This is a genomic window from Bacillus cereus (genome assembly GCF_002564555.1).
Classification (GTDB): Bacteria; Bacillota; Bacilli; order Bacillales; family Bacillaceae_G; genus Bacillus_A; species Bacillus_A cereus_K.
Genome location: NZ_NUVD01000002.1, coordinates 1 through 53048 on the forward strand (window position 1 = coordinate 1; position 53048 = coordinate 53048).

Here is a 53048-nt window from a genome sequence, read left to right on the forward strand (position 1 = left end):
TTGATTTTTTCTGCTTTCGCAACATTCACGCTCGCTATTTCTAGCCACGTTGTAGTTCAATCAGCTTTAGGGATTGCCCGCAGTTAACCCTCACTACTAGCCAATCACTTGACTAGCAGGGCTTACTGATATATTTAATTAACTTTCGTTATAATTGGTTAAATAAATCGTAACAGTTAGTTACCCCTTCTATTTTTCTAAATTTTAACTATTTTGTTTATAAAACACAATATAGATTTTAAGAAAAAAGGTGACATCCTTATGAATATGAACGATTTTCTACATATATCTATCACAACTCACAATATATCAAAGATTCAATAGAAAAGAGAGGTTGTCCAAAAGGACAACCTCTCTTTTCTTACATCAATTAAAATTTAAATTCTTGTCCAACTTCAAAGCTGTCTTCTAATACAAGAATACCTTTTTCTTGTGGAGCGTCTGGAAGCTCTAATTCACGTGCAGAGCAGATCATTCCAGAAGAAGGAACACCGCGAAGCTCAGCTGGTTTAATTAACATACCGCTTGGCATTACAGCGCCGATTTTTGCAACGACAACTTTTTGTCCTGCATCAACGTTTGGTGCACCACATACGATTTGTAATGTTTCTGTACCGATTTCTACTGTACAAATGTTTAGTTTATCAGCATTTGGATGCTTTTCTTTTTCAGCTACATAACCTACAACAAATTTCGGTGAAAGATCTGCTTCTACTTTTTCTTCAAAGCCGTTCTTCGCTAAAATTCCGTTGATTTCCTCAACAAGTTCTTTCGTTAATGTTAGGTTACCTGTTTCTTTTACTTCTAAGTAAGAAGATGCATTAAAGATGTTGAATCCTGCTGTTACATTGCTTTCACGATCGTATACGCGTGCAACATCTCCTTTGCGATCAAAAGTACGGTTCTCTAAAGTAATATCTTGTAAGGCAACAATTAAAGTGTCACCAATTCCTTCAAGGTTGTAAAAAACGTTCACTTCGTTCATCCTTTCTCTTTTCCATCTGTCTTCTTCCGATTCTTCGCTAAAATAAAGATTGGTTCAAAGTGGCCATCTTCATATACGAATGAAAGTGATGTAATCGGAACATGCCCTTCGGCAAAAAATTTCATTGTCATTTGTGCAATAATATCATAACCGATTTCGTTGACGATATCAGCAATAATTAATACATCTTGGTGAGGAACAGCAACTACCATGTCACCAGAAATCTTTTCACGCATCGATTGTAGTAACGATTCGTTTAAAATACGAGTCGCATCATACCCATCATTTGTGTTTAAAAAGTAGAATGTATTACCTGCTACTGTGTCCTGCTTAAATTCATAACCTAATGAGCGAGCATTAAATAATGCCATTTCACGTACTTGTTGTTCTGTAAGCTCTAACTTTTGTAATAGACGCTCATCAATAAGTCGATACGTTTTATTAGAATCTAGCGCATAGTAAATACGTGTTTCCGCCGTATGATCCGTCATAATAAACGGATTTCCTTCTTCTGCTTGTTTCGGGAAAGAAGTAGAACGAATAACAGGTAAAATTTTTGCCCCGCTATTTTCTTCTTTATGCATCGCAATTAGCGCTTCTTGTACGTAATAAGCGACCTCTTCAATTGCTTTTTCTTTGTTCACTTCCCATTTTGCTACAACTCCTGGAAGTGATACGTTAATACCTTTTTTCGAGTCTTTCTGTTCAATACGTAGAACTTCTTTCTCGCTATCATACTGAAAGTCCCATTCTGGGCGAGATAATTTTTTCATTAACTCATCTTTCATCTTTTTACTTGTCATCTTCATCTCTTTTTCCTCCCTTCCAAAAAAATAACCTCCCCCGCGAAGGTAGAGGTTGTTTTACAATTCAATTGGCAAATTGCCTTATTTTAAACCTTCAATAAACTCTTCGATTTGTTCTTGTGTTTTACGATCTTTGTTTACATAGCGACCAGTTTCTTCACCTTTATTGTACGCTACAAAGCTCGGAATGCCAAATACGTCTAATTTCACGCATAAATCAATAAACTCATCACGATCTACATAGTAAAATGAGAAATCACTATATTTCTCTTCTACTTCTGGCATAAATGGATCTACGAAGCGGCAATCTGGGCACCATTCTGCTGAGAACATAAAGACTACATTCTCTTCGTTTTTTAATTGTTGGAATTGCTCCATGCTTTCTAATGATTTCATCTATATTTCCTCCTCTAACGAGTGCATTTTTTCATGTTATAATCTTTCTTTTTATACTACCATACATCACGCACGGTGCAAGGTTTATGCTTGCTTTTCATCATACTTATATTGTCCAACAAGTAACTTAACCACGTGTACAAATAATTCCGTCCGGTCAACATAATCATCTGTAAAAATACCGATAGCACCTTCGTGGCTACGAATGTCTTTTCGCTGTACAAATTCTTCCATCACTTCGCTTAACTCTTTTCCTTCTTCCAGTGGCGTTAAAAAGTCATCTGGTAATTTAATACGAGCGCCTCCTGCAACAAATACTCTACCGTCATTTGTCGCCAAAGCCCCCCAGTTACACATAAATAAACCGTGCGCTGTTTTCATTACGCCGCCTTCTAGACCAATACCAATTTGGGCTTCACCTGCTTTTAATGCCTGCTTCGCTCTATTTACCGCTCCTTGCATTGTCTCTTCATCTGAAAATGGCTGGCTTGCTACTCCTGAAGGAACAGAAAGGGATATAATTTCAACATCTTCCCAAACCTTCTCCACAGCCCCAACCTTCGTCTTATTCCTCGATCCAACTACTACCTTCATCTCAATCACCTCTATATAAATTCATCATTTTGTTCTAATATCCACTTCGGCACGAATTAAGTACCCACCACTGCCACACACCACCAGGGGAATCCCTTCTACCTAAAAAAGAAGGTGGCTTCCCACAACATTACCGGTCTCGAACTCAAAAACAGCCTTCCTCTCTCTTCCTACCCGCGCTCTTAATACATCATTCGAGCACCCATTAAGCACTGACCGCCACCACTCATCGCTGGAGCATCTATCCAATCCAAAAAAAGAAAGGCTCTTCAGCCCTTCTTCTCTACGCGTTATTCTTAATTGTTTCTAACGTTGTTTTGTCCGTCGCTCTTACAAGCTTCGTAATTAGTTCTTTCGCTGCTGCATAATCGTCCACATGTAAAATTGAAGCATGTGTATGAATGTAGCGTGCGCAAACACCAATTACTGCTGATGGGATACCAGAGTTACTTGTATGTACACGGCCCGCGTCTGTACCACCTTGTGAAATAAAGTATTGGTACGGAATGTTATTTGTTTCTGCTGTATCTAAAATGAATTCGCGCATTCCTCTATGTGTTACCATTGTACGGTCGTAAATACGAAGAAGAGCACCTTTTCCTAATTGACCGAACTGTGTTTTGTCACCAGAAGCATCGTTTGCTGGGCTTGCATCAAGCGCATAGAAAATGTCTGGTTGAATCATATTTGCAGCTGTTTGCGCTCCGCGAAGACCTACTTCTTCTTGTACAGTCGCACCAGAGTACAATGTGTTTGGTAATGTCTCATCTTTTAATTCTTTTAGTAATTCGATTGCAAGGCCACATCCGTAACGGTTGTCCCAAGCTTTCGCCATAATTTTCTTTTCGTTTGCCATTGGCGTAAATGGGCAGATTGGCACGATTTGTTGTCCTGGTTTCACACCAATTTCAATCGCCTCTTCATAACTATCTGCACCTATATCAATTAACATATTTTTTATATCCATCGGTTTTGCACGTTGCGCATCACTTAATAAATGAGGTGGAATAGAACCAACAACCCCAACAACAGGGCCGTTCTTTGTCATAACTTGTACGCGCTGCGCTAATAGTACTTGGCTCCACCAGCCGCCTAACGTTTGAAAACGAATCATCCCGTTTTTCGTAATTTGCGTAACCATGAAACCTACTTCATCCATATGACCTGCTACAAGAACACGTGGGCCAGTTTCGTCCCCTTTTTTCAGACCAAATACGCTACCTAAACCGTCTTGTACAATTTCATCAGCATATTTGCTTAATTCTTGCTTCATAAAACGGCGCACATCATGTTCAAAACCTGATGTACCTTGTAATTCTGTTAACGTACGAAATAATTGTAATGTCTCTTTATTCACGAAGTCCCCTTCTTTCAAACCTTAGTAGAATACCTCTTTTATTGTAACGAAATTTTCGAAATGTTTCTAGTTTCTTCTTTTTTAGCTGTATTTGCTTTATAATTATTATTGGTACACTATTTTTATTTTATAGAATTGAGGTGAATATATGAGCTGGAAAGGTTTAGTAACAGGTCTTGGCGTTGGATTCGCAGCTGGTTATTTCGTTGCAAACAAAGTACAAGAACAATCCCATATTTCTTCAGAAAAAGCATTGAAAATGGTGAAACAAGCATTAAGTCATAAAGGTGAAATTACTGGCTCTTGGGTACATATGGTTCCAGAGACATTTGAAAAATATGATGTCGCATATGAAGTTTATCGCGGCGGTCTTACAACAATGTTAGATGATATGCAAGAACGATTTGAATTTTTAGTTGATGCTAAAACAGGTACTGTTTTAGAGGTTATAGCAGCATAAAAAGGAGGGTTCCCATTAGGTGAACCTCTTATTTTTTGAAAAATCTCAGATAATGATTAAAATTATAGCGGCAATTTTTTAAATATATCGCCTTACCGACAAAAGGCGATAATAGAAAAGGAGGCTGCCCCAACAGACTTTTAGGACAGCCTCCCCTTATTACGCTTCTATGCTTGTTGTTCTTTCCACCTTTTCTACAATATGTCCTTCCTCATCCCACTTCACCGCGCGATAATACGCGTCATGATAAAACGTAAACCACGCCTCTTTTTCAGCACCATACTTCATCCACTTTTGCTTATTTTCAATCGATGTCATTGGATAATCATCATATGCCATTACCCATAATACATTTTGATGTGCGTGTGTCGGCAAGAGATCTGCTAAATGAATCATCGTTTCATCCTGACTTTCAAGAATAATAACGGCATGACCATCACTATGACCGCCTGTATGCGCCATTTGTATTTCATCTGTAATTTCTATTTCTTGCTGGAACGTAACAACTTGCTCTACAATTGGCTCCCAATTTTCCTTCCAATATGTATTACGTGATCTAATATTTGGGTTCCTCATTTCATTCCACTCTGTTTCGCTTACATAAACTTTCGCATTTGGAAACATCGGTACAAGGTGACCACCTTCCCATTTTGTTAAACCAGATGCATGATCAAAATGAAGGTGTGTCATTAAGACGCAATGAATGTCTTCCGGCTTTAACCCTAACTTTTCTAAAGATTCATCAACTGATGATTCTTCCGTTATACCTTGATTTCTTTTCATTTTCTCATTTAATTTGCCTTTTCCTATTCCAGAATCAATCAGCATATTTCCGTCTTTCGTTTGCAAAAGTAATGGATCCGTTCGTAAATAAATGTGATTTGTATCGTTATGTTTATATTTCCTTGACCAAAGTACTTTCGGTACAACGCCAAACATTGCCCCTCCATCTAAATGTGTATTTCCACCTTTTAGCCACGTCACTTTTATATCTCCAATTTGTAACTGTTCCATCTTTCATCCCCCTTTCTTTTTATATTAACATAAAATTCTGATTGTTTTAGCCATAAGAAAACCTATGCATTACTGCATAGGCTCTGTACGATATTTTGCTTCAACACGGTAAATACGATGACCTTTACTAGAGAATTTCTCTTCGTATTCTGTCATAATGTTTCCTTCATAATCACTATTATGAAGATCTAGGCTAAGGTAAGTTAATAACATACCATACTCAGCCATACTCATTAGAGAGTATTCAAATAAACCTTGGTTATCAGTTTTGAAGTGAATTTCTCCGCCTTCTACTAACACTTCTTCGTAATTGCGTAAAAACGTTTTATACGTTAAACGACGCTTCGTATGACGATTCTTCGGCCATGGATCTGAGAAGTTTAAATACACACGGTCAATTTCACCTTTTGCAAAGAAAACTGTTAAATCTTCAGCATCTTTATTAATTAACTTTAAGTTCGGTAATTCTTCTTCAATTAATTTATCAAGTGCATCTACAACAACACTTGTAAATTTTTCAATTCCAATATAATTAATATGTGGATTAGCCTTTGCCATATCATACATAAAGCGGCCACGTCCTGTACCTACTTCAATATGAATTGGTTGTTCGTTTCCAAATACTTCTTTCCAGTTGCCTGCGCGCTCCTCTGGGTTTCCAATTACGATATGTGAATACTCATTAATTCGGTCCATTGCATATGGTTTATGTCTTAAACGCATAGATGTCTCCCTCTCTTTACAAAGCTATTTTAAAGGAATAATTCCTTCTCTCTGTTTTAATCAATCTACCAAACAAAAAACCAAGTACGTACGAGCACTCGGTCCGTTTCTTTCAAGTATAAGATGTACCATTTTGATAAAAACTACATACAGCATTAAACATTCCATGACGAAGCAGCTTTTTCTCTTACATTTGATGAGAAAAACAATCGAAAGGATGATCCGTTCATGCCAATTAATCAACAACATCAATTAGAAGTGCTGAAAGATATTTTAGTCAATCACCAAAGTGATTGTTGCGGGACAGTTTCAGAATGCGAGCAATTAGAGCGCCTCATTCAATCGTTACTCGCAAACGATAGTATAAGTAGTGACGCTAAAGCAATGCTAAACGATGTATATTCTTATAGTCAATCGGGTAAATCTTCCTCTAATTTGGACAACCACATTTCCAATAATCAAGAACAACTCACTCAGTGGATTGCTGGAATGGACAATTTTTCTTAAGTATTATTCCGAAGCAAGTAGTTGCTGTAAATATTGATGCCAATATTCAGCTTCTGCTTGCTGTTTTTTTGTTGTATGCCATTGAATAGACAAAATCGTTTGTGCTATCACATACCATCTCATACGCCTAAGCAACGATTCATCCATTTCAATTTCATAATATCCGAGCCACTCACTCCATTCATGGCGCGGAATGTACCAATATAACAACATACCGAGGTCTAGAGCTGGGTCAGCAATAACAGCTCCATCCCAATCAATTAAAAACAACTCATCTTCATCCGATAATAGCCAGTTGTTATGATTTACATCACAATGACATACAACGAATTCATTATATTCAATATCTTTTAATGAACCCGTTAAATATTGAAGGCCTTGCTGAATTGTTTCATCAACCCTTATATCTCCTCTTAAAACAAGTTGCAGTTGTTGTAATAACTCTTGTGCGTGAAGCGGTTGCTTCCCAAGTCTTTGAATCATCTGCACAAGTGCTTTAGAGGAGTGTATTTTCTTCAAAAGTTTCGCAACACGTTCTAGTTTCATATCCTCTGGCTCAAGCTTCTGTCCCGGAAGCCATTTTTGAGCAGAAATTACATCACCGTTCGTTACCCTTCTTGTCCAAAGTAATTTTGGAACAATTCCTTCTGCTGACAATACCGCTAAAAAGGGCGATGTATTCCGCTTTAAAAATAACTTCTGTTGTCCGTTTTGCGCAACATATGCATCGCCCGTTACTCCACCAGCCGGTACAAGACTCCACTCTTTTCCTAATAATTGTTCCAACCATTCCATATTCATTACCCGTTAACAAATCCTTATCTTTTTTAGTTATGAAAAGAAAACCGCAACATCTCTACACATGTTGTGGATTCATATATATTACTGTAAATGAAAAGAAAACTTGGCATAAGCCAAAAACTCTCTATTTTATTTTACAAAACCACTCATAGAATGACAACTTCTCAAAATCGTCACCTTTGTCAATTCTACATTTATTACATTCTCATCGTCAAGTAGCGATTTGTCACATTATCGTCAATATATACGTGCTAATTGGAGCCAGCTGAAGTTCCTTTCCTCTAAATGAAGAAATTGGCTCTATTTTCGCTTGCTTTTCATTTACTAACACATGCCATGTTCCTTCTTTTGGAAGCTGCACCGTTTTAGCCTCCAAACCACTATTAAATAAAACGACAATCTCTTTCCACCGTCCAAATGATTCTACATTTTGTAAATGATATGCGAGCACTTCTGTAGATGTTTGCAAAAAAGTCATATGCTTTTTTATAAGGTCTGCGTTTTGTAATCGGAATGCCCCATGCTCTTTACGAATCGCAATGAGTCCTTTTATATAGTTAACTGTCCCCATCTCTTTCTCTTTTTGATCCCAGTCTAATCGATTAATTTCATCATTGGCATTATAACTATTTTCATTTCCTCTCTTCGTACGATAAAACTCTTGCCCCGCATGTAAGAAAGGAATACCTTGTGAAAGAATCACCATTGCGCTCGCTAGAAGGTGACGTTTTTTCAAAACCTCTTCCGGTTCTTCATTGCTACGCACTAGTTTATCCCACATCGTCATATTGTCATGACATTCTACATAGTTAATACTTTGCATTGGCTCTAGAAATAGCCCGGTTTCTTTCATACTTAACAGACTACCTGATACTATATACTGCAAGTGATGACAGTCTACATGCCCACCAAATGCAAAGCCACGTCTATTTAAATTAAATGTACTACCTTTTATTCCATCACGAAATTGATCATTAAACTGCGCGATCCGCGGCATTTTTCTTGCATTATTTAACGTCGCTTTTTCCGCCAGAGGAAGTGGTGTTTGTAAATCCCATCCTTCTCCTAATAACAATGCATCACTCTTTATGTTTCGCACTTCTTTTTCTATTTTGTTCATCGTCTCAACATCTAAAATTCCCATTAAGTCGAATCGGAAGCCATCAACATTGTACTCAGTAAGCCAATATAAAATGGACTCCACGATGAATTTCCTCATCATTTTTCGCTCAGACGCTATATCATTTCCAACTCCCGTCCCATTAGAAGGCATACCATCTTCCCCATGACGAAAATAATAACCTGGAACAAGCTTTTCAAATGATGATAGCTCTCTTTCATAAACGTGATTATATACAACATCTATAATCACCCTAATGCCGCCCGCATGAAAGGTTTCAATCAGTTGTTTACACTCTACAATCCTGTTATACGGATTCGAAGGGTTTGTAGCATAAAATCCCGTTGGTGCATTGTAATATAATGGATTGTAACCCCAATTGTATGCAGCAGAAGGATTCACCTCATCTATACCACCGAAGCAATATAAAGGTAATAATTCAACATGTGTAACACCTAAATCTTTTATGTGAGACAATCCCGTTAACGTCCCATTTCGTCCCGTTGTTCCCTCTTCCATCAGCCCATTATATGTCCCTTTTTTATCCACTCCACTGTTTGGGTGAATAGTAGCATCACGTATATGCAGTTCATACAATATGGCATCTGTCATTGACTGTAATGGTGGTAATTCCTCTCGTTTTGTTACATTCGTCTTGTCTAAATCAATCACAACTCCGTATTTCCCGTTTACAGTTACTGACTTTGCGTATGGATCCACCGCTTCATTCCATATTAAATTAATACAAACGAGGAATGTATATCGAGCTCCATCGTGATCCCCTTGTAACGTATGAGCCCAAACGCCATTCTCTGCTCTATACATTTCATAATCGGTATATTCTTTATCACTTTTATAAATTCTTACTTTTGCAAGCCTTGCAGTTGGAGCCCACACTTTAAACATTGTTGCTTCTTTTTGATACGTAGCACCTAAATCTGTACCTTCGTAATAATACTTTTCATCGAAAATTGCTGTTCGAATCACAGCACCTATTTGTAAATCCGTTTCTTCGTTCCGTTCATCTCGTACTGTATAATACTTCCCCACATCTAGCGGCTCTGCTATAAAGCACTCATACTTCGTTGCATCTGGAAGCGCAATAGTATGAGCAATCGGTAAATCTTTCACATTGTTTCCTTCTTGCAAACGAAATGTCCGACTTGTTCCATAGGCATGTGGGAGCAAAATTGTAATTTTATTCATTTCATCTAAATAGGCATCAAATGGACGTTTTACCTTCAACATAAAAAAATCACCATCATTCTCAAAATTAAAATGAAACGAGCTGCAAACGATAAGGCTTTTCTTATCAGCAAGACTCTACACAGTAACACCTTATTCTCTATAGTATATTCACCTGTATAAAAAACGTTTTCATACATTCTATTTTTGTAATTTTATTTCAGCAATCGATTTATACTTCGGCGTTTCCTTCACGTGAGATTCGTATAAAGTAATCGCGTCTGCTTGAAATGATATTTCAGGCACTTCTTTTATATTTTCTAAATAAAACGCTCCTTCTCCTACCCATTTACGGGCAACAGTAATATGCGGATGATATGGACGTGTTTCTAGAGAAAATCCATTTTCTTCACAAATAGCATGCACTCGTTTTTGCAACTGAAATAAATCGTGGGTCTCACTTACCTTCGCCCAAAAAATACGAGGTCTATCTTCCCTGCCAAACGTTGAAAATCCTTGTAACGTGAAAGAAAGTTCCTTTTTTTCTTTAAGTGTTTGTAAACCATTCTTTATTCCTTCTAATTGTTCCTGCGTCGCACTTCCTAAAAAAGAAAGGGTAATATGATAGTCTTCCTTATGTACCCACGAGCGAAATGGTAATTCCTCCTTCATTTCCTCTTTATAGTTAGATAGCACTTCTTTTATATGATTTGGTAAAGTGATTGCGACAAAATAATGCATATCCATGTACATCGTCTCCTTCCTTTTATTGTTGCTTTTCTTTCTTATCTCATTCAGGTAAAAAGAAGCCGCCCTCTAAAGTAGAGAGCGGTCATTATTTACATATCCATTACTTCGCTAATTCATGAATTGCTTGAGCGTAAATTGCTGTTGCTTTTAATAAATCTTCAATTTCAATGTACTCATCTTTTTGATGCGCAAGTTCTTCTTTTCCTGGGAATAGCGGGCCAAATGCAACACCAGCTTTCAATGAACGAGCGTAAGTACCTCCGCCGATTGCTAATAGCTCTGCTTTTTCCCCTGTTTGTTCTTCATATACACGTTGCAGCGTACGAATTAATACGTGGTCTTTATCAACGTGATGCGGGCGAGAGTTAGAATAATCCGCTACTTCAAATCCATAAGTGCCAACATATTCTTTTAACTTCGCAATTGTTTCTTCAAAGTTAGTCGTAACTGGGTAGCGTACATTTAATCCTAAATTACCACCGTTTTCTTTCGTATAAGAAAGGCGACCGACATTCACTGTTAACGGACCACTAACTTCGTCTTTATAAGCAATATTAGCTTTTGCACCGAAAATATCACCAGTAAATGTTTCTGTTGCAAATTTCGCAAATGAATTTGCTTTTCCATCAAGAGAAACTGTAGTTAAGAAGTTTGCTAATAATAAACCTGCATTCTCTCCTTTTTCAGGAGTAGATCCGTGCGCTGAAATTCCCTTTATTTGCAGCGTCACTGTATTTCCTTCTATAGTTGATTTCCCTATTTTTTTAGCAGTTTGTAAATACTCTTCATACGCTACTGTAAGTGTATTTACATCTTCACCTGTAATAATCGCTTCTGCAAAATCGGGCACCATATTTAAACGACGACCTGACTCAAATGAAATAAGTTCATATGCACCGTTTGTCTCTTCGCTACCATTTTGCACAACTTGTATATCAGAAATTCCTTTTTCAGCATTAATAATTGGAAAATCTGCATCTGGCGCAAAACCAATTGTTGGCATTTCTTCGTTTTTAAAGTAGTGATCTACACATTTCCAATTGCTTTCCTCATCTGTTCCTAAAATCATACGAACGCGTTTCGAAAGAGGTAACCCTAATTCTTTTACAATTTTCATTGCATAATAAGCTGCCATTGTTGGTCCTTTATCATCAATCGCACCGCGTGCAAAAATCTTTCCGTCGCGAATATCTGCACTATACGCAGGAGTCGTCCAGCCGTCTCCTTCTGGTACAACGTCAACGTGACAAAGAATACCTACTAATTCTTCTCCTTGTCCCATTTCAAGATGACCTGCATATCCTTCTAAATTTTTAGAAGCAAAACCTTCTGCTTCTCCTTTATGTAACATGAAAGATAAAGCCTTTTCTACACCTTCACCAAATGGTGCGCCCTCTTTCGCCGATTCTTCTTCCCATACACTTTTAATTTGCAAAAATTGTTGTGTATCACGAATTAAATCATCTTTTCGTTTTGTAACTTCTTCTGTCCAATTAATCGCTGACATCACACATCCATCCTTCACTATATTATCTCTTTTATCATAGCAAACCGAAATCCCTTATGCCATATGCGAAGATTAAATGCTGAACAATTATAATATTTCAGATATTTCTTATTAGTTTTTCTTTTATTTTTTCAAAAAAATTTGCAGGAATTTGGCGTTTTACGTAGAATTTTATGAGTTAGTTGACTGACCAGATATACAATGTCAACTACCAATATTTTTCTATATGAATATTTGTTAAACTTTTGTAAAATTTAAGTAGATTAAAGCATGAATTTTATCATGTAGAGTACAATGGTAGTAACGACCTTCTTTCCTGAATGGGGTCAAAAAAACTAGTAGAGGAGTGGTTTTCTCTTGAAACCTACAACTACTCGTATGCTAACACGCATTAAATCAATTTATATGTACATCAATGAAAACGGAACGGTAACGACGAAAGACCTTGTAGATGAGTTCGGGATCACACCACGAACGATACAACGTGATCTAAATGTGTTGCAGTTTAATGAACTCGTGTATAGCCCTTGCCGCGGTAAGTGGACAACAACAGGAAAGAAAGTGAGAATGACCTCATAACGAAAACTAATTGTATGTAAATAAATACATACCCCTTTCTAACTATTAGAAAGGGGTCTTTTCTGCACCTAAAAAAAACGGCACTACTTTTCAGTATCTACTTGATATGTTTTTAACATTTCTACTTCTTCATCTGATAGCTCTCGGTATTGTCCAAGTTCTAGTTCTTCATCTAATACTAACGGGCCCATCTCTGTTCTCTTTAGGTACACTACTTTTTTCCCTACTGCTTCAAACATGCGCTTCACTTGATGGAATTTTCCTTCTGTAATCACAAGCTCAATTTCAGAAATGTCATCACTTTTTAATATTGTAAGTTCACCTGGTTTCGTTTCATAGCCATCGTCTAAAATAACACCTTTAGCAAACTCTTTTACATCCTCTTCTGTTACTATTCCTGCAACGTGCGCATAATATTTTTTCGGCACATGCTTTTTCGGAGATAATAATTGATGTGATAACTTCCCGTCATTTGTTATCAATAAGAAACCTTCCGTATCGATATCAAGTCGTCCAACTGGGAACGGATCAAAGATCGCATCTTCTAATTCTAATAAATCTATTACTGTTTCATGATTGTCATCTTCCGTTGCTGAAATAACACCTTGTGGTTTATGCAACATTAAATAAACAAACTCTTTATATTCCACAACTTCACCGTGAATCATAACTTCTTGCTCTTCTACATTTACATGACACTTTGCATCTTTCACTGGCGTTCCATCAATTTTCACAACGCCGTCTTTCAATAATTTCTTTACTTCTTTTCTACTTCCATATCCCATATTCGCTAATAATTTATCTAATCTCACGTTTTTCACCTTCTTTGTTTATCATAGAAAAGGGGACGTAATTACGCCCCTTTTGATTTCAACTTTATTTTAAATCTACTACCAAGTTTACGTTGAATTTTATCTAACGCTTCTCCGCCAAATACTCTTTCAAGTACTCCTGTACGAATTGCTAAGAAAATGTAAACAAAACCACCAATACTTGCACAAATTGCAACTGTAATTAAAGCACCCATACGGCTATCAGGCGAAATCACGAAGGCTAGAAGCCATTGTGATAGTTTTACCGCCACGACCATTACAAATGTTAATACTGCAATTTGGAATGTTCTTTTGTATACAACACCGAATGAGTAGTTTGCATGTTTTTTAATTTGGTGATTTGTGTACCAAACAGAAGCCATGAAACCAACTGCTGTTGCAAGAATTGCTCCTATTGTACCGAAATAACGAATAAAGATTACATTACATACAAATTTCAAAATAATACCCATTACAAGCGCAATAATCGCATGCTTCTGTTGATTAATACCTTGCATAATTGCCGCTGTTACTGTAAACAAAGCAAATAACAACGCAACTGGCGCATACCACATTAATACTTGTCCACCTAGTGGATCAGCGTCGTAAAACGCAGTATAAATTGGATATGCAAGTGAAGAAATACCGATAACTGCTGGCAATGTTAAAAACATATTTGCCTGGAATGTTTGTGTAATTTGTAATTTTAAATAACGATATTGTTTTTCCGTAAACGATTTTGTGATCGCTGGCACAAGCGTTAAACTGAACGCTGTTGCCAGCGATACAGGAATCATAATTAATTTATGCGTCCACATTGTGAAAATACCAAGCGCTCGCTCTGCGATATCGCCTTGACCAATCGCCTGCATAATTGAGTTAAATGTCAATGTATCAATTTGTTGATATAAAGGAATTGTTAACCCAATTACAACGTAAGGAATTGCATATGCAAACAATTCTTTAAACAATTGAACGGTACTTACTGTCGATTCTGGTACAGTTTGTTCAATTAAATATTGATCCAAATGTTTTTTACGTTTTAGCCAGTACCAAATGAGTACACCAAGCGCTCCAACTGCTGAAACGAACGCAGCAAATGTCGCTACCCCAACTGCTGTTGCAACTGTACCACCAAGTACTTTAATAACGATAAAACTACCTGTTAATAAAAAGGCGATACGAATAATTTGTTCAATAATTTGCGAAATAGTAGTTGGTCCCATCGATTGGTGACCTTGGAAATAACCACGAATTAAACTCGCTGCCGGTACAACAATAAGCGCAAAACTTACAAGACGAATAATCGTCGTAACTTCTTCTATCTTATTTTGTAAACTTTGTTTACCAAGCATTGCTTCTGCAAACCATGGCGCCGTCAAATACAGTACTAGGAACGAAAGAACCCCTGATACTATCATCATAACCATTCCCGAGCGGAACATTCTCCGGCTCGTTTTATAATCGCCAAGTGCATTATATTTGGAAACGAATTTCGAAACAGCAAGCGGCACTCCTGCCGTTGCAATACTTAAAAAGATCGTATATGGAATGTATCCATATGTATAGAGCGTTCCGCCTTCTGTTCCTACTAATGCATGAAACGGAAAGACGTAAATCATGCCTAAAAACTTCACTAAAAATGTCCCTAGCGTAACAATAAGCGTTCCGCGTAGAAATTTTGAATCGGACATAAAAAAAATCCTCCTACATCTACATAAAGTGAAACTATAATCAGTGGGGGTTTTGTTCATCCCCTACTCGTTATTAGTTGAGCCATTCGAGCATTTACGGGCTGCCAGACTTCCTCTTTACTGCTCATAAATCTTAAGGTTTTAGTCTTATTGCCCACAAATAGCAGGATCGTGCTGAACTCTAACTTTTGTATTGTACCACAATTCTCCTATTAAGCAGTACTCCACTCTATTTTTCTTTTAAGGGAAAACATGCTATTCTTTTAGGCAGGAAATGTAGAAAATGAGGTCGATATATTATGCATTATGATGTTATTGTCATCGGCGGCGGTCCTTCAGGGCTAATGGCTGCAATCGGTGCTGCAGAAGAAGGCGCAAGCGTCTTACTTCTTGATAAAGGAAATAAACTAGGGCGTAAACTTGCGATTTCTGGTGGCGGTCGTTGTAACGTAACGAATCGTCTACCACTTGATGAAATCGTTAAACATATACCAGGAAACGGTCGCTTCTTATACAGTGCTTTTTCTATTTTTAATAATGAAGATATTATTACATTCTTCGAAAAACTCGGTGTTAAATTAAAAGAAGAGGACCACGGGCGCATGTTCCCCGTGTCAAACAAAGCGCAATCTGTTGTAGATGCACTTTTAACAAGATTAAAAGACTTAGGTGTAAAAATACGTACGAATACGCCAGTTGAAACGATTGAATACGAGAACGGTCAAACAAAAGCAGTTATTTTGCAAACAGGCGAAGTGTTAGAAACAAATCACGTCGTTATCGCTGTTGGCGGAAAATCAGTTCCTCAAACTGGTTCTACTGGAGACGGATACGCTTGGGCTGAAAACGCTGGTCATACAATTACAGAGCTTTTCCCAACAGAAGTACCAATCCTTTCAAACGAACCATTTATTCGTGACCGCTCATTACAAGGTCTTGCTTTACGTGATATCAACTTAAGTGTATTAAACCCAAAAGGAAAAGTTGTCATTTCTCATAAAATGGACATGCTCTTCACTCACTTCGGCTTATCAGGGCCTGCTGCTCTTCGTTGTAGCCAGTTCGTAATAAAAACGATGAAGAAATTTAAAACGAATACAGTGCAAATGAGTATCGATGCGTTGCCAGAAGAAAATAGTGAACAACTATTCCAGCGCATGCTGAAACAAATGAAAGAAGATCCGAAAAAAGGAATTAAAAACGTGTTAAAAGGTTATGTTCCTGAACGTTACTTCCTATTCTTATTAGAAAAAAATGAAATTGATGGTAGTGAACAAGCTGGACAAGTTTCTCATGAGAAGATTCGTGCACTTGTAAAAGACTTTAAAGAATTTACTGTGAATGTAAATGGTACGCAGTCAATCGAAAAAGCATTCGTTACTGGCGGCGGTGTATCCGTTAAAGAAATTAATCCGAAAGAAATGTCTTCTAAATTCACGAATGGCCTATATTTCTGCGGAGAAGTTCTTGATATTCACGGTTATACTGGTGGCTATAACATTACATCTGCTCTCGTTACTGGTCGAATTGCCGGAACGACAGCTGGAGAAAACGCAAAAATGCAGTATTAAAGAAGAAACAGGACTTCCCTGTTTCTTTTTTTTATAGGTACATGGAATGCTACAAGATATATCGGCGATTCCTCAAATATATCAACTTACAAAAAAGAGCGACAAATCCCCTTTTCCTAACTTGCCATTGCTTTTTTGTTGCTTTATATACCTTAGTACCTTTATATTTTATATTGTTGAATATTTGAAAAAGGGTAAGGGGAAAACAAATGAGAAAAAAAGTCATGATGTCTTTAATGCTAATGACGTTTCTTTCTGCGGTAGAAGGAACGATTGTTAGTACAGCAATCCCTCGTATAACGAGTGAATTGTCAGGCGTCGAACTTGTTAGTTGGGTATATGCAATTTATATGCTTGCAACAGCGGTTTCGACTCCAATATACGGAAAACTAGCTGATTTATTCGGCCGAAAAAAAGTTCTGCTCATCGGAGCAACCATCTTCTTAATCGGTTCTGCACTTTGCGGAGTCGTTACATCGATGGAACAATTAATCTTCTTCCGCGCTCTTCAAGGTATAGGCGCTGGTGCTGTTATGCCGATTACAATGACGATTATTGGAGACTTATATAGCGAAGCGAAAGACCGCGCGAAAGCACAAGGCTGGATGAGTGCCGTTTGGGGTGTATCTGGTGTTATCGGGCCTTTAGTAGGCGGATTTTTAGTCGATTCTCTTTCTTGGCGCTATATCTTCTTCTTAAACGTTCCATTTGGAATTATCGCTTGCCTAATGTTTGCCACTTCTTATAAGGAATCTGTTAAATCCGCCACTAAGCAACATATCGATTACCTTGGTGCAACAGTCTTCTCATTAAGTACAATTGCTCTACTATACGCATTATTAACAGGTAGCAGTAAGCAAAACTGGGGAGACATTTCAATCATCGGCCTATTAATCTTTGCCGCTGTTTCATTCATTATTTTCTTATACATCGAGAAAAAATCTCCGGAACCATTAATTCCGCTAGCACTTTTCTCTAACCGTACATTATCTACTATAAACATATTAACGCTTATCGCTGGCGCAATGATTATTAGTATTACAGTGTACCTTCCAATTTGGAGCCAAGGTGTATTAGGAAAAAATGCAACAGAAGCCGGACTCATTTTAATGCCGATTCCTGTTATGTGGACATTCGGTGCTATGTTCTCGGGTAACTTAGTTGGCAAATTAAAAACGAAACAAATTATTTTACTTGGAGCTAGCATTTTATCAGTTGCTACATTCTTATTATTTACATTATCAACGGATTCACCATCATTCCTTATTTATGTTGCAGTCGGATTGTTCGGCTTAGGAATGGGGCTTGTAACACCTATTTATATGGTAACAATTCAAGCAGCTGTACCAGCCCATACACGCGGGACAGCAGTAGGTTTAAACACATTTATTAATACATTTAGCCAAACGTTAGGTGCTGCAATTTTCGGCACGGTCTTCAATACGATGATTCATGCACGTGGCATTAAAAATCTTGATCTTGTTTCTTCTGGCGGACACGGCGGATCTACAGCAAATGTAGTAACTGAGTCTCAATCCGCATTAGCTGCAAGTGTACACGTCATTTATATGAGTACTTTCGTATTAGCAGTATTAACTTTAATTATTGCTTGGCTTTTATTAAAGCCGGCTAAACAAACAAGTGAGCAGTAAAAGAGGATGACCGAAATGGTCATCCTCTTTTACTCTTCATTCTCCACAATATGTTTCAGCATGGACAATTTATTATCCCAAAATCGTTCATAATACGAGAGCCACTGCTGTAATTCCTCTAATGGCTCTGGTTGCAGGCGATATATCTTCTCTCTCCCGCTTTTTCTTCCACTTACTAAATTCGCTTCCGAAAGAATATGAAGATGCTTTACAACAGCCGTACGGCTCATCGGAAAATGATCCGTTATTTTGGAAATTGGTAACTCTTTATCACTTAATAACCGTAATACTTCTCGGCGGGTTGGATCAGCAATTGCTTGAAATACATCATATTTCGCTGCTGACGAGGACACTTAGCCTTCGACAACCTTTTTCAGTTTTTCATTTACAATCGCTACCCAGCCACCATTCATTCTATCGCGAATAATAGAGCTCTTCGCATTCGCTTTCGGAAGAATTTCATCAGGATGTTTCCAGCCGCCGTGAATTAACGTAAATTCTGTTTTATTATCTCCTAAGTCTTTCAAATCAAATGAAACAACCCAGCCATCTGTATCCCATGAGAAAGATAAATGGTTTGGCTCATCAATTTCTAACACTTTACATGGTGATGGCCCAAATGGTGATTGCACATGAAACTCATGTCCTACCTCTAATTCGAAATCATTTGGCATAAACCATGACGCGATTCCTTCTGCAGTTGATACTACATTCCATACTTTTTGAATAGGCGCATTAAAAACGATTGTTTGTTTAATATCATTTAATGTATTTTGTTGTTCCATTTTCATTCTCCTTTATTCGGCACAAAAGCAACACCTTTTAGTTTCATTTCCGATAATATAACACCTTTTGGTTACATGTCAAGAAAGGCTCTTTTTGTTGAGAAATTCTCAACATTTTTTCAACAGGACAAACACCCTCTCAGCATTTCCTCATAATATAATCACAAAGGCAATCAAAAATAAAAACTTCTCTCAACATGAAACTCCATCATTCGTATTGAAAGAAGCGCCTTACTTATATCATGCGTAATTCGTCTCTCCTCCTTCCCTCAGAGGCAATACGCGAGATATAAAAAATCAGAAGGAATATGCCCACCATTTGAGTAGGTAGTTATTTCTCTTCTCCTCAACATTTCCTTAGGAGCGAAATGACTACCCACTCACTTTTTTCAACAAAAATAAAAAGGGGATGAACGCGATGTTCTATTGCATTAACTGCTCTGACATTCACCATGAAAAACATCCGAATGATAAAGTATTCAAAAACGGTTTTTATATTGATCCATTTTTAGGTGATCGTTATCACCTCGGTATGTGTAAAGATGCCCAAAATCATGAAACAGAAGAACTACTTTTAACGTCAAAGAAATTAGGCACGACTCAATCTATTATGAACGTTTTACCAACACATGTTGTCCCAACCTAAAGCATAAAAAAGAGCTGNNCAGCTCTTTTTTATGCTTTATAAACGATCATTGCTGAAAAGCAATAAATTTGGTTTTCATCATCGTTAATCGAAACACCAACTTGGTACTTAATATCTACAAATTTACTATCATCAATCTTTTTTAAAAACACATTTACTGCGTCTTCTAAATCTTTTTCGTGACTTTCATCAAACACTTTCACACGAATCATGTTAACACCATCCTAGATCGCAGCCCTCCGCCGCTTGATTATTGCCACGGTGCGTATCTATGATGCGATAAAACTTTCCATTCTCATATATATATCCGTCTTCTAACACATATTGTTTACCTTCAGTATAGACATAAAACTTACCTATCATAAATTTACTCGTATATAATTCCAAATAATCTGGTCTAAATTTAGCTACCACTTTATTTGTAATATCAATTTTTATTGTGCGCCCCACCTTCGCTCCCTCCTTTGCAAAGAACGGATTTAGGTATATTGTATTAGCGATTTTACATTTTATGCTTAAAAATAAGGGGATATGTCTTCTATCCTCACCTGTACTATTTTTCTAAAAAAGTCATTCATAAATAAGAGCCAAAAAATATATAAAAAAAGAGTTTTTACTTATTGACTCACATATATACATTATGGTATTATATAAAATTTGACATTTTTATATTCGTGTGTTATCATTAAAATTGGTTACCACATATGGAGGTGGATGATTTGTTTCAAATTGGTGATAAAATCGTTTATCCAATGCACGGTGCAGGAATCATCGAAGCAATTGAAGAGAAAGAAATATTAGGTACTACTCGTCAATATTGTGTGATACGCATCCTTAATAAAGATATGCAAGTAATGCTTCCGATGGATCAATTACAAAAATCAGGTATACGTTATATCGTCGATAAAGGTACGTTAGATGGTATACTTCTTGAATTTCATCATGGGGAATCCGATTCCTCACTCTCTTGGAAACAAAGATATACAATGAATATGGAAAAAATGAAGAACGGCAATCTTCAAGATAGTGCAGAAGTTGTTCGTGATTTACTTCGCCGTAATAAAGAAAGAGCCTTAAATGCGAGCGAAAAACAAATGCTAGATAATGCACGCAAAATGATGATTAGCGAAGTTGCGCTCGTACAAGACGTTTCTGAACATCAAGCGACAGAATTTCTTCAAGATACAATTAATCATTAATTTTTAAAATAGCTGGCCGCTATTTTTTTTTGCTAAAAAAGGACAAAGAGATAAAACTCTTTGTCCTTTTCTATTACTCGTACTAACGTTTCTGCCATCCGTTACCGCTCTACACCATTAGAATGTGCTTTCATTTTTTCCTTCGCTTGTGCGCACACCTTTTCTGCAATCGCACTAGAAACATTTTTTTCTCGTTCCACATTCTTTATCTTTATATGATCTAAATTGTCTTCCAAAGTAAGTGTAACTTTGTCATTCGGCGGATTGTGTGCACCTTGAAAAGTAAGAAATTGTAGCGTCACTTCAAATCTAGGAACGAACTCATCTTTCTTGCCTAGACGCTTTATATTTATAACTGAATCACATTCATATTGATCTGCTGTCGCTTGCCTTATAACGGAATAATACCGATTCAATAACGCACTCTCTAAAAGCTGTTCCTTCGACTCTTTTGCCCAAGAATAACTTGGAGAAAAGAAAAAGATAGAACATATCATTATCATCATTACACATAGTTTTTTCATAACGCCCTCCTTGTTCTATAAATTAGTGTTCTCAAAAATGCCATAAAAAAACGACTTCCCCTATTCAGGAAAGTCGTTTTAATGAATCCAATATTAACCACCGCTCACTGGTGGTATGAGTGCAACAACATCACCAGATTGGATCGTGTCATCTTCATTTGCGTATTCTTCATTAATTGCAACCATAATTGGCGCTGATACTGGTACATTATATTCTTTGGCAACAATATCTTTTAACTCTGCCACCGTAATATTTTCTTTCTCTATTTGTAATTCACTTGTTCCTGCTTCTTCTTGCAAGTGCGCAAATAACAATACTCGAATCATATTTATAGCTCCTTCCCAGGCTCTCCTTCTGGATACGGTGTCTGTTCTAATTGATCACCAATCCACGAATCACCATCTTCCCAAAACTCTTTTTTCCAAATCGGAACAATTTGTTTAATACGCTCCATAATATATTCATTCGCTTCATAGGCTGCTTTACGGTGCGGTGTTGAAACAGCAACAACAACCGCGATATCAGAAATTTGCAATGTACCGATGCGATGTGTAATCGCAACGTGCGTACCAGGCCATTTCTCCTTCACTTCTGAACCGATTTTCTCCAGCATCTTTTCTGCCATCGTCTTATAAGCGACATACTCTAAGTATAATGTACGGCGCCCTTTCGTAAACTCCCTAACTGTTCCAATAAATGTTGTAACAGCACCGCATTCACGGCGAATTACTTTCTTCACCACCTCTTCAATCGAGATTTCTGTATCGATTACTTCATAATACGTATTTATCATTTCGCACTCCTAACCGTTTGTAAAAACCAGCCTATATACAACTCTTCTTCTGTTATATGAAATACATTATATTCTTCTCGTAAGTTTGCCGGAACATCATGCCACGTAATAACCGCCACTACATTTTCCACTTTATGTAAAAGTTCAACATCTTCCGCAGAACGAAGTAACACTACTTTCGGGTAGTTCTCTTTTTTATAGCCCTCTATTAAAATCGTATCCACTTCAAAAAACTCATATAAGCGAATAATTTCTTGCAAGGACCATTCCTCTCTTAAGGAAGAAAGTGAAAGTAATCCAGCTCCTTCTACACTACTTACGACAGCACCAGCTTTTCGGTGTCTTTCACTATCTTTTTGCGCTACTTCCGGAAACCCTCCGTGCCCATGATGTTTAATTGTAGCAACTTTCATTTCTTTTTGAGCCAATGCATGCACAATTTTCTCTACAAGTGTTGTTTTCCCACTATTTTGATAGCCTACTATTTGTAAGATTGAAGGGGCTTTTCCCATGGCCAATCACATCCCTCGGCGTGCTCTAACAATAATACGGATACTTTCATTCCTGCCTCAAACCCTCTCGTTCCTCCAGGCAACACAATAAAAGCATTCGCATCCGCAAGCGAAGAGACTGCACTCGATTTATCTAAGCCGACTGGCAACGCTTGTAGCTTCCCGTCTACGATCGTCACATTTGCTCTTACAAAACGAGTAAATGGATTTGGCTTTGGGAAATCCTTTTGCAAAATAGCGTCAGCTCTATATACGTGAGGTTCCTTCGCATACAAATACGTTTTTATAATTGGATGCACAAATAATTCAAAGCCTACATAACAAGCGGATGGATTCCCTGACAAACCGAAAAGCAACTTTCCATCAACTTCAGCCACTGTCGTTACACTTCCTGGTCTCATCGCTATTTTATTAAAGAGTACATTCGCCTGTAACCTTTCATAAATAGCCGGTAAATAGTCATAATCTCCTACCGACACACCGCCCGTTGTAATTAAAATATCAACCTCATCCATCGCTGATTGAACAGCTGCAAAGCATGCATCTAAGTCATCAGCAAGTTGGCCATAATACCGAACTTTTCCGCCAGCTTTCATAATTTGAGCTGCAATCATGTAAGAGTTACTATTTCTAATTTTCCCTGGTTCTAACGGCTCATGTACTTCTAGCAATTCACTTCCTGTCGTTACAATACCGACAACAGGCTGTTTTACAACTTTCACAGTGCTATATCCAAACGTAGCTAATAAGGCCGCAACACCTGGATTGATTGCAACACCTTTCTTAACGAGGACTTGATTTTGTTTGATATCTTCCCCTTTAAATGACACATTGTCACCACTATTGAAAGGACGCTTTAACTTCATATATGTTTTTTCGTTCTTCTCGAATCCTTCTGTCAGCTCTAGCATTACGACTGCATTGCAATCTTCTGGAATAGCTGCTCCTGTCATAATACGAATCGCTTTAAAAGGTCCTACTTCTTCTAAAAAAACAGACCCTGCTCCAATTTCTCCTATGACTTCAAATTCAACTGGATTCTCCTGACTTGCTTCTTTCGTATCTTCTGCTCGAATTGCAAAACCATCGTAAGGAGAACGATCAAAATGAGGAACGTCATGATCTGAGACAACATCTTTCCCAAGAATTCTCCCGTAACTTTCTGTAATAGACACTTCTTCTACTTCCCCATGCTTCGCATATTCCATGACCCGTTCTACTGCCTCAGCAACTTGAATCGGAATTCGTTTTTCTACCATCGTTTCTCACCTCATATTTGCAATTTTTTTTATCTCGATTAAACTTTATGTATTAAATAGAAATTACTTCAAGGAGGAATTCCATGTCTTCATTCACACATTTCAACGACCAGGGCCGCGCAAAAATGGTTGATATAAGCGAGAAAAAGGCAACCGTTCGAACAGCAATTGCGTGCTCTAGCATCGTCGTTACAAAAGAAATTTACGATAAAATCTCTCACAATGAAATTGGGAAAGGTGACGTATTAGCGGTTGCCCAAATCGCAGGCATTATGGCTGCGAAACGCACTTCTGATATTATCCCAATGTGCCATCCCTTATTATTAAAAGGTGTTGACGTTTCTTTCGATTGGAAACAATCAGAAGAACAATATCGATTACTCATTGAAGTAAAAGTTAAAACAGAAGGTAGCACTGGTGTTGAAATGGAAGCTTTAACAGCTGCTTCCGCTACCGCTCTTACCGTGTACGATATGTGTAAAGCTGTTGATAAAGGTATGATTATTGGCGAAACATACTTACTTGAAAAAACAGGTGGAAAAAGTGGAGATTATACGAGAAATTCGTAATCCTCTTTCCGTTGAACCTAAAGGGTTTCCTTTAGGTTCAACCTATATATCTTACATATAAGCTTTTTGCTACATTCATATCATTCGTCCCATGAATAAACGCCCTACCATCTGTAAATAGAACAAAGCGAAATTCTTCTACCGGAAATGATAATAAATAAGGTGTTGCCTTTACCTCTACACTTCTTTGTAAGCGCTTTTTAATTTCTTCTAAATTAAAATCTTTCCGCACACCTGGACGAATTTGTACTGTATTTCGTCCGCATAACACTTCCGTTTTCGTTTGTGCTTCAAATGTTAAACTCGGATATGTACGTAACCTTCCGCAAGATAAACACGTATCTTTTTTCTGCCTATTCACTTTAAATGCCATCTGCTGATTATTCCAAAGATCAAACGATAACATCGTTTCACGAAGCGCCTCAAAGTCTTCTACTAATATTTTCAACGCTTCTGTTATTTGATGCGCTACGACTAATTGTACCGCTGGCTGTATAATACCAGCTGTATCACATGTCGCTCCGCTCGCCGGATGCTCCATTAAACAGCGGAAACACGGCGTTTTCCCTGGTAAAATTGTATACGTTACTCCGTAGCTTCCAACACAACCACCATATATCCACGGAATATTATACTTTTGTGAAATATCATTAATAAGAAGACGCGTTTCAAAATTATCTGTCGCATCTAATATTAAATCTACATCAGTCACTAGCTCTTCCATTTCTTGCACCGTTACATCCGTTACAACCGGATTTATTTCCACCTCAGAATTAATCGCTTGTAAATGTTCTGCTGCCGCTACCGCCTTCGGTTTATACTGCTTGGCATCTTCTTCTGTATACAATTGTTGTCTTTGTAGATTGCTCCATTCTACATAATCGCGATCAGCAATCGTTACTTTTCCAACACCTGCTCTAACAATCGCTTCTGCATTCGCCGCACCGAGAGCACCCGCGCCGATAATAAGCACATGCTTCTCTCTTATCTTTCGCTGTCCTTCTTCTCCAACACCCGGAAATAATATTTGTCTTGAATAACGCTCCTGCATACGATAACCCCTTTCTTATCCTCCTATATAAGACATTTCAATTTTTGGACGATTTTTTGCACTTTCTTCTGTCCGTTCATCTGAATATCTATCTTTTCTATTCATCCATACATCTTGTATAACCTTTAATATTTCCTCATCCGAAAGATTGCCTCTAAGAAGTTCCCTTACATCCAATCCTTCCGTCGCAAACAAACAAGTATAAAACTTTCCATCCGCCGAAATTCTCGCTCTCGTGCAAGAAGAACAAAATGACTCAGAAACAGAAGTAATAAAACCGACCTCTACATTTGTTCCGATGTACCGATATCGTTTCGCAACTTCACCGAAATAATGCACTTCAGCTGGCTCAAGCGGATACACCCTATGAATCATCTCGATTAATTCTCTCTTTGTAACTACTTGATCAAAATTCCACCCATTCGTACTACCAACATCCATAAACTCAATAAATCTAAGCGAAATTCCTTGTTCTTTAAAATACTGAGCCATCGGAAGTACTTGATGATCGTTCATGCCTTTTTTCACAACCATATTTACCTTTACCTCAAGCCCTACCTCTTTTGCAGCCATAATTCCCTTGATCACAGGTTTCGTATTAATATTCCGGCCGTTAATATCCCTAAATACCTCATCATCTATCGCATCTAAACTAATATTTACTCTATGTAATCCAGCTTCTTTCAATGCCTTCGCTTGTTTCGTTAAATGAATCGCATTTGTCGTTAACCCTATATCTACTAAACCGTCAATTTTCACGAGACGTGCAATAAGTTTTGTTACATCTTTACGAAGCAGTGGCTCGCCACCAGTAAGTCTAATTTTTCGTACACCGATGCTAACGAATAGTTTTGCCAAGCGCTCAATTTCATCAAATGTTAGTAAAAACTCATCTTTCAAAAAAGCATAATCTGGTCCAAACACTTCTGCTGGCATACAATACGTACATCTTAAATTGCAACGATCAATGACAGAGATGCGTAAATCTTGAAGTGGGCGTCCAAAAAAATCTCTAACCTTCTCCTGCATCGCCACCCTCCCTTTCTGCCAAATTTTTCTCTTTTCATTCTATTATAATATATTTTCGAACTGCGATGTTTTTACTCAAACAAATAAAAACTCCCCTATTATTTTAGGGGAGTCCTGCAACTGAATCTGTATTATCTGTATTTGGTACCGCTTGGCTCGTACTCGACGTATTTGCACCTTGGCTCGTATTCGTTCCTGCTAGAGTACCAGCAAGAGTACCTTTCGTATATGTTGTTGTCACAGAATCTCCTGGTTGTAAACAAAGTTTTGTCTCCGTTCCTATTACTGTAACAACATCAATCCAAGTGCATCCCGTTGAACCACTATACGATTTCGAAGCAGTAAATGAAGTATCGCTCAAATTATCACCCGTAAATACATTCCCAGTATTATTAACGATAATAAACTCTTTTATATGCGCAGACATAATTACACTCTACCTTTCCTCTATGCACCTAACGTACGTGTACTCGTTGCTAATGGTGGTATAAATACTGATGTTCTAATTGTAGGTTCAGGCTGCCGCTTCCCATTTAAAAAAACAGCTGCACTTGACCCTCCAGCACCCGCATATATTTTCGCTACAGCTAAAGGTGAGATATTATAACAGTCACCAACATTAACAGCTCCTGTATTATTAATAATTTTTACTTTACGCATGTTAATCCCCATTTTATCCCTCCCCCTTTTGTATACTGTATGCAAAAGAAAAAAACTTGAAACAGACTCGTTTCAAGTTTTTAAGCATTAACTATTTCGTTTCACCTTCATATTGAAGCATACCGCCAACCATGTTCACTGTTTTAAATCCTTGCTCATTTAAATAATGGCATACATTTTCACTACGCATTCCTGAACGGCAAATAAAAATATATTCATTCTCTTTCTCAAAGAAATCTACTTTATGTGGGATATCACCCATTTTAATATGTACAGCTTCTGGAATTTTCCCTGCTGCTACTTCCTCATCTTCACGTACATCTACTAAAAATAACGTTTCTCCATTTTCTAAGCGTTCTTGCACTTCTTCTGTTGTAATTGTTTTTACTTCTGTCATATGCCGTTCCTCCTTATATGTAATAAAACCTTTAGTTTCTTCTTAAAACAACCATTTCTAATCAATTTTAGCATGCGAAAGAAGGAACGCAAAGAATGGAGCGTTTATTTCTCAATTTCCCCGCAAAACTTATTCTTTACAAACATCACTATCGCATTGTATCCTCAATATACTTGTTTTATCAAAGGAGCCAGTTAAAATGACACTTTTTCTTTTCATTATGGGCAACATTTTCTTAATCGCTGCGATTATTGCACTCAGTATGAAAAATAATAAAAAGATAAAATCTCCCCAAGAAATATCATTCTTATTTCTATTACTGAGTATAGCGTTCTTCGGTATAGCAATCGCTACTTACATTTTCCGTCTGCAAATCATGTAAAAAAAGGTGCCTACTACACATATCGCACCTTTTCACATCATTTCTTTTCTACACAAAACTAGATACTTTCCGATTTAAAAATTCATAAACCTTCTTTTCAAATAAATGAACATCTAACGCTCCCGCCATATGCCCATTTATACTTTCTATTTCGTGCACTTCCGCATACTTCCCTTGTTTTTGCAAAATGTCTACCATTTTATAATTATAACGAGATGGCTGAAGCAAATCTTGTTTACACGGAATCATAAGCACATTCGCTTCTATGTTAGAAAGCGCCTCTTCTAAAGATGAAAATCCATGTGCAATATCATGTAATAGAACGGCCTTCGCAGTGTACATCCACGAATTTGCATCTACTAACTCTATACTTTTATATGTCACTTTATTTATCTCTTTCTCAAATGATGATAATGTAGAAAACTTTTGATAAGGTTCTAACTCTATACTATTACGAGGAAATGCCTTTTCATAAAAATGTTCATCAAACGCATTCATAAACATCATTCTATTTGCTAAATGAAGTCCCTTCATTGGCTGCGCCTCTCCATATTTTCCGCCTTTCCAACTTGGATCAAGTTGAATTGCTTCAATCGCATTTTGCACTACATTTACTGACGTGATAATTGGATTTTGTGGATTCGTAATCACCCCGATCATCCGCTCTACCATATGGGAATAGTGAACAGCCCATTGCTGCGCAATCATTCCACCTGCCGATGGTCCCATTACAGCATGTAATCTTGAGATTCCCATATCTTTTATTAACTCATATTGCATACGAGCCACATCAAGAAATGTAAAAACTGGGAAATCCATCACATATTCGTCTCCAGTTTCTGGATTAATTGATTTCGGTCCCGTTGTAATCACATACGAATTCTTCACTTGCACATTACAAAGATTATCAGTACATATAACGAAATATTTATTTGTATCAATTGCCTTTTCAGGTCCAATGAGCCCATCCCACCAACCAGATTCCCCATCATGTTCTGTATATTTCCCTGCCGCGTGGCTTGTTGCACTAAAATGATGACAAACCAAAATCGCATTTGACCGTTCGCTATTTAAAGTACCATACGTCTCATACCCCATTTGAACAGGAATTCTCCTACCATTTTCAAACGTAAACTCTTTTAAAACAAACTTCTCCTTTTTTACAATTTGCACAGACTCGCCTTCTTCCCATCATAGTATGAACTCTTTACTAAAGGATTTTTTCTATGCAAAGCAATCTCCTTCTTCTTTTCATAAATAAATGAATAATATACAAAATTAGCCACAAAATAGCACTATATTACAAGATTAAAGAGGGCGTACATATGATTTGGAATTGGTTACGTAAGAAAAAAAAATCAAATACAACAGAAACTGATGACTCACAACAACAAACTAGAAGTATGAAACATAACAAAAATAAAAATAGCCAGCAAAGTGCTCAGCAAGACGAGTTTTCTCAAGATCAACAGCAAGGCGCTAAGAAAGACGAGTCTTCTCAAGATCAACAGCAAAGTGCTCAGCAAGGTGAGTCTTCTCAAAATAAACAGCAAGGCGCTAAGAAAGGCGAGTCTTCTCAAAATAAACAGCAAAATGCTCAGCAAGATGAGTCTTCTCAAAATAAACAGCAAAGCGCTAAGCAAGACGAGTCTTCTCAAGATCAACAGCAAAGTGCTGGGAATAACAGTATTTATGATTTTACAAAACCAAAAAAAGAACATGTTCATTCTTTACAAGATTTAATAGAGAAGATGAAAAAATCTAGTGACTTTATTAATTACCATACATCTGACGATGAAACGATGCCTTATTGGATTTCTTACTATCGCCCTTCACTTGATGGAGAAAAGCTACAAAAATATTTAATGCCTACTCTGTTAGAACGACCTTGTACTTCACTAGAAGAACTAAAAGAACATATTCCGATGAGTGGTATCACAATTACGAATGACTTACAAAAGATTGAGGATATGGTTTTGAAGGGGCATGCGATTATTCAATTGAACCAGCAAGATCAAAAATGTATGCTTGCAAACATTGCAATTGATAATTATCGTGCGCCAACTCCTCCTTTAAACGAATCGACTGTTATTGGTCCTCAAGAAGGTTTCGTAGAGGATATTGATACAAACATTAATTTAGTTCGAAAACGTCTTCCTGTTTTAGATTTACAAACAAAAGAAATGATTATCGGCGAGTTTTCCAAAACAAAAGTTGTCATGATGTATTTAGACAACCTTGCTGAAAAAGATAATATTGATTTTCTAGAGGAATCTTTACGCGCTCTTGAATATGATCAAATTAATGATAGTGCTTATATACAAGAATTGATGGGAGAAAAGTCGATTTTCCCTCTCTATATCAATACAGAACGCACTGATAGAGTTACAAAAGCGCTTATTGATGGCAAAATCGCTATTTTCGTTGACGGTTCTCCAAGTGTCCTATTAACACCTGTATCCTATTTTGATTTTTTCATTTCACCAGAAGACTATAATGTCTCTTGGTTATACGCTACATTTTCAAGGATTTTACGACTTTTCGCTGTTCTATTCTCCATTTGTGCGACACCATTATATGTTGCCACTTTAAACTATCACTATGAATTAGTTCCTAGTGATTTATTAGAAACTTTGATTTTATCAAGGGCACAAGTACCATTTCCACCTTTAATTGAAGCGCTCTTTTTAGAACTTGCCATTGATTTATTAAGGGAAGCTGGCGCTAGGTTACCAATGAAAGTTGGTCAAACACTCGGTATTGTAGGCGGTATCGTAATCGGACAAGCATCTGTACAAGCTGGTTTAACGAGTAATATTTTATTAATTATCGTTGCCTTATCAGCACTTGCATCCTTTATTACACCTATTTATAAAATGGGTAACGCAGTTCGATTACTACGCTTCCCATTTCTCATCTTTGCAGAAATAGGAGGACTTTTCGGGATTTCTCTTGGATTTATCTTTTTATTTACTCATCTATTTAGACTTACTTCCTTACGTAAGCCGTACGCTTTGTTTTATCCGACAAGACAACAATCCTTTAAAGATTCCTGGATTCGTTTTCCATTAACAATGATTGATACAAGAGATGTACAAGCAAGACCACAACATGTAAAAAAATCTGCAAAAGGGATTTCAACAAAACATAGATCCGATTTTGATGATTAAGAAATGAGGTGCATTGATGAGTAAAGTTCAAGAAAAATATCAAATATCTCCTGTCTTTGTTTTCTTCTTAATTCACAGTGCACAGTTTGGTGCCGGAGTGCTTGGATTCGCTCGAATTATTGCAAAAGCCGCTGGATATGACGGCTGGATAGGCGTTCTAATTATAGGGGTTTTTATCCATATCCTTATATGGATGATGTATTTTTTATTAAAAGAAACAAACGGAAACTTAGTTGATTTACAACGACAAACATTTGGAAAATGGTTAGGAAACGGCATTAATCTCATCTTTATGGCTTATTTTTTAGCCGTCAGTATTTCTGTAATTCGAACATATGTTGAGATTATTCAAGTATGGATGTTTCCTACCGCTTCCACTTGGATGTTAACACTTTTTTTATGCTTAGTTAGCTATTACATTATTTCTTCTGGATTTCGTGTCATTACTGGTATTTGCGTCATCTCAGTTTGTGGTACATTAGGCTATTTATTTCTTAGCCTATTTGTTTTGAAATACTCACATTTGGATAATTTACTCCCTATATTCACACATTCTTTTTCAGATATTTTAAAATCCGCCCAGCTGTCAATCTACAGTATGACAGGGTTTGAGATTTATCTTATGATTTATCCATTTGTAAAAAATCCTAAGCAATCTCATAAATTCGCTCAATACGGAGCACTATTTTCAAATCTTCTATATTTATTTAGTACCCTTTTAGCCTTTGCATTTTTTAGTGAGAAACAATTGTTAAAAACGATATGGTCACAACTTTCTATGACCCAAGTAATCCAATTACCGTTCATAGAAAGGCTAGAATATATTGCAATTTCAGGCTATGCGCTTACTATTATTACAAGTTTTATCCTTCCCTTATGGGCAGCAACAAGAGGAACGCATGAAATATTTCGCGTAAAACAAAGAGGGGTTCTAATCGCTTTTCTCCTTATCACCCTCATTGTTTCACAACTTTTAGCAAACAGACACGATATTAATAATTTTACTAGTAATGCATCAAAAGTTAGTTTTTGGCTCATTTATGTATACATCCCAATCCTATTTATCATTGTGTGGGTGAAAAGAAAATGGAAAAAATCAAAAACAAATTAATACTTATTTCTTGTATAACACTCTTCAGTCTAACTGGATGTTTACAAAAAAATATTATTGATGATGTACAACTTATTCAAGGAACCGTATTCGACTTAGCAAAGGATAATAAAGTAAAAATGACATTCGTTTGTCCCATTCAGCAAAAGGGAAATAAAGTTCAAGTTTTTGAAGGAACAGCAAATGCTGTAAAACAAGTAAAAGCAGACTCATCTTTAGAGTCTTCTCAACCATTTGCTAGCGGGCAAATGCGAGTTGCTCTATTTACTACAAGAATTGCAAAAAAAGGAATGGCTTCTTCCTTCGATACATTAATCCGCGATGTAAATATCGGAAATGCGTTATATGTTGCTTTACTTGAAGGTAATGGTCTTGAACTTTTAAAAGGTAAGTATACAACCTCATCCAACGTTGCAATCTATATAAAAAAATTGCTAGAACATAACATGGAAACCGGTCCTTTACCACAAGACAATCTACATTTAGGGGCATTCCGTTATTATCAAGAAGGGCAAGATTACTATATTCCGATTCTAAAGAAACATGCTGATAAAATAAAAATCACCGGAATCGGTCTTTTTAAAAAGGATAAATATATCGGTAAAATTGCAGAAAAGGATATGTTCATATTTAAAGGACTGTTAGAGAAACATAGATTAGATTCACATGAATTCAAAACGGATTCTGCGTACGTAATGATTAATAATATTCGTTCTGTTCCAACTTACGATATAAAAATAAAAAACGGGAAACCTTCTTTTTTCATTCACGTTAAGCTTGATGCCCGTATTCAAGAACTAACGAAACAAATTAACTTAGAACATGCTAAGAACACAAAAAAAATTGAAAAAGCCGTCCAAAAACAATTAGATGTACAGGCTGCCAAATTAATTAAGCAGTTTAAATCTTTAGGCGTCGATCCTCTCGGGCTAGGAGCAAAATATAAACAACATTATCGTCCATTTAAATTAGAAGAGTGGAAAAAAATGTACAAAGATGTCCCTGTTAAAGTAAAATATACCGTAAATATTACAAATTCTGGTGTAATTGAATAAGTTAACGATTGAACTCCCCTCTCTGGCATGGTACAACGGAGAGGGGAGTTTTTATTTTTAAATAGAGAAAAGGGATATTTACGGGGGAGCTTATGTCTAAAAAATTAATAAAGCCTATTTTAAATGGTATTTTATTTCTCGGCGTCTTTTTATTTGCTCATACATACTTAAAAAATGTTTCCTTCACACGTTATTTACTTGTCGTTATACCAATGCTACTTGTTGGTATGTTTGGCATCGACCTTATTTTATCTATTTTAATTAAAAAAGAAGAATAACGAGCGAACATCTTATTTCTATAAGATGTTCTTTTCATTTCATAATCACCTTATGTTACAATGAAATTCGGCAGAAAACGAGAAAGGATGAAACAACATGACAAACGAAAAAGGTTTAGATAAAGGGTACGAACTTGTTGCAAAAATGCACGAAGTATTCGGACATCCTGTAACAAATACTCCAACAAAATTAACAGAAGAGCGCGCAAAAATTCGTGCTAGTTTTATGCAAGAAGAGCTAGAAGAATTTCTAGAAGCAACAACTGTTGAAGATCAATACGATGCACTTATTGACCTTATTTACTTTGCATTCGGAACTTTTGCAGAAATGGGCGTACGTCCAGATAAAGGATTTGAAATTGTAAACAACGCTAACATGGCAAAATTATTCCCTGATGGAAAACCTCGCTTCCGTGAAGGCGACGGTAAAATTCTAAAACCTGAAGGCTGGCAAGCTCCAGAACCACAACTTCGTGCTGAAATTGAACGTCAACGCCAAGAAGCGGAAAAAAACTGCTAGGATTACCTAGCAGTTTTTTATTATGTCTTTTTTTCTGCAGCTCATTAATGACCCACGCGTCCCGCGTGCCCTGCTGCTCCACCAATGCTAGCTGCCCCTGCAGCTACCCCGGCTCCTCCTGCACCCATTCCACCTGTCCAAGGAGAAGATTGTTGCTGTTGTTGGTATTGTTGGTGCTGTTGACCTTGATGGCCGTGCTGACCTTGGTGGCCGTACTGACCTTGATGGCCGTGCTGACCTTGATGGTGGTGCTGACCTTGATGGTGGTGATGACCTTGGTGGTGATGACCTTGGTGAGTTTGATAAAGAACAGCTTGCGGATGAATATGATGGTGACCTTGTTGATGTACTTGTTGTTGATGATGATGACCTTGGTGACCTTGGTGGTGATGATGACCGTGATGATCTTGGTGAGTTTGATAAAGAACAGCTTGCGGATGAATATGATGGTGACCTTGATAATGTACTTGTTGTTGGTGATGACCTTGGTGACCTTGGTGGTGATGATGACCGTGATGACCTTGGTGGTGATGATGGCCATGGTGCCCGTGGTGATGGTGACCATGGTGCCCGTGGTGATGGTGACCATGAACAACTTGCGGATACCCACCTATTCCTCCAGCCACAACGCCTACTCCCGGTACAGGAAATCCTGTCTGCACGCCTCCTACAAATGTCGGGATTCCCGTTTGTACACCAGCCACTGATGTCGGAAATCCTCCTGTTACTGTTGGCATTCCCATTTGCATGCCAGCCACTGATGTTGGAAATCCTCCTGTTACTGTTGGCATTCCAGTTTGCATGCCAGCCACCGATGTTGGAAACCCTCCTGTTACTGTTGGCATTCCCATTTGCATGCCAGCCACCGATGCCGGAAATCCTCCTGCTGCTCCGCCCATCCAGCTCGGAATGCCACCGTATCCTTGTTGTCCCGCTCCCCCCATTAACATCATTTCTGCATAACTGTCCGATTCGCCTCCGAAGAAGCCATGTGGTGCATTATTGTCCATCCCTTTCATTCCCTTCACCTCTTCTACTCAATTTAGCCTACCTTTTTTATCATATTTTCTATAAAAGAATAGGTGTTTGTCTGTATTGGAATTCCGCTCCTTTTTCTTCTTTCTTTATTCATGATAAAGTGAAACTTTAATCAGTGGGGGTTTTCTTCATCCCCCACTGATTATTAGTTGAACCGATCGGGCTTTTATGGGCAGTTGATCCCCACCTAACTTCTTTGCTTTCGCTGAATTTTGAGGTGGGGGTCTTACTGCCCATTAATGCGGGATAAAATAAATCGACTGATTATTCTCTCTTTTCGAAAGGTGGCCTTCTCAGTGACAAACGTAGTAAAAGCTTCAATTAATGATTTAGATTCCATCGTACATATAGATGCCGCTGTAATCGGAGGCGATAGTAGACGATATTATATTAAACAAGCTATCGCGGAAGAAAGATGCATAATTGTACAAGAAGATAATTCCATTTCTGGTTTTCTAACATACGATACAAACTTCTTTGGCTATACGTTCCTCTCATTAATCATTATTTCACCAACGAAAAGAAGGCAAGGTCATGCAAGCTCATTACTCTCATATATGTTAGAGCATTCTCCTACTCAAAAAATCTTTTCTTCAACGAACGAATCAAATCGAAGTATGCAAAAAGTGTTTAGCGCAAACGGATTTATACGCAGCGGAATAATTGAAAACTTAGATGAAGGTGATCCAGAGATTATTTTCTACACAAAAAAGCTCAGAGCATAAACGCTCTGAGCTTTTCTTTCATTCATTAGTTTGCAACAACGTTAACAAGTTTGCCAGGAACGACAATTACTTTACGAACCGTTTTTCCTTCAATTTGTTCTTGAATTGCTTCAAGTGCAAGTTGTTCCATTTCTTCTTTTGATGCGTCTTTACTCATTGTTAGTTTTGCGCGAACTTTGCCCATAATTTGAACAACGATTTCAACTTCATCTTCTACAAGTTTAGACTCATCAAATGTTGGCCAGCTTGCATATGTGATTGTTTCACTGTATCCAAGTTTGCTCCATAGTTCTTCCCCGATGTGAGGTGCCACTGGTGCAATCATTTTTACGAAACCTTCTACATATTCTTTCGGAAGTGTTTCAGCTTTGTATGCATCGTTGATGAATACCATCATTTGAGAAATCGCTGTGTTGAAGCGAAGCTCTGCATAGTCTTCTGTCACTTTCTTCACTGTTTGGTGGTAAGCTTTTTCAAGCTCTTTGTTTGGTGCATCAGTAATTTTCTCACTTAATTCACCGTTATCTTGAACGAATAGGCGCCATACGCGGTCTAAGAAACGACGAGCTCCGTCAAGACCATTTTCAGACCAAGCGATTGAAGCATCTAATGGTCCCATGAACATTTCGTATAGACGAAGTGTATCTGCACCGTGGCTTGCTACGATATCATCAGGGTTTACAACGTTACCTTTTGATTTACTCATTTTCTCGTTGTTTTCACCTAGAATCATACCTTGGTTGAATAATTGTTGGAACGGCTCTTTCGTTGGAACTACACCGATATCATATAATACTTTATGCCAGAAACGAGCATATAGTAAGTGAAGTACAGCGTGCTCTGCTCCGCCAATATAAATATCAACTGGAAGCCATTGTTTTACTTTTTCAGGATCTACAAGTGCTTCGTTATTGTTTGGATCGATGTAGCGTAGGTAGTACCAGCAGCTACCAGCCCATTGTGGCATTGTGTTTGTTTCACGACGACCTTTTTTACCAGTCTCAGGATCAACAACATTTACCCACTCTTCAATGTTAGCAAGTGGTGATTCACCTGTACCTGAAGGACGAATGTTTTCTGTTTTCGGAAGAACTAATGGTAATTCTTCTTCTTTCACAGCTGTCATTGTGCCATCTTCCCAATGGATTACTGGAATTGGCTCACCCCAGTAACGTTGACGGCTAAATAGCCAGTCACGTAGACGGTACGTTACTTTTTGATTTCCTGCGCTCGTTACTTCAAGCCATTCAATCATTTTCACAATTGCTTCTTCTTTATTTAAACCATCAAGGAATGCTGAGTTTACGTGAGCACCATCACCTGTATATGCTTCTTTCGTAATATCTCCGCCTGTTACAACTTCCTTCATTGGAAGATTGAACGTTGATGCGAATTCATAGTCACGCTCATCATGCGCTGGAACTGCCATTACAGCACCTGTTCCGTAAGTTGCAAGAACATAGTCAGCGATCCAGATTGGTAATTTCTCACCATTTACTGGGTTAACTGCATAAGCACCAGTGAATACACCCGTTTTCTCTTTCGCAAGTTCTGTACGCTCTAAATCACTCTTCATTTTTACAGAGTTAATGTAAGCTTCTACAGCTTCTTTTTGATCTGCTGTTGTAATTTCTGCAACAAGTGCATGCTCCGGAGCAAGTACACAGTAGCTTGCTCCGAATAGTGTATCAGGACGCGTTGTGAAAACTGTGAATTTCTCATCTGTACCATCGATGTTGAAGTGTACTTCTGCACCTTCAGAACGACCGATCCAGTTACGCTGCATATCTTTTAAGCTTTCTGGCCAATCAAGTTCATCTAGATCTTCTAATAGACGATCTCCATAAGCTGTAATTTTTAACATCCACTGTCTCATCGGACGACGCTCAACTGGATGTCCACCGCGCTCACTCTTACCGTCAATGATTTCTTCATTTGCAAGTACTGTACCAAGTGCTGGGCACCAGTTTACAGGTACTTCATCAACGTAAGCTAAGCCTTTTTCAAATAGTTTTAAGAAGATCCATTGTGTCCACTTATAGTAGTTTGGATCTGTTGTATTTACTTCACGATCCCAGTCATAAGAGAAACCTAATGATTTAATTTGATTACGGAACGTATTAATATTAAGCTCTGTAAATTCAGCTGGGCTGTTTCCTGTATCAAGTGCATATTGCTCTGCTGGAAGACCGAATGCATCCCATCCCATTGGATGAAGAACGTTATATCCTTGCATACGCTTCATACGAGATAAAATATCTGTCGCTGTATAACCTTCTGGATGCCCTACGTGTAAACCTGCACCTGATGGATATGGGAACATATCTAGTGCATAAAATTTTGGTTTTTCTGTCTCATCTGGCGTACGGAATGTTTTATTCTCTTCCCAATACCCTTGCCACTTCTTCTCAATTTCTTGATGATTAAAGCTCATGAGATAACCTCCTTGAAATTCTATTTATTTTCACCGCCTAAAATACAAAAAACCTCTCATCCCTAGAAAGGGACGAGAGGTTATAGATTCCCGCGGTACCACCCTAAATTAATGTATTATATACATTCGCTTAGATCCGTAACGTGGATTAACGGCAATTGCTACTAAATGTTCGCAACTGCAACTCAAAGGCGAGTTCATAACGAAACGTGGATTGACTTGCACCGACCGTCAACTCTCTAAACCAGCTTCTATTACTACTACTCCTTCTCACTGTTATTACAAATATGAGTTAATGTGAACTACCCACCACTTAGTATCTATTAAGAGATTACTTGAAGCGGAGGCTTCTCGGTTAATCGTTATTCTTAATAACTAACGAATTCGTCTTAGGACAGCCGAGCTAACTCCCTTGTTCCAAAGGTTATTTTATTACTATTTATTTAAATATATTCTAAAACATGTTGCATGTTCCGTCAAACTAAACTGCAATTTTTTCTTCAACTGTTTCTTCTATTTTCACTCGTTTATCATACATACTCGTTGCAATAAGCGCTACTACAAGCATTACCATGATTGCTATGAACAATACTTCCATATTGTATAAATCAACAATTGCTCCGCCAACGACCGGTCCGAACATCTTGCCTACAGTCGCCGCGCTATTTACGACCCCTTGATAAAACCCAAGTTTATCTTTTGGCGCAAGTATATTAGCAATGGTTGGAACTGCTGGCCATACGAATAACTCACCAATTGTTAATGTCACCATCGCAACGAGGAACATCGAAAATTGCTGTGCCTGGCTTAACACGATGAATGATGCTGCAAAAATGACGATTCCAATCATAATTTGTTGCTTTAAAGAACGCTTCATCCAGCGAATTAACATACTAACTAATGGCTGCGCACAAACAATCATCGCACCGTTTATCGTCCATAATAAGCTATAGTGACGAAGGCTAATATTTAATTCCTGCATATATGTTGCAATCGCTCCTTGCCACTGTACGTATGTAACCCAGCATAAAGCATATGCTACACACACAATAAGAAGGGCTTTGAATCCTGGTGTAAGCGTCCACCCTTTTTTCGTTTCGACTTCTTTTTGTACTCCTGGCTCTTTTTTGTCTTCCATACCACGGAACCCAATAAAAGCAATTAAGAAGAAAACAAAGTATAAAATAAAGTTCGCTAAGAAAATAAAATCAAAACGATATGATGCAACTAAACCACCACACGCTGTTCCGATCGCAATACCAACGTTTTGTCCAACGTACATTGCATTAAATGCTCGTCTGCCGCCCTCTGGCCAAACCGTACCGACCATCGCATACATTGATGGGAAGACCATTCCAGAACCAAATCCGATTAACGCTAGCCACACAACATATAACGGCCAACCATGGAAGAACACAAGACCTAAAATCGATACGAGTGTAATAACAATCCCTACTAAAATTGATTTATATCCGCCCCATTTATCAAATAAAACACCGCCGAGCAAGTTTCCGATTACACCAGTAAGCGAGTTGATCATTAATACCATTCCAGCCACTGATAAAGATTTTCCTAGGTGATCATGCAAATAAATTGTATTAAAAGGCCATAAAAAAGAAGCACCCGTGACATTAATGATCATCCCAGCTACTAATAGCCATACTTTCCTTGGCATAGTTTCCCCTCCTATTCTATTTTTTTCGTTCATATATATAACAGTAAAATTGTAGTCTTTTTTAAATAGGAAGGCAACTGATTAATAGTTGATGAAATTCAGATAATAGAAAACCAACAAACGAACTTATATAAGTTAAAAATGACCAATAGTAGCAACTTAACACTAAAAAAACAGTGCAAAAATCGATTTTCGCACTGTTCCTCTTATAAATCTACATCAATCTCTGTTTTAAATTCTTCATCTTTTGAGATTCCCAAATACTTCAATGTCTCTGAAGGTGTCGCGTGATGAAAATGCTTTTGCAATAATGCAATCGCTATTCCTCTTTTGTATGCGTGAAATCCAAATGTTTTTCTCATTGAATTCGTTCCAATCTTCCCAGGAATTCCAACCGCCTCCGCAGCACTGTGAATCACACGATACGCTTGTTGGCGCGTAATTGAATTTGTCGTTTTATTAGATTGAAATACGTAGTTTTCTCTTTTCACATCACAAGATTGTACATACTCTATAAGTGCTTCTTTTACTTTTGTATTTAAATAAATATCTTGTTTAAACTTTTCGTCTTTCACAGGAAGAGAATAAAACTCTTTAACCGTTCCATCTTCATTTAATACGTCTTCAAATTTCATGCTAAGTAGCTCTGTAATCTTCAATCCAGTATTAATCCCAATAACGAATAAAAGATAATCTCGCTGCGAATGCTCTTTCAAATATTTTTTCATAGCCTCAATTTGGCTTATATCTTTTAACGCCTCTACAACTTCCATGCATAGATTCTCCTCATCTTATGAACGATAATTTTCTCATCATGTTGTTCATTTTACCTTATCATGCTAGTAGATTTCCATGTATTCTCCATTATTTCCACGCGGTGTGCCTAATGTTCATAATAATTTTCAATGTAGAAACTTACTGCTATACAAATATGGTTAAAAATAATAAAAACCGAGCAATTCCGCTCGGTTTTCATATTAATCTTCTTTCGGAAGAACAATTCCTTTATACAATTGAACTGTGATGAAGTAATAAATCAAGTAAATGACTACGAAGATAACAATCGGTAACCAAATACGGAAGTACGGATCAATTAAAATAAATCCGAAAATATTCATACCAACTAATACGTGAGCAATACCCACAATTGCTGGGAATAGGAATACTAAGAATAACTCTTTATAAATAGATTTTGTTAATAATTCACGGCGCACACCGATTTTACGAAGCATTTGATAACGCGTAATATCTTTTGATGCACCAGAAAGAATTTTAAACATGAGACAACTTGCCATCATTGCTAAGAAAGCAATTCCAAGGAAGAAGCCCATAAACACTGTTCCACTCGCAACGCCGTAAAGCATATCATAAGATTGATATTTACTGTTCACTCTTTCAGCTGTTACATTTTTATATTTATCTAGCTGCAACTCGTCAAGTTTTTTCCATTCTTTTGTGTATGTTAAGAAATCATCTGTTTTTCCGATAAATGCTATACCTTCTTTACCATTTATCCCATCGTACATTTTTTGATCTACAATTTTAATTGCATGATCTTCGTATATATAATACGGATGGATTGTACTAAAAGCATCCATCCATTCTTCTGGAAGTTCTTTAGCGTTCGCATCTTTTTCATTCATTTCTCTAAAAACTGCGCCTACTGGTAGTTCCTGTGAAGCTTTCTTCGTATTCACTAAATCCTTCATCGACTTCATATTTGCCATATCTTTTACTAAAGGACGATTTTTCTCTAAATCCTCTTTTACATAGTAAACGTATTTATCATCTACTTTGTAACGATATTCGCTTTTCTCTTTAAATGTAATACCGTCTAAAATTTTCTTTTCTTCAGCTGTTGGATTATGAACAACTGAATCATATATTACTAAACCATCAACCATTTTTATAACGTTATTTTTAAACGCCATACCACCTGAAATTGCACCGGCTCCAAGAGCAACTAACATCGCTACTGTCGCCAGCACCTTTGTTAAGCTATTAATACGGAAGTTTAATTGCGCGAATGTAAAAGCATTAAGTCCCTTTTCACTACGCTTTTTATTACTTTTTAACTTTTTAATAATAACCGGAAGAAGTGATCCAAATAGCATGTAAGTACCAGACGTTGTTGTAATTAATGCAATAATGATTCCCATTTCTCTTAGTTTTTCCATATAAATCATTGATGCATAGCCAATACCTAATAAAATAACCGCAAGGAATGCAACTACACCTGTCATTTTCCCTTTTACCGTAACACGTTCTGTTTGTGCATCTGCATGTACAAGTTGTAATACAGAAATACGAGATAATTTAATACTATTCATAATTGCTGATAATACAAATAGTGCAAAGAAGAAGATGCAAGTAACAGTCATAGATGGTAAATAAAATGCTTTATAGCCTTCACCAGAAAACTCCAATTGTTTCATCAATAACTGTCCGATACCTTCTGCAAGTCCTACACCAACTATAATACCAATCGCAAGAGACGCAGCACCTAACACGATTGTTTCAATAAACATAAGTAATGTAACTTTATGTTTTTTTGCTCCTAACATCATATACATACCAAACTCTTTTTGACGAAGAGATAGTAAGAAAGAGTTCGCATACAAAATATAGAAGAACGTTATAATAGCTAGTAAAAATGAACCTGCTTGGAATACAAATCCAATTTGACCAATAGTAGAATTTTCCTTAAGGAAGGCCTCGTTTAACGCTAATGTTTGGAACATATAAAAAATTGAAATGGACATGACAAGACCGACAAGTAAGACGATATAATCTTTCAGCTTACTTTTCAGCCCTGACATGGAAAGTTTGAATAACATGCCCTAGACCTCCTTTCTTACGCTTTTTGTGTGCCTAAGTCTGCAAGCACATCTAAAATTTCTTTATAAAACTCTTCACGTGTACCACCACGGTGAATTTCTTTATATAGCTCACCATCTTGAATGAATAAAATACGCTGACAGTAACTTGCACTATACGGATCATGTGTAACCATCATAATAGATACGCCTTGATCTTTATTTAAGTTTGTCATCGCATCAAGTAAACTCGCTGCATTTTTAGAATCAAGCGCTCCTGTTGGCTCGTCCCCTAAAATAATTGCTGGCTCATGTACTAAAGCGCGGGCTGCTGCCGAACGTTGCTTTTGTCCACCAGATACTTCAGATGGATACTTTTGAAGTATTTCTGTGATTCCTAACATATCTGCTACTTTTTCTACTTTCGGTCCAATGTTACGTGATGAAACACCTTGAAGTGAAAGTGGAAGTGCAATGTTTTCATAAATAGATAAGTTTTCTAATAAATTAAAGTCTTGGAAGATGAATCCTAACTTTTGTGAACGAAAATCTGAAAGCTCACCTTGCTTCATTTTGGTAATATCCGTACCCGCAATTTCAACAACGCCGCCTGTTGCTTTATCTAACGTTGAAATTACATTTAATAATGTCGTTTTACCAGAACCAGATGGTCCCATAATTCCGACAAACTCACCCTCTTGAATCGAGAATGACACACCTTTTAACGCATGTGATTGGTTCTCACCTTTTTTACCGTACACTTTTTGAACGTTTTTCACGTCTACAACTGGTTTCGTCATATATATCCTCCTACGCTTGTTTTTCCATTACCTATTTTGCGCTTTTTGGAGGGGAACTGCTATTTGTTAACATTACATTTACCTTACACTTTTGTAATACAATAAAACCAGGTCGTATTTCGACCTGGTTTACTCTGATTGCTTCGATCTTTGAGGTTGTCCTTTTTTACTGTTACGCTGTTTCACTTGAACAACTGGATCAAGTTCATTTGAAAATTCAGCGTTATGTCCATTTTGCGTTTTTTGCTCTGGGTTATTTTGATCTGAACGTTTCGCCATGACATTCACTCCTTATTAATGCGGCGTAATAATCATTTGGTGTTGCAATTGACGAATTGCCATACGTGCTCTATTTAACTGCTCACGTTGCTCATCATTCGCATGTTGCTGCATCGTTTGTAAGTCGTTATAGGCTTGCTCTAATTGCAACTGTGCATCTGAATATTCCATCGTATTATAATGCTCTTGTCTCATACCAAGATCTAATTGTTCTTTCGCATATTCCACCGCTTGTTCTGCTTGTGTAATATACGATTCAAGTGATTGACGCTCTGCCATAATTGTCCCTCCTTGCTTCAATTCCCCTTTAGTGTGTCCCTTCCATCTGAACCTTATGAGTATGTTATAATGGATTTTATTTGTTTCATTTTGACTCGTCTTAGGAGGGAAAGTAATGAAGGTTCAAAACCCTTTTCCATATACAAACGACAATAAACGTTATCATACATGGAATTACCACTTACGAAATGAATTTGGTGAAAAAATCTTTAAAGTTTCATTAGATGCTGGCTTCGATTGCCCGAACCGTGACGGTACAGTTGCTTACGGTGGCTGTACATTTTGCAGTGCCGCTGGATCTGGTGACTTCGCTGGCGATCGCCGCGATGATGTTATAACGCAATATCATGAAATGAAAGAAAAAATGCGCTCAAAGTGGAAAGACGGAAAATGTATCGCTTATTTCCAAGCGTACACAAACACACATGCTCCACTTGAAGTGTTAAAAGAAAAATTCGAACCGCTTTTAGCAGAAAAAGACGTTGTCGGTCTTTCTATTGCAACTCGTCCAGATTGCTTACCGGATGATGTTGTTGAATATTTAGCGGACTTAAATAAACGCACGTACCTTTGGGTGGAACTCGGACTACAAACTGTCCATGAACGTACTGCACATCTTATTAATCGTGCTCATGATTATCCGTCTTACGTTGAAGGTGTAAATAAATTACGCAAGCACGGCATTAGAGTTTGCTCTCATATTATTAACGGTCTTCCCCTTGAAGATTACGACATGATGATGGAAACAGCTCGTGAAGTAGCAAAGCTGGATGTACAAGGAATTAAAATTCATTTACTTCATTTATTAAAAGGAACGCCAATGGTGAAGCAATATGAGAAAGGACAATTAGAATTCCTTTCTCTTGAAGATTACGTAAGTCTCGTTGTTGACCAACTTGAGATTATTCCAGCAGATGTAATTGTTCACCGCATCACAGGTGACGGTCCACCTGATTTAATGATCGGTCCAATGTGGAGCTTAAATAAATGGGAAGTATTAAATTCCATCGATGCAGAATTTGTACGCCGCGGAAGCTGGCAAGGAAAATATGCAAATGAGGAGAAACAAAAATGAAATTAGAACGCGTATTACCGTTTGCTCGCTCGCTTCTGCAAACGGCTGTTAAAGAAGGCGATTACGCTGTAGATGCAACACTTGGCAATGGACATGACACTTGCTTCCTAGCTGAAATCGTTGGAGATAACGGAAAAGTATTTGGATTTGATATTCAAAAAGAAGCAATTGAAAGTTCTACTATCCGCCTAAAAGAAAAAGACCTTTTCAATCGTGCTGTTTTAGTTCACGATAGTCACGATACGCTTCTTTCCGTATTACCTGAAGACGCAAAGGGAAAAGTAACAGGAGCCATCTTCAACTTAGGTTACCTTCCTGGCGGAGACAAACATATCGTCACAAAACCGAACTCAACACTCTCGGCGATTGAACAACTATTAGAAGTAATGGCACCTGAAGGTATCATCGTCCTTGTCATTTACCACGGACACCCAGAAGGACAAGTAGAACGCGACGCTGTACTTAAATTTGCCGAAGAACTAGACCAAAAACAAGCTCACGTTTTGCGATACGGCTTCATTAATCAGCAAAACAACCCGCCATTTATTGTGGCGATTGAGAAGCGATAAAATATATCAACGATTTTTTCGATATATCGCCTATTCGACAAAACATAATAAGAAAAAGACGTGCACTCACTGCGCGTCTTTTTCTTATTCCCTAAAAACTTTTAACATTTTTCACAATTCTTTCAAAATATCCACACTTAATCTCGCTATATTAAATAAGTAGTTTATTCGTATAGGGAAGGTTAGGGGAACAGAAAGTATGAAACAAAATCGTTCGCTTCATTACATTTTTTGGCGTTGGCATTTTTATGCTGGGCTTTTTATTACACCGCTTCTTATTACTTTGTCACTGAGCGGAATTGGGTATTTATTTCGGGAAGAAGTTGAAGATTTCATCTATAAAGATTTATATTTTGGAAAGAGCGCACAGACAGAGTCTATTTCGATGGCTGATTCGCTTTTCTTAACGGAGACAAAATATCCACATTATAATGTAACGAAAATTAGTGAGTTTAATGGGGATTATAATACGAGACTTACGATTGCAAATGAATATACTGGAAAGCAAAAATATGTGTATTTAGATGGCAATAATCAAATTGTTGGAGATCAAAATGCAGATGAAACATTCGCAAATATTATGCGGGAATTACATAGTTCCCTCTTAGTAGGCGGTACTGTCGTCAATTATTTAGTAGAACTTGCGGCGTGCTGGACCATCTTTTTAATTGTAACTGGGTTGTATATGAGTATACGCCAATTCAAAAACACACCGTCATCCAATAAGCGAGAAAAAGCAAAACGACGTCATTCTATTATCGGTATTATATTTACAATTCCTCTCGTTTTGCTAGTCGCATCTGGATTGCCTTGGTCAGGATTTATGGGTAACCAAATTTATAAAATCGCATCATCAAATGAATCAATCGGATATCCAAAATTGTATATGGCACCTCCTGAATCGAAGGTGAAAGAATTACCGTGGGCAACAAGAAAGGAAGCTCCTCCTGAATCGAATTCAAATGAACCAAAAGCAATTTCTGTCGATGAATTACAAAAAGGAATTAAAATAAATAAGCCATATGTTATCTCTCTACCGACTGATCCGAAAGGCGTATTCACTGTTTCAAAATCGAGCGGTTCTGGTATTACGGGGATGCACGTAGCACCAAATGAAGAAATAACAGCTTACTTTGATCAATATAGCGGAGAGCTGATTTCAAAAACGGACTATCGTGATTATGGATTATTTGCACAATGGTTTACTTACGGTATCCCGCTTCACGAAGGGCATTTATTCGGATGGCCGAATAAAGTATTATGCTTACTAACGACATTATCTTTATTACTTCTTATTTATTATGGAATAAAAATGTGGTTAGCACGGAAGCCGAAAGGAAAATTAGCAGCACCGCCAAAGCAAAAAGACAAAAAGAGCTTATTCGCTTTCATCATCATTATGGTTATACTAGGCGCTATCATGCCTTTATTTGGACTATCTGTTTTAGTTATTTTCGCAATCGAACTTCTCATATACGTATTTTCAAAAATACGATCATAATAAAAAAACCACTCAACAAGAGTGGTTTTCTTCATCACTGCGCCATTTTCTTTCGGTACAACTTCCCGTTCCAGTAGAAGAATCGTGAAGTGAGCCCTCCGTATTTTACAATGCGCCGTGCCATTTTGTGCATATTCTTTTCAGCTGATACTTTTTGGTCTGATAAATAAATACCGAGTAATCCTCGGCTTATGAGACGATGAAACTTCGCATGAGGTAAATCACCAATGCTCTTCTCTGCTTCTTCTACAAAATGTTTCATACGATCTAATATAGCTTGCTCGTTTTCATAATAACTACAGAAATTCAAATCCCCGCCCATTCGGTCTTCTTCTTGATCGATGAAATAATCAAGTAAAATGTGAAGTCCTTGTACGTAAGGAAAATATCCTTGTCTAATTTTCGCAATATCTTCATCATGTAATTCATCATGAAAGGCATATGCCACAAGGCAGAAAATCCCAAGCGTAGAACCTGCACATGCTGAAAACTCAAACCAACTCATCTCGGGTAAATTTTCTTTATGCGCTTCAAACCATGTTTTTAAGCGCGGTTCTCTTTCTTCTAATTTCACGTGTTTATGAATTTGCAAATCACAATAATAACAAGCAAGTTCATGAAGAACAGGAGCAATTTTGTCATAGTGCTTCGTTTTCTTTAAAACATCTTGGCATGTTTCAACAAGTTCATCTAAATAACCACCATCATCTTGATCATCACGATAACGATAATAATTGCCGCCACCTTCCACTTCAGGTGATAATGCCATTAACATGGATTCATGCAGCGCGGCAAAGTCATTCGGATCAAGTGATGTACTGCGATCACATAAATTATCTAAATAATCACTAATCGTTTGATACGCGACAATAAAACGAATACATTCCTCTCGGTGTTCATTTGCTAGTAGCGCTAAAATGCCACCGCCCTCGCAATGAAACGTTTTATGCTCAATACTTGCGATTGCCTGGCTATGAAGCTCATCATTCGGAATATGGTAGGCACGCTCTTTCCACATCGCTAGCTCATGGTGTACAACCGGAAACACATCACGGTATACTTTCGCCATGAGCGTTATGGGATTACTCGGTACGTTCACTTCTTCCTTCATCTCCTCTATTAAATGTACAAATAATAATTTATTTGTTTGTTTTTACTATATTATTGACATGCATTTCAGTAAATGACTGAATATAATTCAAAATTTCATCACGCTCATACTCATTTAATAACTCATGATAACAATTCGGCCATTCTTTATATGCCTTATCACTTATTTTAACATTATCAAACCAAGTGCGGACACGTGTTTTATCTACAAGTTTATCCTCACACGCTTGCATTAGCAAGAGCGGAACATCTGGAAAATCGTCTATTTTCTTATGAGCAATTTCGATAGACTTAATCAATTCACTATACCAACGTACGGATACTTTGCGCAAGAACAATGAATCATTCTCCATCGCATCTCTCACTTCATGATTACGAGTTGACATTTCCACTGTAAGATTTGTTGCAAATTGCAATTTTGGAGCAACAATATTTAATATTTTTGATGCAACTTGAATCGGAGCAGACGGACCAGCTACTACACCTAAACATGGTGAACTTAAAATAATACCTTCTATATCCTCTCTCTTCGTTTCTTGCATCATACGAATGACGATAAGGCCACCCATACTATGACCGAATAAAAAAATAGGTAATCGATACTTTCTTGCTTCTTTCACCCATAATTTAACTTCCCCTATGTATTCATCAAATGAATCAATATGTCCTCTATTTCTCGAAGTCGTTCCATGTGACGGAAGGTCCCCCATCACGACGTGGTAACCGATATGATTCCACATTTCCGCAACAGCTTCGTAACGTCCGTGATACTCCATTGCACCATGCACAATCACGACTACAGCTTTCGCTTCCTCTGCTTCATAATTCCACATACGGACCTCCTCCATTTCACTATTTTTCATAATTTGATACACTTAAACTAGTCTCTAGGAAAGGAAGGCTTACATGATATATCCTTACAAAGAAAAAAATCCGAAAATTGCGAGTAGTGCTTTTATCGCTGACTACGTTACCATTACAGGCGATGTTTCCATTGGAGAAGAATCAAGCATTTGGTTTAATACCGTGATCCGCGGTGATGTTTCACCGACAATAATTGGTGACCGCGTAAATGTACAAGACCAATGCACACTCCACCAAAGCCCTCAGTATCCTCTTATTTTAGAAGACGACGTTACCGTTGGGCATCAAGTTATTTTACATAGCTGTCATATTAAAAAAGATGCTTTAATTGGAATGGGATCTATTATATTAGACGGTGCTGAAATTGGCGAAGGAGCCTTTATCGGCGCAGGCAGCCTCGTTTCACAAGGAAAGAAAATCCCACCAAATACGCTAGCGTTCGGTCGCCCAGCGAAAGTTATTCGTGAATTAACAGAAGAAGATCGTAAAGACATGGAGCGAATTCGCACACAATACGTTGAAAAAGGTCAATATTATAAATCGTTACAAAAATAATTTTACCGCTGCCATAGTATTGGCAGCTTTTTTTATCCCGATTAGTGAGGGCTAATAATCAGTGGGGGATGAACAGAATCCCCACTGATTATAAAAACTAACTTTTTCTTTACAAAACATTATTACCCCCTCAACAAAATCTTATTAAAATAAAGCTAATATCTACATATATATGAAGATGAGGGAGGAAAATTTTCATGAAGGTCAGTGGATTATATAAAATAGAATGTTACATTTTCAAAGGTATTAACCGATACTTCGATCAAAAAACGTTAAATATCTTTTTCAGAACTATTACCCATATCGGTGGTGCTACTTTCTCCATTGCACTCACACTTTTCTTTTTAATTTTCGCAAAAGGGACTTTGCACCAAGCTGCAATTGCAGCTGCTATTTCTTTAGCAATTAGCCATGTTCCTGTGCAAATATTAAAAAGATGGTACCCACGAAAACGTCCTTATTTAACAATTCAAGATGCGAAATATCCAATCCATCCATTAAAAGACCACTCTTTCCCGTCTGGACATACAACAGCTGTTTTCTCTGTCTTCATTCCATTTATTTGCTATAATCCGAACTTACTTATTTTTCTATTACCGTTAGCATTATGTGTCGGAATTTCTCGTATTTATTTAGGACTTCACTATCCGTCAGATGTATTCGTCGGTATGTGCCTCGGCACTTGCTCTGGCATCATCTCTTTTTATCAATTCATCCCATTTTTCACATAAAGGAGCGATATGATGAGAGTCGCCATATTTACCGATACCTTTACACCACAAGTCAACGGTGTCGCGAAGACATTAGAACTGTTAACACGTTATTTTCAAAAAGAAAATATCTCCTATTCTGTTTTCGCCCCTCAGCATACGGCTGGAGATAATTTCGTAGCCAATGTGAACAAAATGAGAAGTATCCCGTTAACAATATTATATCCAGAATGCCGCTTTTCTTTTCCTACTCCGCGCATTAAACGGGAACTTCTTGCCTTTAAACCTGATATCATTCACATTGCCACGCCTTTCAACATGGGACTTTGTGGATTGTATTATGCAAAAAAGTTAAACATCCCTGTTGTCGGTTCTTATCATACTGATTTTGACGCTTACTTACGCTATTACAAAATCGATTTCCTCTCCAATATGCTATGGAACTATTTAAAATGGTTTCATAGCCATATGCAAAAAAATTTTGTTCCTTCCTTTGCAACGTTACATCAATTAAAAAATAAAGGCTTTCAGACCCTCTCTATTTGGGGACGTGGTGTAGATTGCACACTCTTTCATCCATCTTACAATACAGACCTATTCCGGAAAAAATATAATATTACAGCAAAGTATGTCCTTTCCTATGTTGGACGGATTGCTCCTGAAAAAGATATCGACACTCTTCAAACACTTATTCAAACAACGAACAAAGAACGTGACGATATTCATTGGCTCATCGCTGGAGATGGCCCTCTCGCGATGAGCCTGCATGAAAATGTTCCAAAAACAAATGTAACTTTTACTGGATATTTACAAGGTGAAGATTTAGCTGAAGCCTATGCTTCCTCTGATTTAATGATATTTCCATCTACTACTGAAACATTTGGGAACGTTGTGCTTGAATCGCTTGCATGTGGTACACCTGTCATTGGTGCGAATAGTGGCGGAGTTAAAAATATTATTACAGATGGAAAAACTGGAGTTCTATGCGAACCCAAAAATGAAGACTCATTTTTATCATCTATTTATGAATTGTTAAATAATGAAGAAATGCGTAAACAAATAAGCCTAGATGCTCGATCCTATGCCGCTACACAAAGCTGGGATGAAATTTTCAGTAATTTACTCATGCATTATGATGATGTGGTTCAAAGTCGAAAAGCGGAAATGCTAGCTTAGACTCAGCTTATGTATCATCAATTTACAAGATAAAAGGAGGTCCCCTTCGAAGGATGACCTCTCTTTATCTCACGCTTTTATTTAACGTCTAAGTTGTTACATAGATATAACGAATAACATTTGAACTTATTTTTCTTTACCTTTTGTTTGATTCGCATTAAACGTCCAGTTCAATTTCAATGTATCTCCTTGGAATACGTTTTGATCTTCTCCATTATCTTCAAATATGAATTTCACATAGAAAGTGTCATCCTTGCCTGGAGCAAGTCCATTTCCTTCCCAGTTTACGACACCTTTTTCTACAAGATCAGGCAAGTTGCCATCAGCAGTAGCTTGTTTCAATTCAGACAAAGTAGTTTCCCATACAGGAACTGTGTTTTTGTCTATGTTCCATAAAAACTCTACTTTGACATGATCACCAAAATCAGCATTTCCATTATCACCTTTTGCATCTGTTACAGTGTAATCAGTAAGAAGATGAACGTCCTTAATTTTCAAAGTACCGCTGTTGATTAAGTGGAAATCGCGTTCTATTTGATCACCTGGTTTGATTTTGTCAACATCGATAATAACTTGTGGATCAATGCTCAAATCTAACGTACCAGCCGCAAATGTGTTTTCTGATACTTCTTTATCACTGAAGTATGCAAACGTTCCGCCTCCAATTAAAGATAAACCAAGAACTGCAGATGCAACACCCATACCAAGTTTTTTCTTAAGACCCATTTTAATAATCCCCCTATTTTTATAATATTTAAACTCCCAAAAAGCTGATAAGCCCATATGAGGTAAAAACGAATTGTTTCCTTATTTGATGCCTTTTAGATAGCCACTAAGTTCTTAATAAAGAACTTGGTGTTTTATTTAAGACCGACTATCGATATTTGCAGAAGATGAAATTTCCCCCTCTTTTATCAACAGCCACTCCTAGGTCACCCTATTTTTATTTCTTCGGTTCTAGACCGATCTGACGCAGGAAATCTACCAG

At 37.4% G+C, this 53048-nt stretch carries 60 protein-coding genes and 1 other annotated feature; of the genes, 21 read left to right on the top strand and 39 right to left on the bottom strand.

The window, feature by feature from the left end:
• Positions 1–370 precede the first annotated feature (370 nt).
• The 5 genes from ytpR to COI75_RS00405 form a co-directional block, all read right to left on the bottom strand.
• Positions 371–985: a YtpR family tRNA-binding protein gene (gene ytpR / locus COI75_RS00385; protein WP_001006768.1), complete on the bottom strand. Its 615-nt coding sequence runs from the start codon at positions 983–985 to the stop codon at positions 371–373.
• A complete protein-coding gene (locus COI75_RS00390; RefSeq protein ID WP_000784607.1) occupies positions 982–1794 on the bottom strand; it encodes a DUF1444 domain-containing protein in 813 nt (270 codons plus the stop codon). The genes ytpR and COI75_RS00390 overlap by 4 nt, the downstream gene beginning before the upstream one ends.
• Before the next feature lie 78 nt (positions 1795–1872).
• The gene (locus COI75_RS00395) at positions 1873–2187 is read right to left on the bottom strand and encodes a thioredoxin family protein (protein WP_000838193.1); all 315 of its coding nucleotides are present in this window, start codon (positions 2185–2187) and stop codon (positions 1873–1875) included.
• 84 nt (positions 2188–2271) lie between these two features.
• Positions 2272–2781, bottom strand: coding sequence for a DUF84 family protein (locus tag COI75_RS00400; protein ID WP_000869969.1), 510 nt, complete (start codon positions 2779–2781; stop codon positions 2272–2274).
• 283 nt (positions 2782–3064) lie between these two features.
• Positions 3065–4138 (bottom strand): M42 family metallopeptidase, encoded by a 1074-nt coding sequence (locus tag COI75_RS00405; protein WP_001031522.1) that lies wholly within the window; start codon positions 4136–4138, stop codon positions 3065–3067.
• Positions 4139–4286: 148 nt separating this feature from the next.
• On the opposite strand from COI75_RS00405, the gene COI75_RS00410 reads away from it, so the two are divergent.
• Positions 4287–4598 (top strand): PepSY domain-containing protein, encoded by a 312-nt coding sequence (locus tag COI75_RS00410; RefSeq protein ID WP_000118544.1) that lies wholly within the window; start codon positions 4287–4289, stop codon positions 4596–4598.
• 159 nt (positions 4599–4757) lie between these two features.
• Here COI75_RS00410 and COI75_RS00415 read toward each other — a convergent pair whose 3' ends face one another.
• Complete coding sequence (locus COI75_RS00415; protein ID WP_000436836.1) at positions 4758–5612, bottom strand: YtnP family quorum-quenching lactonase; 855 nt, start codon at positions 5610–5612, stop codon at positions 4758–4760.
• Between the two features lie 69 nt (positions 5613–5681).
• Positions 5682–6335 carry a tRNA (guanosine(46)-N7)-methyltransferase TrmB gene (gene trmB / locus COI75_RS00420; protein ID WP_001239382.1) on the bottom strand — a complete coding sequence of 218 codons (654 nt, stop codon included), beginning with the start codon at positions 6333–6335 and terminating at the stop codon, positions 5682–5684.
• A gap of 228 nt (positions 6336–6563) precedes the next feature.
• On the opposite strand from trmB, the gene COI75_RS00425 reads away from it, so the two are divergent.
• The gene (locus COI75_RS00425; protein WP_001122236.1) at positions 6564–6842 is read left to right on the top strand and encodes a YtzH-like family protein; all 279 of its coding nucleotides are present in this window, start codon (positions 6564–6566) and stop codon (positions 6840–6842) included.
• Positions 6843–6845: 3 nt separating this feature from the next.
• On the opposite strand, the gene COI75_RS00430 is transcribed toward COI75_RS00425, so the two are convergent.
• The 4 genes from COI75_RS00430 to pepV form a co-directional block, all read right to left on the bottom strand.
• A complete protein-coding gene (locus COI75_RS00430; protein ID WP_002095222.1) occupies positions 6846–7643 on the bottom strand; it encodes a phosphotransferase family protein in 798 nt (265 codons plus the stop codon).
• 226 nt (positions 7644–7869) lie between these two features.
• Positions 7870–10011 carry a type I pullulanase gene (pulA, locus tag COI75_RS00435; protein WP_000921709.1) on the bottom strand — a complete coding sequence of 714 codons (2142 nt, stop codon included), beginning with the start codon at positions 10009–10011 and terminating at the stop codon, positions 7870–7872.
• A 138-nt stretch (positions 10012–10149) separates the two neighbouring features.
• The gene (thpR, locus tag COI75_RS00445) at positions 10150–10695 is read right to left on the bottom strand and encodes an RNA 2',3'-cyclic phosphodiesterase (protein WP_000367181.1); all 546 of its coding nucleotides are present in this window, start codon (positions 10693–10695) and stop codon (positions 10150–10152) included.
• A 103-nt stretch (positions 10696–10798) separates the two neighbouring features.
• Positions 10799–12205, bottom strand: a complete 1407-nt coding sequence (pepV, locus tag COI75_RS00450) for a dipeptidase PepV (protein ID WP_001274285.1) — start codon at positions 12203–12205, stop codon at positions 10799–10801.
• A gap of 357 nt (positions 12206–12562) precedes the next feature.
• Between pepV and COI75_RS00455 the strand changes: the two genes are divergently transcribed.
• Positions 12563–12784 (top strand): DeoR family transcriptional regulator, encoded by a 222-nt coding sequence (locus COI75_RS00455; RefSeq protein WP_000805512.1) that lies wholly within the window; start codon positions 12563–12565, stop codon positions 12782–12784.
• Between the two features lie 83 nt (positions 12785–12867).
• On the opposite strand, the gene COI75_RS00460 is transcribed toward COI75_RS00455, so the two are convergent.
• Together COI75_RS00460 and COI75_RS00465 are read right to left on the bottom strand one after the other, a co-directional pair.
• Positions 12868–13596, bottom strand: a complete 729-nt coding sequence (locus tag COI75_RS00460) for a pseudouridine synthase (RefSeq protein WP_001234937.1) — start codon at positions 13594–13596, stop codon at positions 12868–12870.
• Between the two features lie 41 nt (positions 13597–13637).
• A complete protein-coding gene (locus tag COI75_RS00465) occupies positions 13638–15290 on the bottom strand; it encodes a putative polysaccharide biosynthesis protein (protein WP_001284022.1) in 1653 nt (550 codons plus the stop codon).
• A 299-nt stretch (positions 15291–15589) separates the two neighbouring features.
• Between COI75_RS00465 and COI75_RS00470 the strand changes: the two genes are divergently transcribed.
• Together COI75_RS00470 and COI75_RS00480 are read left to right on the top strand one after the other, a co-directional pair.
• On the top strand, positions 15590–16861 hold the full coding sequence (locus COI75_RS00470) for an NAD(P)/FAD-dependent oxidoreductase (RefSeq protein ID WP_000558874.1): 1272 nt from the start codon (positions 15590–15592) through the stop codon (positions 16859–16861).
• A 209-nt stretch (positions 16862–17070) separates the two neighbouring features.
• Complete coding sequence (locus COI75_RS00480) at positions 17071–18513, top strand: MDR family MFS transporter (RefSeq protein ID WP_001228035.1); 1443 nt, start codon at positions 17071–17073, stop codon at positions 18511–18513.
• 29 nt (positions 18514–18542) lie between these two features.
• Here COI75_RS00480 and COI75_RS00485 read toward each other — a convergent pair whose 3' ends face one another.
• Both COI75_RS00485 and COI75_RS00490 read right to left on the bottom strand, forming a co-directional pair.
• On the bottom strand, positions 18543–18866 hold the full coding sequence (locus COI75_RS00485) for an ArsR/SmtB family transcription factor (RefSeq protein ID WP_000098845.1): 324 nt from the start codon (positions 18864–18866) through the stop codon (positions 18543–18545).
• Positions 18867–19298, bottom strand: coding sequence for an SRPBCC family protein (locus COI75_RS00490; protein WP_000437756.1), 432 nt, complete (start codon positions 19296–19298; stop codon positions 18867–18869).
• Positions 19299–19716: 418 nt separating this feature from the next.
• Here COI75_RS00490 and COI75_RS00500 point away from each other — a divergent pair, with 418 nt between their 5' ends.
• The gene (locus tag COI75_RS00500; RefSeq protein ID WP_000498980.1) at positions 19717–19944 is read left to right on the top strand and encodes a DUF3973 domain-containing protein; all 228 of its coding nucleotides are present in this window, start codon (positions 19717–19719) and stop codon (positions 19942–19944) included.
• Between the two features lie 29 nt (positions 19945–19973).
• On the opposite strand, the gene COI75_RS00505 is transcribed toward COI75_RS00500, so the two are convergent.
• Together COI75_RS00505 and COI75_RS00510 are read right to left on the bottom strand one after the other, a co-directional pair.
• Positions 19974–20156: a sporulation protein Cse60 gene (locus COI75_RS00505; protein ID WP_000621750.1), complete on the bottom strand. Its 183-nt coding sequence runs from the start codon at positions 20154–20156 to the stop codon at positions 19974–19976.
• A gap of 1 nt (position 20157) precedes the next feature.
• Entirely contained in the window at positions 20158–20394 is a 237-nt protein-coding gene (locus COI75_RS00510; RefSeq protein ID WP_000533802.1) for a DUF2553 family protein, read from the bottom strand.
• A gap of 254 nt (positions 20395–20648) precedes the next feature.
• Here COI75_RS00510 and COI75_RS00515 point away from each other — a divergent pair, with 254 nt between their 5' ends.
• Entirely contained in the window at positions 20649–21143 is a 495-nt protein-coding gene (locus tag COI75_RS00515) for a CarD family transcriptional regulator (RefSeq protein WP_080013119.1), read from the top strand.
• 101 nt (positions 21144–21244) lie between these two features.
• Here the strand turns inward: COI75_RS00515 and COI75_RS00520 are convergent, their stop codons facing one another.
• The 5 genes from COI75_RS00520 to COI75_RS00540 form a co-directional block, all read right to left on the bottom strand.
• A complete protein-coding gene (locus tag COI75_RS00520) occupies positions 21245–21667 on the bottom strand; it encodes a DUF3888 domain-containing protein (RefSeq protein WP_000732113.1) in 423 nt (140 codons plus the stop codon).
• Positions 21668–21760: 93 nt separating this feature from the next.
• A complete protein-coding gene (gene moaD, locus COI75_RS00525; RefSeq protein ID WP_000621770.1) occupies positions 21761–21994 on the bottom strand; it encodes a molybdopterin converting factor subunit 1 in 234 nt (77 codons plus the stop codon).
• Positions 21995–21996: 2 nt separating this feature from the next.
• Positions 21997–22461, bottom strand: coding sequence for a molybdopterin synthase catalytic subunit MoaE (moaE, locus tag COI75_RS00530; RefSeq protein ID WP_000611227.1), 465 nt, complete (start codon positions 22459–22461; stop codon positions 21997–21999).
• Entirely contained in the window at positions 22458–22973 is a 516-nt protein-coding gene (mobB, locus tag COI75_RS00535) for a molybdopterin-guanine dinucleotide biosynthesis protein B (protein WP_000513623.1), read from the bottom strand. The genes moaE and mobB overlap by 4 nt, the downstream gene beginning before the upstream one ends.
• The gene (locus tag COI75_RS00540; protein WP_000229670.1) at positions 22943–24232 is read right to left on the bottom strand and encodes a molybdopterin molybdotransferase MoeA; all 1290 of its coding nucleotides are present in this window, start codon (positions 24230–24232) and stop codon (positions 22943–22945) included. Before COI75_RS00540 ends, mobB begins: the two co-directional genes overlap by 31 nt.
• A gap of 83 nt (positions 24233–24315) precedes the next feature.
• Between COI75_RS00540 and moaC the strand changes: the two genes are divergently transcribed.
• Positions 24316–24801, top strand: a complete 486-nt coding sequence (gene moaC, locus COI75_RS00545; protein WP_000094159.1) for a cyclic pyranopterin monophosphate synthase MoaC — start codon at positions 24316–24318, stop codon at positions 24799–24801.
• A gap of 37 nt (positions 24802–24838) precedes the next feature.
• On the opposite strand, the gene COI75_RS00550 is transcribed toward moaC, so the two are convergent.
• The 5 genes from COI75_RS00550 to COI75_RS00570 all read right to left on the bottom strand — a co-directional run bounded on the left by COI75_RS00550 (position 24839) and on the right by COI75_RS00570 (position 27938).
• The gene (locus COI75_RS00550) at positions 24839–25852 is read right to left on the bottom strand and encodes a molybdopterin-synthase adenylyltransferase MoeB (protein ID WP_001158080.1); all 1014 of its coding nucleotides are present in this window, start codon (positions 25850–25852) and stop codon (positions 24839–24841) included.
• A 15-nt stretch (positions 25853–25867) separates the two neighbouring features.
• Positions 25868–26881, bottom strand: a complete 1014-nt coding sequence (moaA, locus tag COI75_RS00555; protein ID WP_001156764.1) for a GTP 3',8-cyclase MoaA — start codon at positions 26879–26881, stop codon at positions 25868–25870.
• A 103-nt stretch (positions 26882–26984) separates the two neighbouring features.
• Positions 26985–27308, bottom strand: a complete 324-nt coding sequence (locus COI75_RS00560) for a hypothetical protein (RefSeq protein ID WP_001272695.1) — start codon at positions 27306–27308, stop codon at positions 26985–26987.
• A gap of 20 nt (positions 27309–27328) precedes the next feature.
• Positions 27329–27553, bottom strand: coding sequence for a spore germination protein (locus COI75_RS00565; RefSeq protein WP_000512599.1), 225 nt, complete (start codon positions 27551–27553; stop codon positions 27329–27331).
• A gap of 79 nt (positions 27554–27632) precedes the next feature.
• Complete coding sequence (locus COI75_RS00570; RefSeq protein WP_000141205.1) at positions 27633–27938, bottom strand: rhodanese-like domain-containing protein; 306 nt, start codon at positions 27936–27938, stop codon at positions 27633–27635.
• A 199-nt stretch (positions 27939–28137) separates the two neighbouring features.
• Between COI75_RS00570 and COI75_RS00575 the strand changes: the two genes are divergently transcribed.
• Positions 28138–28320, top strand: a complete 183-nt coding sequence (locus COI75_RS00575; protein ID WP_000171890.1) for a hypothetical protein — start codon at positions 28138–28140, stop codon at positions 28318–28320.
• A 48-nt stretch (positions 28321–28368) separates the two neighbouring features.
• Here COI75_RS00575 and COI75_RS00580 read toward each other — a convergent pair whose 3' ends face one another.
• Entirely contained in the window at positions 28369–29493 is a 1125-nt protein-coding gene (locus COI75_RS00580; protein ID WP_001167630.1) for a homoserine O-acetyltransferase family protein, read from the bottom strand.
• A 152-nt stretch (positions 29494–29645) separates the two neighbouring features.
• Between COI75_RS00580 and COI75_RS00585 the strand changes: the two genes are divergently transcribed.
• The 5 genes from COI75_RS00585 (at position 29646) to COI75_RS00605 (ending at position 34454) form a co-directional block, all read left to right on the top strand.
• On the top strand, positions 29646–31490 hold the full coding sequence (locus COI75_RS00585) for a spore germination protein (RefSeq protein WP_098448140.1): 1845 nt from the start codon (positions 29646–29648) through the stop codon (positions 31488–31490).
• A 16-nt stretch (positions 31491–31506) separates the two neighbouring features.
• Positions 31507–32601 (top strand): spore germination protein, encoded by a 1095-nt coding sequence (locus COI75_RS00590; RefSeq protein ID WP_000049089.1) that lies wholly within the window; start codon positions 31507–31509, stop codon positions 32599–32601.
• Positions 32577–33656: a Ger(x)C family spore germination protein gene (locus COI75_RS00595; protein WP_000411352.1), complete on the top strand. Its 1080-nt coding sequence runs from the start codon at positions 32577–32579 to the stop codon at positions 33654–33656. Before COI75_RS00590 ends, COI75_RS00595 begins: the two co-directional genes overlap by 25 nt.
• Positions 33657–33748: 92 nt before the next feature.
• A complete protein-coding gene (locus COI75_RS00600) occupies positions 33749–33934 on the top strand; it encodes a hypothetical protein (protein WP_000038464.1) in 186 nt (61 codons plus the stop codon).
• A 97-nt stretch (positions 33935–34031) separates the two neighbouring features.
• Positions 34032–34454: a hypothetical protein gene (locus tag COI75_RS00605; RefSeq protein WP_000180554.1), complete on the top strand. Its 423-nt coding sequence runs from the start codon at positions 34032–34034 to the stop codon at positions 34452–34454.
• A gap of 44 nt (positions 34455–34498) precedes the next feature.
• Here the strand turns inward: COI75_RS00605 and COI75_RS00610 are convergent, their stop codons facing one another.
• The gene (locus tag COI75_RS00610; RefSeq protein WP_000677546.1) at positions 34499–35473 is read right to left on the bottom strand and encodes a hypothetical protein; all 975 of its coding nucleotides are present in this window, start codon (positions 35471–35473) and stop codon (positions 34499–34501) included.
• Between the two features lie 315 nt (positions 35474–35788).
• Here COI75_RS00610 and COI75_RS00620 point away from each other — a divergent pair, with 315 nt between their 5' ends.
• Positions 35789–36217, top strand: a complete 429-nt coding sequence (locus COI75_RS00620) for a GNAT family N-acetyltransferase (protein ID WP_000186189.1) — start codon at positions 35789–35791, stop codon at positions 36215–36217.
• Positions 36218–36242: 25 nt separating this feature from the next.
• On the opposite strand, the gene leuS is transcribed toward COI75_RS00620, so the two are convergent.
• From leuS to COI75_RS00655, 7 genes are all read right to left on the bottom strand, one after another.
• The gene (gene leuS / locus COI75_RS00625; protein WP_000009474.1) at positions 36243–38651 is read right to left on the bottom strand and encodes a leucine--tRNA ligase; all 2409 of its coding nucleotides are present in this window, start codon (positions 38649–38651) and stop codon (positions 36243–36245) included.
• Positions 38652–38716: 65 nt separating this feature from the next.
• Positions 38717–38934, bottom strand: a binding site (T-box leader).
• 198 nt (positions 38935–39132) lie between these two features.
• Positions 39133–40326, bottom strand: a complete 1194-nt coding sequence (locus tag COI75_RS00630) for an MDR family MFS transporter (RefSeq protein ID WP_001137533.1) — start codon at positions 40324–40326, stop codon at positions 39133–39135.
• A 206-nt stretch (positions 40327–40532) separates the two neighbouring features.
• Positions 40533–41099: a tyrosine-type recombinase/integrase gene (locus tag COI75_RS00635; RefSeq protein ID WP_000454207.1), complete on the bottom strand. Its 567-nt coding sequence runs from the start codon at positions 41097–41099 to the stop codon at positions 40533–40535.
• Between the two features lie 204 nt (positions 41100–41303).
• Entirely contained in the window at positions 41304–43163 is a 1860-nt protein-coding gene (locus COI75_RS00640) for an FtsX-like permease family protein (RefSeq protein ID WP_000897756.1), read from the bottom strand.
• Between the two features lie 17 nt (positions 43164–43180).
• A complete protein-coding gene (locus COI75_RS00645; RefSeq protein ID WP_000165850.1) occupies positions 43181–43942 on the bottom strand; it encodes an ABC transporter ATP-binding protein in 762 nt (253 codons plus the stop codon).
• Between the two features lie 129 nt (positions 43943–44071).
• Positions 44072–44221: a hypothetical protein gene (locus COI75_RS00650; RefSeq protein ID WP_001129345.1), complete on the bottom strand. Its 150-nt coding sequence runs from the start codon at positions 44219–44221 to the stop codon at positions 44072–44074.
• Positions 44222–44236: 15 nt separating this feature from the next.
• Positions 44237–44500, bottom strand: a complete 264-nt coding sequence (locus COI75_RS00655; protein WP_000840865.1) for a YtzC family protein — start codon at positions 44498–44500, stop codon at positions 44237–44239.
• A gap of 115 nt (positions 44501–44615) precedes the next feature.
• On the opposite strand from COI75_RS00655, the gene COI75_RS00660 reads away from it, so the two are divergent.
• The 3 genes from COI75_RS00660 to COI75_RS00670 all read left to right on the top strand — a co-directional run bounded on the left by COI75_RS00660 (position 44616) and on the right by COI75_RS00670 (position 47645).
• Entirely contained in the window at positions 44616–45575 is a 960-nt protein-coding gene (locus tag COI75_RS00660; protein WP_000868028.1) for a TIGR01212 family radical SAM protein, read from the top strand.
• Positions 45572–46144 carry a class I SAM-dependent methyltransferase gene (locus COI75_RS00665; RefSeq protein ID WP_000764467.1) on the top strand — a complete coding sequence of 191 codons (573 nt, stop codon included), beginning with the start codon at positions 45572–45574 and terminating at the stop codon, positions 46142–46144. The genes COI75_RS00660 and COI75_RS00665 overlap by 4 nt, the downstream gene beginning before the upstream one ends.
• Before the next feature lie 199 nt (positions 46145–46343).
• Positions 46344–47645 (top strand): PepSY-associated TM helix domain-containing protein, encoded by a 1302-nt coding sequence (locus COI75_RS00670; protein ID WP_000812668.1) that lies wholly within the window; start codon positions 46344–46346, stop codon positions 47643–47645.
• A 34-nt stretch (positions 47646–47679) separates the two neighbouring features.
• Here the strand turns inward: COI75_RS00670 and COI75_RS00675 are convergent, their stop codons facing one another.
• Both COI75_RS00675 and COI75_RS00680 read right to left on the bottom strand, forming a co-directional pair.
• Positions 47680–48744: a tetraprenyl-beta-curcumene synthase family protein gene (locus COI75_RS00675; protein WP_001102466.1), complete on the bottom strand. Its 1065-nt coding sequence runs from the start codon at positions 48742–48744 to the stop codon at positions 47680–47682.
• 40 nt (positions 48745–48784) lie between these two features.
• Positions 48785–49588, bottom strand: a complete 804-nt coding sequence (locus tag COI75_RS00680) for an alpha/beta hydrolase (RefSeq protein ID WP_000267440.1) — start codon at positions 49586–49588, stop codon at positions 48785–48787.
• A gap of 73 nt (positions 49589–49661) precedes the next feature.
• On the opposite strand from COI75_RS00680, the gene COI75_RS00685 reads away from it, so the two are divergent.
• The 3 genes from COI75_RS00685 (at position 49662) to COI75_RS00695 (ending at position 52060) form a co-directional block, all read left to right on the top strand.
• Positions 49662–50174, top strand: a complete 513-nt coding sequence (locus COI75_RS00685; RefSeq protein ID WP_000640198.1) for a gamma carbonic anhydrase — start codon at positions 49662–49664, stop codon at positions 50172–50174.
• A gap of 197 nt (positions 50175–50371) precedes the next feature.
• On the top strand, positions 50372–50905 hold the full coding sequence (locus COI75_RS00690; RefSeq protein ID WP_000868574.1) for a phosphatase PAP2 family protein: 534 nt from the start codon (positions 50372–50374) through the stop codon (positions 50903–50905).
• 12 nt (positions 50906–50917) lie between these two features.
• Positions 50918–52060 (top strand): glycosyltransferase family 4 protein, encoded by a 1143-nt coding sequence (locus COI75_RS00695; protein ID WP_001261597.1) that lies wholly within the window; start codon positions 50918–50920, stop codon positions 52058–52060.
• Between the two features lie 126 nt (positions 52061–52186).
• Here the strand turns inward: COI75_RS00695 and COI75_RS00700 are convergent, their stop codons facing one another.
• Positions 52187–52786 carry a TasA family protein gene (locus COI75_RS00700; RefSeq protein WP_000523311.1) on the bottom strand — a complete coding sequence of 200 codons (600 nt, stop codon included), beginning with the start codon at positions 52784–52786 and terminating at the stop codon, positions 52187–52189.
• Positions 52787–53048 lie beyond the last annotated feature (262 nt).

What these genes read in the sequence shown, in the direction of transcription:
- COI75_RS00515 (WP_080013119.1), top strand. Translation starts at nt 20,649, where the DNA reads ATGGAGGTGGATGATTTGTTTCAAATTGGTGATAAAATCGTTTATCCA.
- COI75_RS00565 (WP_000512599.1), bottom strand. Translation starts at nt 27,553, where the DNA reads ATGGGGATTAACATGCGTAAAGTAAAAATTATTAATAATACAGGAGCT.
- COI75_RS00540 (WP_000229670.1), bottom strand. Translation starts at nt 24,232, where the DNA reads ATGGTAGAAAAACGAATTCCGATTCAAGTTGCTGAGGCAGTAGAACGG.
- COI75_RS00415 (WP_000436836.1), bottom strand. Translation starts at nt 5,612, where the DNA reads ATGGAACAGTTACAAATTGGAGATATAAAAGTGACGTGGCTAAAAGGT.
- COI75_RS00395 (WP_000838193.1), bottom strand. Translation starts at nt 2,187, where the DNA reads ATGAAATCATTAGAAAGCATGGAGCAATTCCAACAATTAAAAAACGAA.
- COI75_RS00670 (WP_000812668.1), top strand. Translation starts at nt 46,344, where the DNA reads ATGAAACAAAATCGTTCGCTTCATTACATTTTTTGGCGTTGGCATTTT.
- COI75_RS00610 (WP_000677546.1), bottom strand. Translation starts at nt 35,473, where the DNA reads ATGAAAGGGATGGACAATAATGCACCACATGGCTTCTTCGGAGGCGAA.
- pepV (WP_001274285.1), bottom strand. Translation starts at nt 12,205, where the DNA reads ATGTCAGCGATTAATTGGACAGAAGAAGTTACAAAACGAAAAGATGAT.
- COI75_RS00575 (WP_000171890.1), top strand. Translation starts at nt 28,138, where the DNA reads ATGACACTTTTTCTTTTCATTATGGGCAACATTTTCTTAATCGCTGCG.
- COI75_RS00550 (WP_001158080.1), bottom strand. Translation starts at nt 25,852, where the DNA reads ATGCAGGAGCGTTATTCAAGACAAATATTATTTCCGGGTGTTGGAGAA.
- COI75_RS00680 (WP_000267440.1), bottom strand. Translation starts at nt 49,588, where the DNA reads ATGTGGAATTATGAAGCAGAGGAAGCGAAAGCTGTAGTCGTGATTGTG.
- ytpR (WP_001006768.1), bottom strand. Translation starts at nt 985, where the DNA reads ATGAACGAAGTGAACGTTTTTTACAACCTTGAAGGAATTGGTGACACT.
- trmB (WP_001239382.1), bottom strand. Translation starts at nt 6,335, where the DNA reads ATGCGTTTAAGACATAAACCATATGCAATGGACCGAATTAATGAGTAT.
- COI75_RS00570 (WP_000141205.1), bottom strand. Translation starts at nt 27,938, where the DNA reads ATGACAGAAGTAAAAACAATTACAACAGAAGAAGTGCAAGAACGCTTA.
- COI75_RS00685 (WP_000640198.1), top strand. Translation starts at nt 49,662, where the DNA reads ATGATATATCCTTACAAAGAAAAAAATCCGAAAATTGCGAGTAGTGCT.
- COI75_RS00635 (WP_000454207.1), bottom strand. Translation starts at nt 41,099, where the DNA reads ATGGAAGTTGTAGAGGCGTTAAAAGATATAAGCCAAATTGAGGCTATG.
- COI75_RS00665 (WP_000764467.1), top strand. Translation starts at nt 45,572, where the DNA reads ATGAAATTAGAACGCGTATTACCGTTTGCTCGCTCGCTTCTGCAAACG.
- COI75_RS00655 (WP_000840865.1), bottom strand. Translation starts at nt 44,500, where the DNA reads ATGGCAGAGCGTCAATCACTTGAATCGTATATTACACAAGCAGAACAA.
- COI75_RS00390 (WP_000784607.1), bottom strand. Translation starts at nt 1,794, where the DNA reads ATGAAGATGACAAGTAAAAAGATGAAAGATGAGTTAATGAAAAAATTA.
- COI75_RS00470 (WP_000558874.1), top strand. Translation starts at nt 15,590, where the DNA reads ATGCATTATGATGTTATTGTCATCGGCGGCGGTCCTTCAGGGCTAATG.
- COI75_RS00480 (WP_001228035.1), top strand. Translation starts at nt 17,071, where the DNA reads ATGAGAAAAAAAGTCATGATGTCTTTAATGCTAATGACGTTTCTTTCT.
- leuS (WP_000009474.1), bottom strand. Translation starts at nt 38,651, where the DNA reads ATGAGCTTTAATCATCAAGAAATTGAGAAGAAGTGGCAAGGGTATTGG.
- COI75_RS00490 (WP_000437756.1), bottom strand. Translation starts at nt 19,298, where the DNA reads ATGGAACAACAAAATACATTAAATGATATTAAACAAACAATCGTTTTT.
- COI75_RS00590 (WP_000049089.1), top strand. Translation starts at nt 31,507, where the DNA reads ATGAGTAAAGTTCAAGAAAAATATCAAATATCTCCTGTCTTTGTTTTC.
- COI75_RS00700 (WP_000523311.1), bottom strand. Translation starts at nt 52,786, where the DNA reads ATGGGTCTTAAGAAAAAACTTGGTATGGGTGTTGCATCTGCAGTTCTT.
- moaE (WP_000611227.1), bottom strand. Translation starts at nt 22,461, where the DNA reads ATGATAAATACGTATTATGAAGTAATCGATACAGAAATCTCGATTGAA.
- COI75_RS00520 (WP_000732113.1), bottom strand. Translation starts at nt 21,667, where the DNA reads ATGAAAAAACTATGTGTAATGATGATAATGATATGTTCTATCTTTTTC.
- COI75_RS00560 (WP_001272695.1), bottom strand. Translation starts at nt 27,308, where the DNA reads ATGTCTGCGCATATAAAAGAGTTTATTATCGTTAATAATACTGGGAAT.
- moaA (WP_001156764.1), bottom strand. Translation starts at nt 26,881, where the DNA reads ATGCAGGAGAAGGTTAGAGATTTTTTTGGACGCCCACTTCAAGATTTA.
- COI75_RS00640 (WP_000897756.1), bottom strand. Translation starts at nt 43,163, where the DNA reads ATGTTATTCAAACTTTCCATGTCAGGGCTGAAAAGTAAGCTGAAAGAT.
- COI75_RS00645 (WP_000165850.1), bottom strand. Translation starts at nt 43,942, where the DNA reads ATGACGAAACCAGTTGTAGACGTGAAAAACGTTCAAAAAGTGTACGGT.
- COI75_RS00595 (WP_000411352.1), top strand. Translation starts at nt 32,577, where the DNA reads ATGGAAAAAATCAAAAACAAATTAATACTTATTTCTTGTATAACACTC.
- COI75_RS00410 (WP_000118544.1), top strand. Translation starts at nt 4,287, where the DNA reads ATGAGCTGGAAAGGTTTAGTAACAGGTCTTGGCGTTGGATTCGCAGCT.
- COI75_RS00505 (WP_000621750.1), bottom strand. Translation starts at nt 20,156, where the DNA reads ATGATTCGTGTGAAAGTGTTTGATGAAAGTCACGAAAAAGATTTAGAA.
- COI75_RS00430 (WP_002095222.1), bottom strand. Translation starts at nt 7,643, where the DNA reads ATGAATATGGAATGGTTGGAACAATTATTAGGAAAAGAGTGGAGTCTT.
- moaD (WP_000621770.1), bottom strand. Translation starts at nt 21,994, where the DNA reads ATGATTCGAGTATTGTTATTTGCGCACTTGCAAGAAGAAGCAGGAACA.
- COI75_RS00690 (WP_000868574.1), top strand. Translation starts at nt 50,372, where the DNA reads ATGAAGGTCAGTGGATTATATAAAATAGAATGTTACATTTTCAAAGGT.
- COI75_RS00600 (WP_000038464.1), top strand. Translation starts at nt 33,749, where the DNA reads ATGTCTAAAAAATTAATAAAGCCTATTTTAAATGGTATTTTATTTCTC.
- mobB (WP_000513623.1), bottom strand. Translation starts at nt 22,973, where the DNA reads ATGGGAAAAGCCCCTTCAATCTTACAAATAGTAGGCTATCAAAATAGT.
- moaC (WP_000094159.1), top strand. Translation starts at nt 24,316, where the DNA reads ATGTCTTCATTCACACATTTCAACGACCAGGGCCGCGCAAAAATGGTT.
- COI75_RS00650 (WP_001129345.1), bottom strand. Translation starts at nt 44,221, where the DNA reads ATGGCGAAACGTTCAGATCAAAATAACCCAGAGCAAAAAACGCAAAAT.
- COI75_RS00400 (WP_000869969.1), bottom strand. Translation starts at nt 2,781, where the DNA reads ATGAAGGTAGTAGTTGGATCGAGGAATAAGACGAAGGTTGGGGCTGTG.
- pulA (WP_000921709.1), bottom strand. Translation starts at nt 10,011, where the DNA reads ATGTTGAAGGTAAAACGTCCATTTGATGCCTATTTAGATGAAATGAAT.
- COI75_RS00585 (WP_098448140.1), top strand. Translation starts at nt 29,646, where the DNA reads ATGATTTGGAATTGGTTACGTAAGAAAAAAAAATCAAATACAACAGAA.
- COI75_RS00465 (WP_001284022.1), bottom strand. Translation starts at nt 15,290, where the DNA reads ATGTCCGATTCAAAATTTCTACGCGGAACGCTTATTGTTACGCTAGGG.
- thpR (WP_000367181.1), bottom strand. Translation starts at nt 10,695, where the DNA reads ATGGATATGCATTATTTTGTCGCAATCACTTTACCAAATCATATAAAA.
- COI75_RS00500 (WP_000498980.1), top strand. Translation starts at nt 19,717, where the DNA reads ATGTTCTATTGCATTAACTGCTCTGACATTCACCATGAAAAACATCCG.
- COI75_RS00630 (WP_001137533.1), bottom strand. Translation starts at nt 40,326, where the DNA reads ATGCCAAGGAAAGTATGGCTATTAGTAGCTGGGATGATCATTAATGTC.
- COI75_RS00605 (WP_000180554.1), top strand. Translation starts at nt 34,032, where the DNA reads ATGACAAACGAAAAAGGTTTAGATAAAGGGTACGAACTTGTTGCAAAA.
- COI75_RS00425 (WP_001122236.1), top strand. Translation starts at nt 6,564, where the DNA reads ATGCCAATTAATCAACAACATCAATTAGAAGTGCTGAAAGATATTTTA.
- COI75_RS00695 (WP_001261597.1), top strand. Translation starts at nt 50,918, where the DNA reads ATGAGAGTCGCCATATTTACCGATACCTTTACACCACAAGTCAACGGT.
- COI75_RS00660 (WP_000868028.1), top strand. Translation starts at nt 44,616, where the DNA reads ATGAAGGTTCAAAACCCTTTTCCATATACAAACGACAATAAACGTTAT.